Below are 49,657 nucleotides of genomic sequence, written 5' to 3' on the forward strand. Positions count from 1 at the left end.
GAACGCAAAATTGAAACAGTTAGCGCCAAAGAATTAGATCAAATTAATCATTGGATCAATGCGAGACCAATGAAAACGCTCAACTGGCAATCACCACGAAAGGTTTTTCAGCAGTTCGCAGTGTTCGGTTAATTCTTGCAATCTACCAAATGCATAAAAGATTTCTAAATCCATAACCGATACGTTTGAGTTTTTTTATCTTTCCAATGGTCTCTTCAAGAGGACCATTGGATTATGACATTGTACAACTATTCTTTATATAATTTAAATTCTTATGTAACGTTGAAATAGATGTATTCATAGCGATGCCAATTAGACTTGAGTACTTTATATAAACGGGAATGTTTATCATTTATTTTTTTAAGACAACTGATTCTAACTTGATCCAATGCCCGGCTATATAGCTGAACTATATGAAATCTATTAACTATTATTTGAGCATTGGGAAAAATTTTATGAATGACCGACTGGTAATTAGCGTTCAAATCAATAGAGACAGTCTTAACTGCTTGTCGTTCTGACAAGCTATAATTTTTTATAAAGTGTTCAATAATTGTTTTAGACAGTCGATCATGAATAAACTCAATTAGATGATGATGTTTGTGTATCAATAGCTATAAAAGTAAATATACCGTTAACTGAACGAAATTCAGGGTAGAACATCTAAAGGTATGGATGGTGTCTTTTTGATGTTCTAAAATAGTTTTATTAATAAATGGTATACATAAATAGAGTTGATGGCAAAATGCCTATCAACTCTATTTATCGTACAGCCGGCGCTGATGTCAAGATTATGGACAGGTTTTTTCGGCACCGAGAGTTGCCGGACTCCGAAAATTTTTCAAAACCCGGATTTCAGCTTAAAACGGCGTGATTTCTGGGTGTTTGTGTAGGTGGAACAGGGCCGTATTTCTAAACTTCTTTTATGGTTTATTATACCACTTAACAAAAAAACAGCCCCCATTATCTAACCAGTAGATATTGGAGGCTGTTTTAATAGTCTTTTTGAGGGGCGATAATGTAAAAATAGACCCTCTTATTGTTAAATTAATGTTCTAATTTTATATGCTAAACCAGGGAAAGCCATTATCATCTTTTCTTTCCAAACCTCTGGATCAACATTAATTGCCATAACAGGAATTAGTGCATTGATATCATCTACTGCTGTTTGGCTAATTTCAGCAGCGCCCACGAGATGATTTTGCTTGTCAAAGACTAATGATAATCGTGCGTGATCATCTGTTCCAGCATAAAAAAAGTCACCTTGAGTAATATCAATATCTTTAATTGAATAATTACTGTCTTCCTTTGCTTTATCAATACTAATTCCAGCTTGAGCGAGTTGGGGGAATGTGAACGTAACGGTTCCAATTACTGGGTACCTAAGAGGTTCAGTTGTTTTATTAGTAAGTAAGGCACTTAAGTAGTCTGCTTCAAACTGTGCCGTAGAGGTTAATGCTGGTGCGGTTTTATCAACAATATCGCCCATTGCGTAAATGTTATTTGCTGATGTGGTCAAATATTTATCAACTTTAATTCCGCGGTTGCTGTACTCTACACCAGCATTATCAAGTTTCAATGCATTAATTTCAGGAACTCTACCACTGGCATTAATAACTTTATCAAAAGTGCCAAGGTTGCCGTTAGCTGATTGAACCTCATAGCCAGTTTGTGCTTCGGTAACAGCTGTAACATTTGTGTTAAATATAAAATTAATACCAAGTGAGTTTTTCATTTCATCAACTAACTGATGAACGTGTTGGCTGTAAAATCCCTCTAGCGGTTGGCCGGATCGGACAATAACGGTTACTTTAACCCCGGCAGCAGACAACAATGTAGCAAATTCCATACCAACGTAACCACTTCCGATAATTGCGACGTTCTTTGGAGTATCTTCGAGTTCAAAAAGGTTAGTACTAGTAAGTAGGTACTCGTGGCCAGGAATGTTAAGAGGATGCGGCTTTTTTCCGGTTGCGATTACAAAATTATCAGCAGTGATTTTTTTATTATTAACTTCAATGGTATGTTGATCAACAAATGATGCTTCACCCTTGATGGTAGTCGCACCCAGGCCTTCATACATACTTTGCATATTATTTAGGAATGACGCCATAGCCTTATTCTTTTGCTGAATAAGTTCTTTCCAGTCAAGCTTAGCTGGTTGAGTAATTCCCTTACCTTGCAAACGCATTGAAGTTAAGGTTGCTCGTGCTGCTCCTTCTAAGAAAATCTTGGGTTCGCAGCCTTCGTTAGGGCAAATTCCGCCAAACCGATTCTTTTCAACAACCGCGATTTTCTTTCCGCTATTCTGCATTCCCAATAGGAAACGATAAACTGATGGCCCACTGCCAATAACAACGTAGTCAAACTTCATTTATAGCTTCCCTCCATTTATTTTGTTTTCTTCTTCTTATCCTCAGTTTGCTTTTGATGTTCAGCGATAGTACAACCGTCTGGCCCACATACAGCAGCATCATTATTATCGCCAAATATTGTATTAAATTGTGGCTTATCTTCGGCCATCGTAAATTCCTCCTAATTTTCTTCTTCTTGAACTCGCTTTAAGGCTTTAACAAAGACTTCATATGGTTGGGCACCACTAATTGCATACTTATTATTGATTACAAAAAAAGGTGCAGCATGAATACCGGATTGTTGAGCCTCTGCCTCGTCATTGACCACAGCTTGATGATATTGGTTAGAATTAAGCACTTTTTCTACTTCGTCTTTAGCAAGCCCAGCTTCCATTGCCGCATTTAATAGCACATCATGGTCAGAAATCGATTGACCATCACTAAAGTAAACTTGGTAGAAGCGTCTAATTACTCGTTCAGTCAAATCAGGATCATTTTTAGTTTCTGCGAATTTAATAATCCGGTGCGCATCCATACTATTTGTAGGTACTACACTGTCAAGATCCATTGGTAGACCATCGTTATGCGCCATTTGTTCGATGTAAGCCATTTGCTTTTTGGCCTGTGGCTCCATTGCCTTATTTCCCTGAGTGAAGTGATTAATGTATCCTTCATCGGTTTCCTTTGGTGTTGCAGGGTTAAGCTCGAATGATTTGAACTCTAATTCAGTTGTGTCATAAATACCAATTTCCTTCATTGCTCGTTTCATTCGGTTAGAACCGATATAACAAAAGGGGCAAGCAATGTCTGACCAATATTTGATTTCCATAAAGTAATTTTCCTCTCTTTAATCTTTAACCGTTTGCCGATGCTTTATGGCTTCGAAATATTCAAAGGCGTTTTGCCCAGCAATACCACCATCGCCAACCGCAGTTGTAATTTGCCGCAGTTGCTTTTGCCGGACATCACCAATTGCATAGATTCCAGGAATTGTTGTTTCCATTTGATCGTTAGTTATAATCCAACCAGCTTGATCGGTAATATTTAAATTATTGAAAATTTGGCTATTTGGAAAGTTACCGACATAAACGAAAACTCCATCAGTGTCTAGGGTTGTATCATCACCGACCTGATTGTTATGAATTTTTACTCCAGTAACATGATTTTCATCACCTAAAATCTCTGTCACACTAGTATTCCAAGTGAAATCTATCTTATCGTTATCAAAAGCACGATTTTGTAATACCTTTTGTGCCCGTAACTGATCGCGACGATGAATGACATTAACTCCATCAGTGACATTAGCTAAGTACAATCCTTCAGAAATTGCTGAATCACCACCGCCAACTACAGTCACGTTCTTTCCTTTAAAGAAAGAACCATCACATACTGCACAGTAAGAAACCCCTTTTCCGGAGAACTTTTCTTCACCTGGTACACCTAATTTTCGATTATTAGATCCTGTTGCAATAATTACTGCGCTTGCTACTAACTCGTCACTATCGGTTTGAATATGCTTCATTTGTTGATCATCAACGGTAACGTTTTGGACATCACCATATACAAAATTTACTCCGGCCTTAACGGTTCCTTGATACATTTTCTCACCAAGTTCAGGACCCTTAATTGTTGTAAAACCAGGGTAGTTTTCAATGTCATCGGTGTTGTTCATTTGTCCACCATAAATACCGCGATCAAGCATTGCTACATTTAAATTAGCTCGTGCTGCATATAAGGCAGCGGTCATTCCACCAGGACCGGCCCCAATCACTACTACATCATATTTCCTCATTAAATTTCACTCCAATCTACTTATTAGTCGTCACGTAACGCTAATCCCTTATCCAATGAACGATTAACAATGACTTCTTGTGCATCAATAATGGTTACCCACTATATAATCTAAATAGTCTTGGTCTTTATGGGTTTCAGTTTTCTTATTAAGGAGTCGGACATAACTTTCAGTTGCTAACGTCCCCATACCGCCAAGAATAGTAAAAAACTTCTTCATTATTTAATAGTGTTGGTAATGAAATTTTCGACTTCTTCTTTAGTCTTCCGATCTTTATTGACAAGTCTTCCGATTTCTTGCCCATCTCTAAAAATAACGAAGCTTGGAATACCAAAGATATTTAGTTCTTGAGCCAATTCGGTATTCTCATCACGATCGACACTGATGAAAGTGTAATCTTTGAATTCTTGTTCAATTTCTGGTAGATGAGGCTTGATAAAGCTACAATCAGGGCACCAAGAAGCCATAAAAACTAAAATATATTTTCCATTCTTCAGTTTTTTATCAAATTCTTTTTTATTCATTACTGATAGTTGTTCCATTCAGCTTCTCCCCTCTTAACCTAATTAGTATATTGAGCAAGAACGGTTTTAAGTTGGTCCTTACTTTGGAGGCCAACCAGCTTATCAACTACTTGGCCATCTTTTTTGATAATTAAGGTTGGAATAGACATAATTCCAAATTCCATTGGTGTTTCTTGATTTGCATCTACGTCCATTTTAGTGATTTTGACTTTATCGCCAATTTCTTTATCAAGTTGTTCAATAATCGGTCCTTGCATTCGACATGGAGGACACCAAGTAGCCCAAAAATCAGTTAATGTAACACCGGTACTAGTTTCTTTCACAAAGTCTTTGTCAGTTAAGTTCTTAACCATAAGAGTCGCTCCTTTATAGGTAATATTTAATTAAAGTTGTTAATTGTGATTGATCAATAAAACGGGTAATTTTTTCAACGATTCTTCCATCACGCAGCAAAATAGTACTGGGTACGGAATAAACATTGTATTTTTTTGCTAGTTCTGGGTGAGCATCTGAATTCACTACCCGAACGTTTAAATATGAATTAAAGTCATGGCTAATCTTATTTATTATTGGTCGCTGCGTATAACACTGGGCGCACCAATTATTCTCAAAATTAATTAAGGTTAGCGTTTTATCAATAGTAGACAAGTTATGTCACTGCCTTTCAATCATTCAATTGTTTACTTGAATAGTTTAATAATATCATATACTTTTTGTAAGTCAATATAAAAGCACGATTTAATCAATAAATGACTAAATCGTGCTTAAACTGTTTATTCTGTTATTTTATTCCAATCATAGTGACTTGAATTTAAACTAACTGCGTCAAAACCATTTTTATTTAAGATCTGTGTGGCAATGTTGGAATTAGCACATAGTCTTCCACGGCAATAAACAATAATCTTTTGATCTTTAGGTAATTTGGGCATTGATTCTTTTAATGTTTCCAATGGGACATTAATTGCCGATTGTATGTGGCCTGCTGCATATTCATCAGAAGGTCGTACATCAAGGACAAAGCAATTTTTGTATTCTTCTTGAGCTTGCTTTAACGAAATGGTTTTAACGTTATCTTGAGCGTCTGATTTATCCTGAATTGTTTTCATATCTGAAAGTTCACTGTTGCCAATGTCGGTTAATAGGTGCACAAGATCACTAATTCTGGGAGAACTAAGGCTATAAATAATATGATTGCCTTTTCGTTTTGTTTTAACCAGATGACTGTCCTTCAATATTTGTAGATGGCGTGAGGCGTTAGCTACACTTATTCCGACCCCGTTGGCAATAGTTTCAACTGATTTGGGTGCTTGAGTTAAAAGATCAAGAATTTCTAATCGTCGATCACTGCTTAGCCCCTTACCAATTTTAGACAGTTCTTCATATAGTCCATTTTTGTAGTTAACTGCTTGTTCAAACATTTTCTTCCCACCTTTTCAACTATTTTGTTGAATAGTTTACCAATTTTCCTATGAAATTGAAATTCAATATTATTAGTTAATAAATTAATGGGCCTTGTCTTTTTAGATTTAGGAGTCATCCTATAATTATAGACCCTATAAAACACTGATCAAATTCATTAGAAAGCTAATAAGTTGCTTTTTGCTTGATTAATACTCTAAAATAAGGGTTTTTACCATTTATGGATAAGTCTTTATTATCATTTCCCTTTCTAAACTGTATGATATCAAATTGATTAGGATTAAATTTATGCAAAAAAGTAATAGGTACACCTACCACTCCAGTATAATCCTGTGGAATATCTTTTGTTTTGTTTACATTTATAGCATCATAATTATCATAGGTTGGATACTTATCCTCATTACCATAATAATACTCCGTCAAAGGAATACTTTTGTGTCTATAAGAATGATCCAAATTAGTTAACCATAGAGCATTATTTGGCGAAATGATTCTGTTACCTGAAGAATCTATAGATGTCTCTGTCCCATATAGTTCATAATGATTTGGAACAATAAAACCAGATATGCCTCTGCCCATATTAACTCCCATCCACGCCTTGCTATCTTTTATTAATTTAAATATTTCTTTGTACGTAATCGCATTAATGTTTCCTATAACTAAAAATTCTTTGCCATAATTCATTATTTGAGCAATATGTTCTCTAAATAATGAAAAAGGCGGATTAGTTACAACTATATCGGATTTTTTGAGTATATCTATACTTTCAGGGCTTCTAAAATCACCATTATCTTTAAAATAAATTACATCTTTTGATCTAGGAATTATGGGTTCATTAGGTGCGCCTGTATATTCATAATAAAATCCTCCTGATTTATTATTAGGAAATTGATTGAATAGGTTTAATTCATTATCAACATAGCAAGATGCTATTAATTTTTTTAATCCAAGTTTATTAAAATTTGTAGCGAAATATTTATAAAAATTGCTGGTCATTGGATTATCAGTATTACAATAAATAACTTTTTCTTTAAAATAATCAGTATAATATTGTAATTCGTTTTCAATGTCTTTCAGTTGAGTATAAAATTCATCGTTCTTATTTTTTTTTGCCTGCTGTAACAGTTTATTTCCATTTTTTCTCATTGACAATAGATTCCTCCATCATGAATTTGTAGTTATTTGTTTAAATAAATCTTTCCCTAATAATTGAAGCGCAGTTTTAGCTACCTCTAACATGATTGTCCCCATATCAATTGGATCCCAGTCACTGCCATCACCTGTTGTATACATTGAAGCAGCCTGCAGCATGATTGATTGACTATCAACATGTATAATTTTATTTTTACATAGGTTAACATTAAAAGGCATACCGTAGTTAGCCGCAGTCAGTCTATCTAATCGGTTTAACATTCCTGAGTCATATTGTAGTGTGACAACCCGACCATCTGGTCGAGTTACTTTGATGGTCTGCGTCAAAAAATTTGAACCTTCTAAAAAAATTACATATGGAAAATGAACTTCATCTATCATAAAATTGGCTATTTCAGAAATATTCTTATGAGATCTTTCTATAGCATTCCCAGCAGCCATAAGATCTTGGTTATTTTTAGATCCAACTAATTGCCCGTTTTCTATGTTTTCAATATCTTTACCTTGATACTTAGCCTCCGAAACAAGAACTACTCTCCATCGATCAGAATCATCCATTACTTCAATTAGACCACCATCAGGTATTATTGAAGCATTTCGAACAAATAAGGATTGTCCTAAATATGTATCTATATTATTCAGTTTTTGGTTAATCTCAGATTTTAATAATTTTGTTCTATATCTAAACTGTAAACTAGGGTACTCATCTTCTAAAGTCTGTAAAACTACTTGAGCCATATCTCCCACTGATAAGTCATGTTTTTTAGCATTAGCTCCAAAAATGCCTACCACACCTTTTGAAATTTTATGTTGGTCTGTTAGTCTAGTAGATTGATTTTTTACCATAATATTTAATCCTTGCTATAATCATTTACTTTTATATTGTAAGTTTTATTCAGAATCTTACGGGAAATATAGTCGATATTATGACATATATTTATTTTCACGTTCTCTAAAGGCATCATTACCGCCCTCAAGAATCTCAATAACATGCTCCCTAATGCTCTTTGATTCCAATGTTGTTTTAGAATGACTATCTGAAAGTGTATTTTCAAGTGAACCGTTAATATAGCTAAACTGAACACCATCTTTATTTGGTGTTTTAGATGAATTTTGATTAGCTACGATAACATTTTCAGTATCAGCCCCAACCACAACATTCGGATTATGAGTTACTAAGATGATTTGACGGTCCTTCTTCTTTGATTTTAAATATTTTGTAAGTTCTAAATAGATTGATCGGTTATCTAAACTGTCTTCAGGCTGATCAATAATGACTGGCTTTTTATCCTGGCTAAATTCTAAAATCAATGTCAAAATAACAAATGCTTTTTTCCCTTGAGACATTTGAGAGAAATCATCATCTTCATATTTCAGAATATAGTTTAATTTTGTCCAATTTATAGATAACACATTTTTCACCAAAGTATTTTCATTACCGTTGTGATTAAAACTTAAGTTTCTTTCAGAAAAAATAGTATCTATTACTGCGTCAGGGTCCTTATCAAATTCGCTTATAAATTTATCGTTTTCAGCATTTCTACCTCGAAGGTATTGAATTTCACTTTCAAAAGGAATATTTGAGAAACTTATCGCAATTTCAATTTTACCATCAGCTGGTTTTGCTTTAAATGTACGTTCTAACTGATTTCGATATTTTTTAAAATTCCTATAAACATCACGTATTTCATTTTGTTTTACTACTTTTTTATTGTCTAGTTTTGATTTTTCAGATTGAAATTTTGTAAAGCTTGCTAATTGTTCTGATTCAATTTTTTGTTGGTTAGATAGAGTTTCTAATTCTTTATTATTTTTAATGTTTGCTTGACCTTTTACATAGTCAGCAGATGTAATGATTTTGTCAATAGCTTCTTGGGCAACAATCATTTGCTTGTTTTGTTCCGTGTCAATTGATATTAATTCTTCTTGCCATTTTTGGTTGACTTCCTGTTCTAACGTAATTAAAACATCACTTAATTTTTTATTATATTGACTATCGTCAGTCTCTGAAATAGGAATTTTTAAACTAATACTGTTGGCCCTTATGAATTCTAAACTTTTTAAATTTGATTCCGCTAACCGCTTCCTATTTACTTGGTATCTTAAAATATCAATAGTTTCCCGATATTTTTTTTGCTCATCAGCACTAAAATTGATTTTTTCAGATTGTTCCTTTATTGCTTCGTCAATTTTTTTTAGTTGCTTTTCGATGCCAGCCTTATCACCTTCTGGTTCTTTTAAATTTTCTAACTGATTATTTATTATTTCCAATTCTTCAAGTAGTTGCCGAATAGCTGAAAAATTTTCTTGTACACTTTGCTCAAAATTGATTATTTTTTGATAGTTTGATTCATCCGTCTCCACTGTTGAACGAATTAACTTATTTCTGTCTTCGTCTTTTTCAGCCACCCTAATCATGTAATCTTGTGGAATAAACTCAATTTTTCGATCGTTATTTACTCCAACTCCATCCTGCCAATAAATATTGAAGTTAGCATTGTTAAAAGTATACATGCCGAGTCCAGTAGTTGGATCTTTGGGAGTGAATAATTCATGGTTTAATTGTTGAGCGATAGAATTGGTTAGTGTTGATTTCCCATTCGAACGGCCTCCAATAACTGTATTCAAATTCGGATTAAAAAATATCTTGGTTGTATCAGTAGAATTTAATTGACTAAATTCGACGTAGTCAATTACAAGATATGGCCTTTTGAGTTCAGGCTTTTCTATTGATATTCCAACTCGATTTTCGGGTTCAAAAATAATCTGACGTAACCCTTCGAACGTTGTATCAGCTTTTATCCAAGTAAATTTTTCACCAATTTCGTTAAGAGCATGTGCATCTGAGCTTTGAAGTAAGGGCCTAATATAGGGCGATTCTTTAAGCCAATATTTTCTATCACCAATGAGATTATCTTCATTGTCACTGGAGTGCAAAATTAAGTCCGATTTTCTAGTGATTTCTTCATAAACCGTGTGTGTTTTTTTGTCAGACTCAGACGTTGCATTTCCGTGCCCACGTGATAAAAATCCTTTTAAGTATTTTCCCCTCAACCCTGAACCATCTTCAGAAAGCTTTTCTAACAGTTTATCTAAATTGATTGAAGCCCTATGCTCAATATCATCATGAGTTAATTGATTAAATGCTACTTCAGAGCTCCCTATTTTAGCTTTTGAAGAAGCTAAAAAATTCTTTATATTAATGTCAGGCAACTGATTATCGAAAATGATATGATAGTCGATCATCTGTCCTGACTTGTTAACATTTGATAACCTAACTTCAAGATTTAGGAAGGTTGTAATGCCTTTTTCTTCAAGCCTTTTTTTTATTTCAAAGTCTTTATCATCAAATTTAAAATAATTCGTTAAGCCAATCACAGATAACCCAGAATTAACGATAGTATCAATAAATTGACTGATTTCATCATCTCCAATTATCCCCTCATTATTGTGCTTATATTTATTATCCAACCATGTAAATGGTGAATGTAGATGTAAATCCCATTTGCGCCACTCTGATCCACGACTCGGCTTGTTATCCATTGCGTTCTACTCCTGATATCTGAATTTTAACAATTTATTCTTTAACTCACTAATTGTAATCCTTTACATTGTATATTGAATATTATTTTCTAATGTGCCACCATTTTTTTATTTTATTTGGCTTCTTTGCTATATCGCTTTTATCATTTATATCTTTATTTTCAATAGGTTTTACTGGATTTTTTAATGATTTTAAATCTTTAATTTCAGACTGATATTCTTCCAATAATTTTTTATCTTGTAAGGCTAGTCTTTGTTGCTGATCTAACAAATTTTGCATTTGATTGATTTGCAAGTCTTTATTTTCTAGTTGTTTATCTTTAACAGCTAATTGTTTATCCCGGTTCTTTTTAATTTCCTCAATTTCACTACGTAAATATTGGTTAATATCCCACTCTTCCTGTTTGTCTGTTTGTCTCCTGTTTGTCTGTTTATTTGTCTCTGTTTTGTTTGTCTGTTTGTCTACTTTGCCTCTTATAAAACGCTGCTCATCTACAGACAAAACAACAATACCTTTGTCGTTTGTTTGTCTACGTTTGTTTGTCAGTGATTTTATATGATACTGAATAGCCTGTTTTGAAACTCCCAATTCATCAGCAAGTTCTCGGATTGTTTTTAAATTGTCACTCATGATCTATATCCTGCCTTTTAACGATTGGTAGATACTGTTCAATCGATTTTTTAAGATACTTAGCAATATTCTTTTTCGAATAGTCATCTTGTTTATCTCTGATATAGGCTAAGTGTTCTTTCACGCCCTTTAAACCACGTAACTCTTTTAATTCGTCATAAAGTGGATAAACATTTTTCTGTAACCCTGACAAAATAGCCGTATCCGTCAAATCAATATATGACAATAAGAAATGTTCCATCAGCAATTTTGTATATGGACTTTTCATAGCTTCGTACACGAGGTCTTTTTCACTTTCTTCTTGCCTTATCTTATCGTCAATATAAGTTGGATCATCTAACTTGTAACTAATATCATCTGCCACCTGCTTTTTAGTGATATGAAAGACGATACTATCAATGCTGCGTCCTTTTTTAACTTTTTCGTATATAACATTAAAGCTGGTATGATTTGTGATTTCTGCTAGAGGTTCTTTCAATACTCTCGTTTCAAAGTGAGTGAATCGTTTGTATTCTGTTATCGTATCAGTCATTTCTCGTAACTCTTTCATACCAATTTCAGGATTACGGTACCTGTCAATTTGTTCTTCTCGGCGTCCACCTTTAACACTATAGTGCTCGTATTGGTTGTAATTCATCGACAACCAACGATACAAAATAACGGCATATTTACTATTCAATTCGGAAATTTCTGACAAGGCATGTTGTGTAAAATTGGTTTTGAGGTTAATTAAATAGGGCATAATTTCAGGACTAAATCGAATTAATACCTCATCATGATAATCTGTCCATTCTACATATGGAATTGGCACAATGCTAACAAACTTAAAACCTTTATCTTGTTCTTTTTTAATCTGAAAAAAAGCCTGTTTTTGCATTTTTTCAATTGCCTCTTTAAAACGACTATGCTTATCGTTGTCATCCACTTTAAAGAAAGCAAACATTTCTTTCTTTGATAAATAAACCGTCTGATCCTGAGGTGGATTGTCGGTATCAATTAAAGACACCGCTAGTTCAAACATTTTGAGTGGTGTCTTATCCATCTTGGCAATGGATGTGATTAAACTATTATGTTCAACGACTTTTCTTTTTGATAATTCATTCAAGGTCTGTAACTGCCTTGTCTTTGATTCTGGTATAATAGTCATATAAATACACTCCTTTGGGTGTGTTGTTGGATAAGCATAAAGAAAAACTTTTAGACGGGAATTTCTTTATGCTTTTATTATAACATTATATAGCCACTTATTTTATTTTTTTGTGGCTATATACACAGTTTTTTGTGGTTATGTACACAGTTTTTTGTGGTTATATACACAGTTTTTTGTGGCTATATAATACGTGAATGCATTGTTATTACTGTATTTATAACTACGCAAAAGAACAAAAGATTAAAATATAAAAGATAAACTTATAATAGGCTTCGCCTTTTTATTGATTCAATAAAAAACAAAACAAAAGAACACGGTGTACATAAATTTTGTACAGGGTGTTCTTTTTGTTTGGCATTATTTTAAATGATGGATTACTGGTTATGTAACCTGATTGCCACTTATTAAGCCAATAGCGACGTTTTAATCTATTTGATGACTATTTCTACGTTTCGTAGCTAAAAACGCTTATCCGGGCAAATAAGCCGTTATAACGTTAAAGACTTGGCCCCTTAAAAATATCACGTGTCAATTCAATGATCCGATTGATTAATGCTTTAACTTGTTCAATACCCCAATCTAATCTAGTTGGCGCTATTTTGGTATCCGGATCTGCTCTAGCTGTCGTCAGTGTTTTTAACCATGACTGGGCTACTTTTTTATTTTTTGTGAGTTCTTCATGATCCAGCTTATAAAGAACAGACCGGGCCTCCACATCAGTATGCGATAGCTTTTCGACACCATAATCATTTTTAAGCATGTCTCTCATGGCATAATCCAGCTGTTGCTGTTCTCGTTGCCGCTTCTGTAGCGCTTGATGCGTTTCTTTTAGGTTTTGATAATCAGCTTGGATGTCAGCTAATTGCGCTTTTACTTGTCCTAACGTTTGCTTGAGTTCTTCCGTCTCATGCTGGCTTTGCAAGGTGGCTTTCTTCATCGTGGCTAACACGTTTTTAAAGCGATCTAAGTCATCTGGCTTCAGCACCGTCTTACCAAATATATTTTTAGATAAGTCTTGTTTAAACGCATCAATTTGTTTTTCGGCTAAGTCAACTTCCGTTAAGGATTGATCCGTGATTTTAAGTACGGCCTGTTTCGCACGAATGTTGTCTTCAATATCGGCTAGTTCCGTTTTTAAGGCATTAAACTGATCATTGTATTTTTTGATTTCAGCGACATTCTCAAACGGTAAGGTTTTGTTATTTAAAATCCCTTGTTCATAAAATGGCAGCACCTTTTTTAAATCCTGATCTAGATCCTCATGAAAGCTTTGCAGATCATGTCGCGTTAGGACTTCTTTAGCGGATACTTTATAACGCGCTTTTTTTGCATCAAAAACCACTGGTACAAAGGCATAGTGCAAGTGAGGGGTTGTCTCGTCATAATGCACGACAGCGGCCACGGCATTTTCTTGACCATAACGTTCATTCAGAAAATTAGTGGTTGCTTCAAAAAAGGCGCTCTGTTGCTCGTAGGACGCTTCTGCAAGTTCTTCGGGTAAAGTGACTATCCACGTCGCTAACGCCTTCACATCGTCTCTTTTCATGTAATAAACGTCATTTAAACGCGCATTGAAGCGTGAAAGCATATCAGAACCATCTGTCATCAGATCTTGATTCAGATAAGTTTTCGACACATCAATTTCTTTGTTGGTGTGATGGTCAGTTTTACGTTCAAAATGAACGGCTAAACCAGGCACTGCACCACGGGTATTTTTCTTTAAATGCGCCATCAAAATTGCCTCCTCGAAAAAGGTTTTCCAAGACCAGTATAACACCGTTAAAAATCTGGTATAGCCTGTTATACCAAAATGATATTTTGGACAGGCTCTGCGAGGCGCGTCATCGACAAGCGCTGACAGTAGCGTTTCCCCTTCCTACTGGGGAAACTGCTATTTTACAGCGCCTATTATCCGGCTCGTAAAACCTCTGGCGGGTCACGCCGTGACAGGGCAATTTATCATTGCATGATCACCTTCAGCGGGAGCATGTCATGCAGAACGCTACCCGCGTGGGGCAAGCTGGTGTCAGCTTAACCCCATAAAAAAATAAGTTGAGATAGTATCTGTATCTCAACTTATTTTGAATGCTAATATAATTTCTCATCGTATTAAGTTATGACTAATATTCCCTGTAAGCAAACTACACGCGCTTTTTTGGTAACAATTTTAATAAATCTACACTGGTATGGATTGCTCAGAAGTCAATAAATTGGACTATTTTTATTTGCCACTTATTATTTTGATAAGTCTAACTATTGCTTTTGGTATCAAAAGTGTCTTAGCGATATTGGTACTAATTATTCTGTCACTTACATTAGCATTATTTATTGCAAAATAAAAAGCAAAGCTTTTATAAAAAAAGTCTTTACCTTTTATTTTTCCCAAGTCATACGATACTCTTTTGAATCAGTCTCAGTATCCATACCTACACTGTCTATGATAAAATCTTTATTCTCATAAAAATTAACGGCATTAATATTATCTACATAGACTGAAAGTGTTAATTTGTCGTTTATTTGTTTTAGGTAATTAATTAATCGGCTACCAACACCTTGCTTTCTGTAGTTCATGTCAACAAATAATCCAGCTATGTAACCATCTAATTCGCCTAAAAAACCGATAATTATTTCATTATTCCTATACACAAAAATATTTGCTTCAGGCAACATTTTTTTAATGTTCACAAATTGATTTTTCCAATACTGAGCGGGAATAAATGAATGTGCTTGTAAATTGCCATTCAACCAAATCTGTGCCAATTGTTCTAAATCCCTGTCTGAAAAACTGTTTAATTTTGTAATCATTGTAGCCCCCTTTTTCCTAAAACAAGTTTAATAAAAAATAGGAGAGGATTCAATTATCTAAAACTAGGAAATGATATTAATTAATCATATACTTTCATTTTACGGACTGAATAAAAATAGTCCATTTTTTTAGTATAAGAGCAGACTTATCTGGATGTGAACTTTACACTAACGCTTACCCTTGTCCAATGTGTCTTGGGGCTATTATTTCGGCAAATATCAAAGCTTGTTACTACGGAAATACCGCTGAAGATGCTAAAAATATCGGCTTCAGAGATAACTTCATCTATCACTTTTTAGATAATGGCCTCCAAGATAAAAATACTTTGAACTTGGAACAACATGATAGAGATACTACTATTAAAGCTTTCGATAACTTCAAAGATGATTCTACACATACTATCTACTAAAAAAGGTTAAACCTCGATTGGTTTAACCTTTTTGATTCTTAAAACTTCACTGCATTCTTATCTAACTGATAAACTGACGCCTGAACTTTCATATCATTCTCAGAAATAACGTTTAACTTGGCTCCGTCACTATAAAATCTTTCTGTGAAGGTTCTTTCCCCGTCATTAACGAATATTTCAATCGAACTGGTATCAACATATAAATGGAATTTTAACTGTTCACTTTTTGACAAAATTGCTTCGCGTTCAGGATCATCTCCCGAACGATTTAAAACGATTCTATTATTTCTCTTATCATATACAACTCTTAAAATTAAATTGTTTTCTTCATTTCTTAGTTCAAAACCGGCCTCATCATTATCTCCAACATTAAGATTTAATTTAGCCTCATAGTTTCTAGAATTAGAAACTATATTCTGATTACCTTTAACCAGGTAATTCTTATTCAATAGTTCTCTGGTTCTTAATTTTTCTAATTCCTTAATTGGTTTCATTTTTAGAATTCCATCTTGATAAATCAATTCTCGTGGAATAGTTAATGCTCCAGCCCAACCATCGGCACTTTCTGGCATTGGACTTTCCCACATATCCATCCAACCAATAACGATTCTTCGACCATCTGGGGTTAAGGTAGTCTGTGTTGCATAAAAATCATGTCCATTATCTAGTTCATTAAAATCTCCACGTTCAAAATTATTATCGTTATAACGATAATTACCTACTAAATAACCTGTTTCATGAAGATTCTTAAAACGTCCTTTATCAGCCTCTATTCCTTGTGGCGACATTAGAAGAAAGTCATTATCTCCTAATCTAAAGAAATCTGGACATTCCCACATATAACCTTCTTTTTTTGTGTCTTTTGATTCTGCAACTGGACCTACTAAAATCCAATCAATTAAATTGTCCGATTTATAAAGTAATACTCGACCCATTTCTTGCTTATTTTGGCTTCCTAATATCAAATACCATTTTCCATTGTTATACCAGACTTTAGGATCACGAAAATGTTGAGTATTATCTTCAGGCGCTTGAGATATAATCGGATTATTTTCATATTTTTCAAAATGGATCCCATCTTCACTAATTGCCAAATTTTGATTTTGCCAAAAATGATCCGAATCACCATCTCCATAATAATGATGGCCTGTATAAATCAAATACATCTTACCATTATAGACAACTGCACTTCCTGAGAAACAGCCATCTTCATCTTCTTTATCTCCAGGAGTAAGTGCTATTGGCAAACTCTCCCAATGTACTAAATCCTTACTTCTAGCGTGTCCCCAATGCATTGGTCCCCATTTAGAATCATTAGGATAATGCTGATAAAAAATATGATAATATCCTTGAAAATAACAAAAACCATTTGGATCATTAATCCATCCAGATGGTGCCATTATATGGTATCCCAATCTATAACGTGTATTATTTAATTTTATCTTTTTACTTTCTACTTCTTGCATAAATTTCTCCTTAACTTTGAACATGAGCATCAATTGAATTTGTTTTAGTTATTTGTGAATCACCCTTTTTCAGAGTAAACACTGATATTACTGCAAAGACACAAACAAAAATACCAAGATATAAATAAGTTATTTTAAATCCGAGTGAATCATACATTTTACCTACAAGTGAAGATAACCCAATCGTTCCGATCTGACCAAAAAACTGAAAACCAACCAAATATAGAATAGAGGATAATCTAGATTCAAAATTGGCATCTAAGTATTTAAATACAGAAACTAACATAATTGGCAATTCAAATGAGTGAATTAGTTTCATCATTGAAATTAAAATTGGTCCATCAACCAAACCTGACCCCGTAATTCGAAATGCCATCAGAAATCCTGCTAGCAAAAGTGAATTACGAGCACCAATTTTATTAACAATCTTTGGTGCTAAAAACATCATTCCAGCTTCAAGAAAAACTTGGAATGAATTTAAATAACCAAACATTTGATTACCTAATTTTACTGTTGCAAATTGTTCTGCAAAATAACGTGGAAATTGTTGATCATAAACCCCATAAACACATGTAATACCTAAAACAAAGATAACAAAGAACCAAAAATCCTTTAACTTAAATAAATTGAAAACATCTTTAACGGTAACTGAATCAGCATTCTTAGCTTCAACATCAGTAACTTCAACCTTAGTAGTCAAAATAATTAGGAACATCACAATTGCCGCAATTGATGCGATCCAGAAATTATAACTAGGATTTATGTTAAATAATTGTCCCGCAAAAAATGTTGCTACGGCCCAACCTAATGAACCCCACATCCGAGCACGTCCATATTCAAAATCATATTTACGACTGATTTTTTCAATATAAGATTCAACCGCACCACAAGAGGCCAAATATCCAACCCCTAGAAAAATTCCACCTACTATTGCTCCTATAACTACATTAAATTTTAATAATGGTCCATATACATAAATAAAAAATGGACCTGTGAAAATCAAAATACCGCTTAAATAAACTAGTAAATCTTTACGAGTACCTAACTTATCCGAAATATATCCATACAAAGGTTGCATTAACAAAGTGAAAGCTGCGTTAATTCCAAAAATAATCCCTGTTGCTTCACCATTTAAATGAATTTCTTGACCTAACCAAATTGCAAACAATGAATAACAAGCTGACCAACTGACAAAGAAAAAGAAGAAAAAGGCACTAAGTCTAACATAAGTATTTTTACGCATTATTGATTACTCCTTATTTTGTGTTAACCGGTTGACATTTAATCATTAAAAAATAAGCACTTAACAAAGTTTATTGTAAGCGCTTTCATATTGTATGTCAACCGGTTATCAAAAATTTATACTGTCTTTCCTCTCCAAACCTTAACTGGAAGAACCTTATTTTCCCCAGCATCATTATTAGAAATCCTTGCTACTAGCATATTTACAGCTGTTTCTGCCATTCGATCAATGGGTTGAATAATTGTCGTTAAATTCGGTAATAAAATTCTTGTAGCTTCTGCTCCATCATAGCCCACTATTTTCAAGTCTTCAGGTACTTTGTAGCCCAAATCACCAGCAATATCAATGGCTTGAGCAGCATCCACATCATTAGAAATAAACATACCGTCAACATCTGGATGTTCTTTAAAAATATTCTTTAGAAATTTAGCTTTTTGCTCATAACTAACATTGAAGTCGACTGTATAAGTTATTGGTTTTAAGCCATATTGAATCATAGTATCTTCATATGCTTGATATCTTTTTTGAGCTGGAGTTTGTAAAGTTTTTGGTCCATTTGTGTGGATAATCACCTTAGCACCATTTTTTATCAGTAATTCTGTAGCCATTTTACCGCCCTGATAATTATCGGATGATACTACGGGAATATCATTATTCATAATTCTATCAATTGCAATAATGGGTAAATTAGCATTTTGATACTCCTTGATACCTTGATTATGGGCTCCAACAATCAACCCATCGACTTGATGTGCCATTAGCTCTCTCAAATATAACTTTTCTTTTTCAGGATCATTCATAGAGTCACCAAGTAAAACTTTAAATCCTTTACTAAAAAGCTTTTTTTCCATAGTGGCAACCAATTGTCCAAAAAAGGGATTATTGACTGTTGGAAAAATCAACCCCACCAATTTTGTTTCCTGCTTAAATAACTGTCTTGCCACAACATTAGGTTGGTAATTTAATTCATCCATCGCATCATGAACTTTTTTAATTGTTTTCTCACTCAAATAACCCCGTTTATTCATCACCCTTGAAACGGTAGTTTTGGAAACTCCTGCTAATTTCGCTACATCATCTATTTTTGCTTTCATTATTTCACCCATTGGTTATATAACTAATTTAATTATATCATGTTGTCTTGAAACAAATTTCTTCAACTTATGACAATAATTTAGTAATTTATTTTGATAAATTTAATTTGACGTAAAAAAACAGAAAATAGTATCGTGTAATATATTGAAAACGATTACCTAAAAATTGAAGGAGAGATTACATTGCTAGTAGGAAGTATTGAGAGAGCGTAAAATATCTTGTGTAAATGGTAGATTGTAAAATTAAACCGAACACTTGAATAAAAAAGCCGCAGCGCCTTTAATGGTAATTGTCCAAAACAACCATAAAGGAACTGCGACTCATGACTAGTTTATCATCTCAAGAACGTACTGTCATTCAAACTTTGCTGGAATTGAATTATTCGATTCGTGCCATTGCGCGCTTTATTAAACGCTCTCCTTCAACCGTTTCGATTGAAATTCATCAAGTTACACCCTATAAAGCTGAGGTTGCTCATGCGTTGGCATTGAAAAAACGTCATCTACGTGGTCGTCATGACACGCTAACACCAGCTATCGCTGTCTTTTTGAATCACCACATTGGTATATTGAAGTGGTCACCAGAAACCGCTGCGCATGTTTTAGGGTTACCTTTCAAAACGATTTATAATTGGCTCAATGCTGGTCGACTCAAACTATCATTGGCTGATTTACCTGACAAAGGTATCCGTCAAAAGCGTCAATCTGATGGTAGACGAAAAGTATTTGTGCATGGTCGTTCGATTGAAACGAGACCTGAAAGTGTGAAAGCACGACAAACCTTTGGACATTTTGAAGTTGACACCATGCAATCGGGTAAAAGACGTGGCGATGTGCTGGTGACAATTACTGAAAGACTAAGCCGGCAACATATCGTGAGACAGGTCACTGGGCGCAATAGTCAGGCAGTGACACCAGTCTTAATTCATTTTTTTCAAGGGATCAAAAATGCCAAGTCAATCACTGTTGATCGTGGGCGAGAATTTGCAAAATATAACGAAATCGAGCAAAAACTAGGCATTCCAGTCTATTTTGCGCACCCATATTCACCAGAAGAACGTGGGAGTAATGAGATATTAAATCGATACGTCCGTCGTTTTATACCGAAAGAACGCAAAATTGAAACAGTTAGCGCCAAAGAATTAGATCAAATTAATCATTGGATCAATGCGAGACCAATGAAAACACTCAACTGGCAATCACCACGAAAGGTTTTTCAGCAGTTTGCAGTGTTCGGTTAATTCTTGCAATCTACCATAAGTTAATTGTTTTTTAGCAGAAAAATTAAGTATAGTAATAATGGTAAGCGTTAATCTTGCTAGTTTTATGATTTTTTAAGATAATAATGTATGGGCGTATGGGCGTTCTAATTAAAATATAAGGGAGATTTTTTATGTGGAAAGAATTTAGAGACTTTGCCTTTAAGGGAAATGTCGTCGATCTAGCAGTGGCTGTCATTATAGGTGGTGCTTTTGGATTAATTGTAAAATCATTGGTTAATGATATTATTATGCCACTTGTGGGTATATTAATTGGAGGGATTGATATTTCTAAGATGGCTGTAAAAGTTGGAACAGCTACTGTAGCCTATGGATCATTCTTACAGACAATTATTAACTTTTTGATTATTGCTTTTTCAATATTTATAATGGTTAAAGTATTTAACAAAGTAAATAAGAAACGTGTTGAAGAAAAAGTTGTTGAAGAAACCAATACAGAAAAATATTTGAAACAAATTACAGAAATTCTTGAGAAAAAATAAATTGCAATTTTTAACATACGTACTGATACCTTATTATTTGGTGTTAGTACTTTTTATTCTTTTGGATAATTACTTTCAATAAAAAAGGCCATTCTGGGGGAATGGCTTTTTTTTGAGAGAATTTTTGAGAGAATAATTGATGAATAAAATTTATGGGAGAGAAGAGAATAGTCATCTAATTGACTATGTATTGAGTATAAAATAGCTAGATTAAATCTAGGCTAAATAATGGATGTAGTTATTATTTATTTTTTTGTTCATCAGAATACCATAGATAGTTTGAAAGTGTATCGGTTATTAAACTGATTAAATCGACTAGCATTGAAAACATAAACTACCTTTCTTTTCAAATCACAAATTCTTTGTTTTTAAGTAATTCTTTTTGTTTCTTACCAATGGCATAGGTGTAAATTTCCATTAAGACTTTTTTCTTATCAGGATCCTTTTCGTTTAAAGCATTGTCCATTAATACTTGTAAGTTGTTTTTTTCAGCTTCCAAAAACAACTCTTCAAAAATATTTTTATCAGCCATAATTTAAGCTCCTTGTTGTCTTTAAAATGGTATCTAGTCTAATTATACTAATAAGCAAAATAATCCGTCAGCAAAACGAATAAAATGAGTTTAATGCGCACTTACACATAGAAAATTCTATGGTAGTCCGTATGACCTATTTTTTAGGTCAATGCGCACTTACACTCCACCAAGAAACTGGTTGATTAATTGCTAGAAAGCAGTGTGTCAGAAGTCGCTATAGGCGACAACTTAAAAACTATCAAAAATTCTTGTTGCGAGCATACTATGTGTGGCCACACATGAGGTGAAAACATATCAATATTGATATGCTTTTGTTTGGGAAATTCCCAATCCCTTTTTGAATTAAAATCAATTTTGATAAGCGGACGGTTGATGAACGAAAAATACTAACAAACAAAACGGACGCTATAAAAGTAACCTTAGAAGAAAATTATTGAAATAGTCAACAAAAATTAAATCTGTTATATTAGTTACCGAGGCGTTAAGATTAAGCGCCGTGAAGGGAGGTGGGTCTCCTTGATACTATTAGTTAATGAATTGCAACTGCTCAACGCTGCATTATGGCAAATTTTTGTTGGCATAACGTTAATCTGGTTGCAAAAGTATTTCGACGATCGTCGTTAATGCATGTGCCTCGTCCTGCCAGACGGGGTTTTTTTGTAAAATAAAAGCTCGTCGCCTGCCAGCGATGAGCTCGAAAGGATTGGAATCTCCAAACCTATTAGTTAATGTACATATATTATAACGTAATTAGTTTGTTTTATGCAATTAACAGATATTTTAAGTCTTAATTTCAATAATTTATAGTGTATGATGATAGGTTTAAAATGGAAAATAGTTATGTATTATTTTTGTGCTTGTTCTAGGCGATCAACATCATTTGCTAGATCAAGGATATAATTTTCTTGCGATTTTCTGCCCCATATGAAGCCTACTAAAAATAAGCAAACCTTAGCTATAACTACAACTATAGCCGTAGTTATAGCTAATGAGCTTAACCAAAATCAATTTGATTCAACATAGTCTCACGGCTGGCTTGATCTAAACCAAGGTAAGCCAGTGTCATGGCCGCACTAGAATGATTCAATAAGTGCATGACTAAGCCAATATTATAATATTTTTACTTATTTAGAACTATTTTATAAACTTGATGGACGTCAAGTTTATATTTCCCAAAAGTTAATACACTTTAGTTGAACTAAAATTAAGGGAGAAATCATATGCAACATAATATTCTTAAACATAAAAATAAAATTATGAGTATCAGTGGCTTACTCATTGCCTTAGGACTAATCGCACACTTTATTTTTGCCAATACAACAATTTCTAATAGTGCTTTTATTATAGCTTCGATATTAGGCGCTACCCCCATTTCTTTACAGGCTTATCAGGCTATGAAAGTAAAAGTAGTAAGTATTGATGTTTTAGTAACGATAGCGGTCATTGGTGCTCTCTTTATTCAAAATTATGAAGAATCAGCAATTGTTACTTTTTTATTTTTATTTGGATCATATTTAGAACAACGAACACTTAACCAAACACGATCAGCTATTAAAGAGTTGACGGAAATGGCTCCAGAAACTGCTTTTAAGCAATTGACAGGGGGACAATTTGCAGAAGTAGATATTGATGAAGTAGAAGAAGGGGATATTCTCCTAGTAAAGACTGGTGCCAAGATTCCCGTAGATGGTAGGGTAACTACTGGAAAAGGATATGTAAATGAGGCTAATATCACAGGTGAATCTTTACCTTTAAAGAAAGAAAAAGACGATGAAGTATTTGCCGGTACTATTATGGACAACGGTACTATTCAAATAGTGGCTGATAGAGTAGGGGAAGATTCTACATTTGGAAAAATTATTGGGTTGGTAGAAGAAGCACAGGATTCTAAATCAGAAGCAGAACGATTCATTGACCAGTTTTCTCGCTGGTATACACCTGCAGTACTTACAATTGGGCTGTTGGTTTGGGTATTAACCAAAGATACAGAACTTGCGATTACTGTATTAGTACTTGGTTGCCCAGGAGCCTTGGTAATTGGTGTACCTGTTTCAAATGTTGCGGGGATAGGAAATGGCGCAAAAAATGGTATTTTATTTAAAGGTTCTGAAGTGATTAGTCATTTTGCCAATGCAGATACAGTGTTATTCGATAAAACAGGTACCTTAACTGAAGGAAAGCCTGAAGTGAGCGATATTATTTATTATGGAAATAATCAGGAGGAGGATTTATCTCTATTGCTTTCAGTTGAAAGTGAGTCTGATCATCCATTAGCTGTCGCTATTGTAAATAAATTAGCACAATATAAAGTAAGGCCTATAGAAAATACACAGGTTGTAAAAGGTGGGGGCGTAATTGCTCACGTAGATGGGCACGTTGTTTCAGTAGGAAATAAAACCTTAATGAAACAAGAAAGTATACCGCTATCTGATGATGTTCTTAAAAAATTGAATAAATTAGAAAGAACCGGTAATTCAATTGTATTAACGGCAGTTGATCATAAGTTAATCATGTTAATGGGTATCCGCGACAAAGTTCGACCAGGTGTTAAGCAGGACTTACAAAAATTAAAATCACTTGGTATTAAAAATCTCATTGTATTATCAGGTGATAACCAAGGTACAGTTAATTCAGTTAAAAAGGAACTAGGTTTAACCGAAGCCCATGGTGATATGCTACCAGAGGACAAGCAAGCATTTCTAAAAAAACGACAGGACTCAGGTGAAATAGTTGTTTTTATCGGTGACGGCGTTAATGACAGTCCCTCTCTGGCTACTGCAGAGGTAGGTATAGCTATGGGGAATGGAACAGATGTCGCAATTGAAAGTTCAGATATTGTTTTAATGAATTCTAACTTTAACCGTCTTCCTCATGCTTTAGGCCTAGCAAAAGTAACATATGCTAATATGCGACAAAATATTCTAATTGCTGTTGGCGTCGTGATAATACTATTGGTTAGTTTAATATTTAGTGAATGGATGTCTATGTCAATTGGGATGTTGATTCATGAGGCCAGTATTTTAGTAGTTATTTTAAATGCAATGAGATTAAGAGGTTATCAATTAAGATAATTGATCTATATCAAGTATCTTAAAAAGAATGGCCTATATAATTCATTTAAAGGAGTGATAGATATGACTAAAGCAACACTAAAATTAGAAACATTAACTTGTCCATCATGTTTACAAAAAATCGAACGTGGTTTAAAACAGACTGCTGGTGTAAAAAAAGATTCTGTAAAAGTACTTTTCAATGCGAGTAAGGTAAAAGTGGATTTTGATGAAAATCAGGTCAATTTGAATACAATTGAAAAAGCAATTGAAGACTTAGGATACCCAGTAATTAGTTCAAAAGTAAAGGAAGGTGCATAAAATGACAACGGTAAATGAAAGGCAAGAAAAATTAGCTGCCGAACAAGCATATAAAGAACACATTCATCATACTAAGATTAATTCTGCAGCTGTTACAGATCATATACTTGCTAATATTCATACATTACATGTAAAATTGCATCAATATCATTGGTATGTAAAAGGCAAAAATTTCTATGCATTGCATAATGTTTTTGAAAATTTATATAACGAGAATGAGGCATGGTTTGATAAAATTGCAGAACGTTTACTAGCTTCAGGATTTAAGCCAGCATCAACAACTACTGAATTTCAAGAATTTACAACGATTTCTGAAGATTCTTCGGAAAAATATTACACTGCTGATGAGATGGTCCTACAGATAGTAGAAGATTTTAGATCTAATCGAGAATTTACTATTCGTGCAATTCGCTTAGCACAGGAAGAAGAAAATGATGCTTTGGAAGATTCACTAATTAGTTATAAAGCTTATTTAGACGTAAATATTTGGCAACTTCAAGCATTTATTAATAAGGATGCCTTAGAAGACGATGACTATATAGATAACGATTAATTAGGAGAAAAACGGTATGGCATACCATAATCATCATAGTCATGTAGATTGTATACGTTTAGTGCCGATTTTCAATCATCTCAATGATGAACAAATGCATCTAATTGCTCAATCAGCGAATGAAGTACAATACGTAAAGAATGAGCTATTATTTAGGTTTGGTGATAAAGATGACACATTATATATCATAAACAATGGACGTGTACGTATTTATAGCCTAAGTGAGTCTGGTCGTGAGCAAACCATACGTATCCTACATCCGGGTGATTTTATGGGGGAAGTTGCTGTTTTACAGACTGAAGGTTATCATTCGAATTATGCTGAAGCAATATCGGAAACAAGTATTTGTAGGATTCATAAAAAGGATTTAGATCAATATTTAGATCGCTATCCAGAAATCATGCGACGAATATTATCGGATATTACAAAACGACTACAGTTATCAGAAAAACAAACTGTGCAAGTCAGTACTGAACCTGTTGAAGCTCGAATTATTGATTTTCTATCAGAAAATGTTGAAGATGAAAAAAACCATACTTATGTGACTTTACCCATGTCAAAAAAAGATTTGGCTACTTACCTGGGGACAACTCCAGAAACAATAAGCCGTAAGTTCTCATCATTGGAAGAGAGAGGTCTAATTAAACGGCACACCCAAAAATGTGTTGAGATATTTGATTTAGATGAATTATTATTTGTATCAAGTTAAGTCGATTTATACTTAAAAATAAGGATATCGTTTTAAATGATGAACATGGCGGTACACAGTTCATCGTCACTAACCTAAGTCTTCCACAAAAAGACATCGTCCGTGTTTACCGCAAGCTTGCGGCGATTGAAGATATTATTCGCGAGCTTAAAGGTGGATTTGCCTTTGGCAAAACTGATAGCAGTTCATTTTTCGCCAACAAAGCGCGCATGTGGATCTCAGTAATTGCATCAAACTTGATGCGGTTGATGAAGAGTATTGCGTTGGACGACCAGCAACAATCGTGGACAATCAATACCTTTCGAGACCGTTTGTTAAAAATCGGTGGACGTGTGTCACTAAGCACGCCCGCAAGGTGATTTTGACGTTAGATAGCCGCATCCAAGAACAATTCGATGGTCTGTTCTGGCGAGCTTGGGAACGACTAAATGCTTTGTGGCAATAAAACAACGAAGTAGATTTTAAAAAAAATAGCAAAATCTGGCTGGTTTTAGTGTTCCTATTTTTCTCAAAAAACGCTCAATCGAAAAAACACCCTGAAACTGTGCCAAGGTAATGGCAGTTTCAAGGTGTTTTATCGTATTTTACTGATTTAGCTGTGGTTAAAAATTTAGTGCATGAATAATCCGGGTTTTATTTGTTTCGTTTTTGAAACATTTTTAATCCGATGTGAAATTACCGATAATTGGTCACTTTTTTCTTATATATTGGTTTTATCACCACTGAGAGAAACTGGAGAAAATAAATGAAAAAACACGTTTCAGCCATCGTCTACGGTGGCTTAGATGGCATTATCACGACGTTCGCAGTCGTTGCTGGATCGGTCGGTGGTAACGTTTCAAACATCGTTATCATCATTTTGGGATTCTCAAACTTATTAGCCGATGGCTTTTCAATGGGGGCCGGTGCCTACCTGTCAGCAACATCGGATAACAATCAATCAAAAAGTAAAGCATTGGCAGCTGGTATCGCGACATTCATTTCGTTTAACGTCTTCGGTTTAATTCCACTAGGTGCCTACTTAATTACAAATGCGTTCATTCACGACAAAGCCATCGCCTTTCCAATCGCCTTTGTCATCGTCGGTGTCTCTTTGGCGTTGCTAGGCTGGGTGAAGGCCAACCTGTCAGAGCAGAAAGTAAGAACAGAAATTCTACGCACACTTTCTATCGGGTACGTCGCTGCAATTGTTGCTTATGGCGTTGGTATCTTACTGAATTATTATTTGTAGACAAAAAAACACCTTGAATATTCAAGACGTTTTTCTTTTTAGATATTTAGTTATATGGTAATCAGTTATAGATTATTTAAGTCAAACAATCCTCGACGCTTAGCTTCTTCTTTAGCTGCGTTCATTAAATCAGCAGAGTATAGCGCATCAGGGTGCTTGCCTGTCGATTCGTTAGAAATAATCCGGGTAAAATTTTAAATCATATTTTTAGAACACCTTTAATTGAGTCGACCTGTAATAGCTAACCATGTATACAAAGAAACGATATGTTATATTACGTCATCGAAAATGGTGTCCTTAGGGAGTTACTTTTAGTGGTTACCAACACGCCTGCTGACAAAAAACACTTTTTTGTAAAGAAAACCCCAAACAGGTGAGTAAATCTGTTCGGGGATATCTAGAAAGACGCTCTATGGTCGAGAAAAGTGAGATGGTGTAGAACTTAATACCCGGATTATTCATCAAGACAAACAAAAACCCGCTGAAACAGCAAGTTAATACCGTTTCAGCGGGTTTTGCGCTTTCACCCGTTGGGTGAAAACCATAGGAGCTCTTTGTTATGATATTTTGTTAGTGAAAAACAAACCAAATACTCAAAAATTGGAGCGTCTAAAATTATGACTCAAAAAGTATTACCTAGCAACCCTTTAGTTGCAGTTTCAGACAATGGGGCACCAATTACCTCGGATGGTGGCAACGTGTAATGATGTTGTCTAATTGTGCCTTAGTAATCCTAGTCATTAAAAATACCTCCATAGTGGCGTCAAAATGAACAAATACGTGCTAATTTAGGGAGATTAGTTGGCGTTATTACCCAAAATCAATTTGATCTAACATTGTTTCGCGACTTGCTTGATCTAACCCCAGATAAGTAAGCGTCATAGCCTCACTCGAATGATTCAATAAGTGCATGACTAAACCAATATTGTAGTTTGATTGCGTATAAACGCGATAGGCGCCTGTTTTACGCATGGTATGTGTGCCCAGATAGTTGATGCCTAAGAGATCACCAACGCGTGCCATCACCTTATAAAACTGCTTCTCAGTGATATGACGGTCTGGATGGGCCGTTGAGGGAAATAACCAGTCTGAATTGATATTCTGTTGGACTAGCCAATCATGATATTGCAACAAGTCTTGTTGCACGGGCTTTAAATATAGTGTATTTGCTTTACCGGTCTTTTTATCATGAATAAAGGCCGTGTGTTTAACAGAGCCATCTGGATTATAGACATCGGATTTCTTTAACGTCATCACATCACTCACCCGCAGCAGGGTGGCTTTGCCAACTTGAAAGATGGTGTAGTTACGGCGACCTGCCCGAAAACTATCTAGTAAGGTGTCTTGCACCATTTTTAAGACGTTAGAGTCTTTGATTGGGAGTACGATTTGTTGCATATCTATTTAACCTCAATAATAGAACAGTCCTTGCCTATAATTGGTTCACTTTTGTCAATGAATGACCAATTATTTTTATCGTAGTGGTAGATTGTAAAATTAATCCGAACGCTGTTCGGACAAAAAAGATCAGTTTCCATCATAAAGGACTCCCCGCGGGACTGCAATCAGGAGTCATTACTTCAACTGTTTTTGTTCATTATAGAAATTACGGTAAGCTAAATAGCACGCAATGATTGACCCCAAACTAGTCGCTGATAAGAGCATGAACGTGACCATAATTTGATACCTAATGGCCCGTACTGGATCGACCCCTGCAAAGATCAAACCGGACATCATCCCTGGCAGACTGACTAGACCCACAGTCTTTGCCGAATCAATGGTTGGTGACATCCCCGTACGAATCGCCTCACGCACGATGGCAATCGAAGCATCAAGTAGACCAGCCCCTAACGCCAACCGTTCAAGCACACCTTGCCGCTGGTCATGAAACTGACTATTGAGGCTGCGATAAGCCAGCCCAATTGCGACCATTGAATTCGACGCAATCATACCAGAAATGGGAATCATTTGCGATGGCACAAACTTAATCGCACCAGATAGCACGAGGACGCCGAGTGTTACCCCCGTACTAACAAAAATGGCTAATAACGAAATGGCTAATGCATGGTCAATCCCCGGCCCCCGTTTTTTCGCATTCCAAGCCGCATTGAAGATAATGAAGCCTATCATCGCCAGCGTTAGCCACAAATTGTTGACTCGGAAAATATACTTTAGCAAGTAACCCACGATAAATAGTTGTACAACAGCCCGCACGACACCAATGACGATGTCCCTATCTAAGCCAAGTTTCTGCCACAAACTAATTCCTAACGCGACGAGCACTAACATTGCCGCCAAAAATAGCGACGTATTATTAACTGCTAAATTCATGCGTGTACCTCCAATCTGCCAGCAACCACTTTCGCTAACTGATCTGCCGCAGCAATCTCTGTCGCATCATGAGTAATCAAGATCGTTGTCACGTGATCCTGCTCATTTAACTGTCGTAACCAGGCGTGCACGATTTGCTTATTATTTTCATCCAAACCAGCTGTCACCTCATCTAATAACAACACTTTTGGTAAGAATAAGATGTTGCGAATCAGCGCGACCCGCTGCCGTTCACCACCGGAAAGCTCGATAATCGGCTGATGCAGGGTTCGTTCGGACAGCCCAACATTATTTAACGCCGTTACCACTCGTTGCGTATCCATGACTTGCTTACGAATTTGGTACGGGAAAGCTAAGTTATCTGCCACCGTCTCACCAAATAACGTCGGTTGTTGGAAACAATATGAGACTTGCCGCCGATACATGATTGGGTCATAACTTTCAATCGGCTGCCCATCAAAAATCAAGGTCCCACTTGTTTTAGAAATCATGGCCGCAATGATCCGTAATAACGTACTTTTCCCACCACCGGATGGTCCCGTCAATGTAATATGAGCCCCAGCTGGAATCTGCCAATCAACATCATGTAAAATATGTTGATCAGCGATTTGATAATTAACTTTTTCTAAACTAATCAATGAATTCATATGCCCACCCCCGATCGCACAATGATCGGCGCCGACAACAGCCGGATGAAAAAGTGCTCAGAAGTCAATAATGTTTGATGTATTAATACACGAACCTGTGTAGCCATTGGCAAAGCCATATGAATCATACCTGAGTCAAAGTGTTCCGTATAACTACGGAGGAGTTCTAATTGAACTTTTAATTTATCATTATTTTCCTTGATTGATCGTTTTTGTCTAGACATACGTTTTCTCCTATCTAGGGAGTATTATATCATTTTATAAAAAAACAACCCCCGGTATCTACTAGTCAGATAATGAGGGTTGTTTTAATAGTCTTTTTGAGGGGTCATTATATAATTATAGACCCTGAATGGAAGGGCATTTTAGTGAGTGCCTAGTCACATATCTAGCTCATAACCAAAGCCCTGGTATTTTCCTTAGAAGTCAATAAATTAATTGGACTGTTTTACTGCGGCACTATATGGCGTTTTTTTATTAATGAACGTAGTTATTCAAACTTGTAACTAATTTTTTAATTTCGTCACGAACCTTACGGAATTCTTGTAGTTGTTCTTCTAAAGTTCCTGTGGCTTGCGCTGGGTCAGATAAAGGCCAGTGTAAACTCTTGGTTTGAGGGGGAAGCATAGGACATTTATCCTTGGCATCACCACATAAAGTAATAACTAAATCTGAAGTGTTCAAATAATTTAGATCAATTAATTTAGAGTAGTGGCTACTAATATCTACTCCATCTTCAGCCATAACTTTAACAGCATTTAGATTTAACCCATGAGTTTCAATCCCTGCACTCTCGATTTGAAACTCATTTGCCGGCAATATTTTTTTTGCATATCCTTCAGCCATTTGACTGCGACAAGAATTTCCTGTACATAAAAAATAAATTTTTTTCATTCTAAACCACCTATAATTTTAATTTGTATAACACCATGATACACCATAAACTTAAATGCAATGCTTTCATCAACATAGGTGCTCGTATACTGAAAATCCGGACCGCTTTATTTCTAGGGCATAATCCGAGATAATCAAGTATAGGAGTTTTTTTATATTATGAAAGCTAAGCGATACTCAACAGAATTTAAGTCATCAATTGTCACCTTGTATAACGAGGGACGTTCTGCTAATTCTCTAGCCAATGAATACCATTTGGCTGTACAAACCGTCACGGGTTGGGTGAAGAAAGCCCAAATCATTGGGACGGACGTTACCGGTAAGCCAGTGACTCGTGCCGAATTTAATGCGATGCAGAAAGAAGTTGCACGACTCTTGGTAGACTTTTATAGTTTAGTTGTGAACTAATAAATCAATATAAGTTTGATAAAGTAGCTTATAATAATTATTATACATTGGTTAGGAGGGGGAATATGAGTATTATTGATGATATAGCAGCAGATCAAATGAATATGGAGTTTACTAAAAAAGGATTAAGGCCAATATTTCACGTATCGAAAAAAGCAAAATTAGTCATTATTGGTCAAGCACCGGGATTACGAGTTCAAAACTCGGGTATAATGTGGGATGATGCATCGGGAGATCGATTAAGAGAGTGGATCGGGGTTGGTAAAGATACCTTTTATAATTCAGGAAAAATTGGCGTAATTCCCATGGACTTTTACTATCCAGGAAAAGGAAAATGGGGTGACTTACCGCCCAGACGAGGAGTAGCTAACAAATGGCACCCAAAATTATTGGAGCTTATGCCCGATGTTCAGTTAATTATATTGGTGGGATCATATGCTCAGAAATATTATCTGAATCTTGGTTATCAAAGCAAGATAACCGATGTAATAAAGAACTACAAAAATTACTTGCCTCTTTATTTTCCGATAGTTCATCCTTCACCAAGAAATAATATATGGATTAAAAAAAATCCGTGGTTTGAACAAGAGGTTGTGCCAGAATTAAAAGAGATAATTAGTAAGATTTTATCGGACTAGTTTGAAGATAATTTGGAGGAGGTTTGTAGCAGTGCTTAGTAAAAAAGAAATAAGAAAAATGACCTTGGATAAACTAAAATTATATGATTACCATAGCAAGATTACTGAAGAAGAGCGATTACAGGCAATTCTGTTTTCTAAGGCATATTGGAATAACTCTAATTCAGTGGCTGTAACTATAAGTATGGAACACGAATTGAGTACTGATGTCATTATTCAGGAGGCGTTGAGAAGCCATAAGAAAGTAGTAGTACCTAGGGTGAGTAGTGGAAAATTATTATGGTTTGACTATATAGAAAGTTTAATGAGTAAATCAAAATTCGGAATTCTAGAACCAACACAAGATGAAAATCAAGCACAAAATTTGAAGGGAATAGATCTAATGGTGGTTCCCGGTGTAGCCTTTAGCGAAGATAATTATCGGATAGGTTACGGTGCAGGTTTCTTTGACGCAACGTTGGCAGAGTATAATGGTATAACGGTTTCGCTAGTGTTGCCTCCTCAATCAATCCATAAATTTTCAAAGGATACGTGGGATAGACCGGTGAGGTATCTTATAAAATAGGATTTATGCTAAATAAACTTATAATGAATATGTTAGTTTTTCATTATGAGTTTATTTTTTTAATTACTTTATGTTAAACAATCTCATTTAGGTAATTATGATTATTCTAAAATTCTGTGTTAGCTCCTCTCAAATAGATATTTCTAGTAGCCCAGTCTATTGCTTAGAAGTCAATAAATTGGACCATTTTTATTCAGTTAATTAGGCGACATTTGAGATACGATTTCGATTATAAAAATTGATAGTCCAACCAATGGCTGCTTGGACCTCAGTTAATGTTTGGTATGCCTTCAAATAAACTTCTTCACGCTTCAATATTGAATGAAACGCTTCCATAAAGTCATTATCGTATGGATGTCCTTTGAGTGAATATGAATGTTTCAAGCCATAATTTTGACCCTTGGTATTAAATTCAGCACTCGTGTATTGTAACCCCATATCCGAATGAACTATTAGTGGCTTTTGATGATTATCTAACGCCATCTGTAAGGCACTTGTAGCTAGTTCGGCTGTCCTTGTATTGCCAATTTTATAGCCTAATACTTTTCTCTTCTCAGGATCCAAAACGGTTGCTAAATAGGCCCATCTGTGATTAGTCAACTGAATATAAGTGATATCTGTTTGCCAAACACCGCTCAAATCATGCTAGTGCCTAATCAGATTAGTTATTTGAGAAACCGTCACAACGGTTTTGTGTTTGCGATAACGTTTTGCATGCTTGATCTAATCCTTAATTCACGCATCAATTTGAGTGTCATATACTCAGATATTTTCGGGCAGTCATTGGTTAGTTGACTATAAGCAGCAATACGACGATAACCATAAAATTTAAAGGTTTTCCAAACGTCTAAAATATAAGGTTTTAGGCATTCTCTAAACTTTTCTTGTCGACTGAACTGCCAATGGCGCCAGTTGTAATAGGTACTAGGTCTGATTTTAAGTGGACTTAAAATACGCACAAGCGCGTAGCCTTGTGCTAAAAATTGGTTAACTAGCGGCAATCCCACATTACGGACTATTTTTTGGCTAGTAAGATGGCCGCTCAATGCTTGTCAGGCTATGCGTGATAAAATTTCGTTTTCTTCCTCCAAAATAGTGAGGCGCTTCTCTAGTTGCTTGACGTATTTTAAAGTCTTTGACTGACCCTTGATCAAGATTGGAGTAGCTTGTTTAACCCAAATATCCATAGGATCGTTCGACGGTCCGAATCCTTCTGCTAGTGATTTAAGTGAACGGCCTTCTTGGTGAAGTTTAACCAAGAAACCTTTGACATCTTGTGAATAACGGACTGAATAAAGATAGTCCATTTTTTAGTATATTAGCATCGGATTATGCCCTAGAAATAAAGAAGTCCTGATTTTCAGTATACGAGCATTGTAAATCTAGGTAAAATTGGTTGATTATAATAAAGTGTGAGTCTGGTATAAGCGTTTGTCCATGTTACTGAACTGATATCATATATGCATATCAATTGGAAGACGTATATTTTTGTCATCTGCCATTAATTTAATATAATTAATCTTGAATAAACAATTTTTTAATATATTGTACTGTTCTAACAGAAATATTGAAAGCTTCTGCTGTAGATTTTATTGTGTGCGTTTGAGAATACTCAAAGATAGCTGTGTTTCGGCTATCTTTTTTTCTTTTGGGTCTACCTTCTTTATAGTTGGGATTGTGTTGCCTTGCAAATATCTTACCAGCCTGCGTACGTTCGATAATCATGTCGCGTTCCATTTCCGCAACCGAAAGTAATGTTCTTACAATCATGCGACCCATTGGGGTATTGTCAATTGTTCCTAAGTTTAGAACTTTAATCACAATTTTTTGTTTCAGGAGATCATCAATTAAATTTAATGCTTCACGTGTATTTCGAGCAAAGCGATCTAACTTGGTGACGATCAATGTGTCATTAGGTTCAATTAGATTGACAAGTTTTTTAAACTGTGGTCGTGATGTAGTTGTACCTGAATATTTTTCACTGAAAATCATTTCAGCCCCGGCATTTTTCAAAGTCTCTTTTTGTTCATATAAAGATTGTCCAGCTGTTGAAACCCGTGCATAACCATAAACTGTCATTTTATACCTCTTTAAAATTGCATAACTAAATTGCAGTATATAAAGCCAAGTATAGCATGACTTTGAAAAAGTGCAAACTACTCAAAAGTTTATTGCACTAATAACTGTAAAGCTGTCATATTTTTTTGTGAAGATTAGGTTATGATATAATTTTATTTACAAGCAAGTTAAGGACTGGTGGAATCTGATAGTTGGGGGTGACGCTTATTGTTGAAACTCAAGGCTACCTGAAAGGATAACACCAAATGGTCTGTTAGACCGCGGTAATTGTGTTGATCACATTTCTGGTTGTTTTAGCTACGAAAGTAGTCGAACTACTAAAAGAAATTAACAAGTCTAAAAAATAGGTAAACAAAAACCCCTTAACTTTGGCCGGTTCTAGGGGTTTTCGTGAAATGACTATTTTAGTTTATTAACAAAATAACAACTACCAACGCTGAAGCACGCTTGTGACTTAAAAGGTCATGTACCTAACATGGGTCTTTTTGTTTATATTTATATTATACCACTTTCACTGTTTTTGCCAATTATTTCTATTTCATAGATCATTTTGCTTGTTTTTATTTAGCATTTTTAAACTAATTTTCAGGTGTGTTGTTTAATAATCCATTAATACTAAATGGGGTTAGTAATGAAATGGTCGTACTAAGCGATACTTCATCGGGTGTATGGCGTTCTTGATATATTAAGTATACGAAATTCGGAATCTTATTTGATATTGTTGACTCAACGTATATACGTTGCTTAAGGGCGGTATTGTCATCAGAAAGCGTTATATTTGCAATTTTTGGTGCTAAGTTATTTTCAATGTTATCTATTTTGTAGCCATTTTCCGCAAGAATCATTTTTTTAAAAAAACGAATTCCTTACTTGCAATGCAGTCTTTGTTTGATAGGTTTGAATAACATTTTGTGTTTTCAAATTGTACTGAACTGATCATAATTATCTCTTTTCTATTTTCATGTAGTATCCCAATTTAGGTTGGTATAACGTGCATTTTAGATACATGATGATATCAGTAAATTATTTTCCACATCTGTAATTTTTACTTTTGAAGAGACACTATAAAATATAAATATTTGATTTTTATACTTTTTAAAGTGTTAACAAGTATTGTTTAGGAGAAAACATGAAATATTTAAAAGATAGTACCCTGCTGACTAGTTGTCTTGTAGTATTTTTTGGTGGGTCATTAGGTAGCTTGTTCAGGCTACTAATTACCGAAATTCCACATATTGGGAGTAGTCCTTGGGTTATAGTAGTCATCAATGTTTTAGGATCATTCTTCCTTGCTTATATCGGAGCAGTCATTCCTGACAGCTATGACTATTCTTTAATTTTAAAAAATTTTATAGGGACGGGTATCATGGGTGGCTTTACAACATTCAGCACATTTATACTTCAAATTAATCAATTAGGTAGAGAAAATTTTTTAATTAGTATTATTTATACATTAATTAGTTTTATACTGGCTTACATTGCAGTTGTTTTTGGGAAAAATGTAGGAAAAAATCGGAGATTAAATCAGTGAATTTTTTTAACTTTTATTTGTATTTCTGTTTAGCTGCTGGGCTAGGTGCTGTTATTCGATATCTAGTTATAAGTTTTATGCCAAGGATTACAAATTTTTTCACAGGTGTTTTTTATGTTAATATTATTGGTGCTTTTTTGATGGGTGTATTATCAGTTAATATGAACAGCAACGTCTGGCATATTATTATTGGAACGGGTTTTATTGGCGGCCTGACGACATTCAGCACCATGATGACACAGGGAGAGCAGTTTAATAGTTTTAAACGGAGTATGGTATATTTTGCATTGACATTAGTCTTAGGAATTTTTTTATTTATTGTAGCTATACACATACACGTTTAACGAAATACTTTGAATGTGAAACACGCAGTTTTAAATGTCTTTGATGTTTTGTTAATACATACACAAAACGAATTCGCTTGATTCTGTTTTAATCAAAGAATGAGAATATATAAAGAAAATCGTTAAATTTTTCTGTATTTGGAATCAACCCCCTTTTTGTTGTAAACTGATTTTATGTTTAAAAAAAGAATTAGACTCAATACATCAAAGCTGTCAGTAGTATTATATGGCACACTTATAGGTTTTTTAACAGGAATAGTTGTTAGTGTCTTCCGCTGGACAATTGAAAAATTGCTTCAATTTGTGCAAACGCTGTATCTCGATATTTCACATGGCAATATAGCGTTAATATTTTTAGTGATAACTGCTAATTTAATTTGTTTTTTAATTGTTTCATGGATGTTAAACAAAGAACCTAATATATCCGGTTCCGGCATTCCACAGGTTGAAGGTCTATTATTGGGTGAACTAAAAATAAACTGGTGGTCGACATTGTGGCGGAAATTTATATCAGGAATTTTGGCTATTGGTAGTGGTTTAATGCTGGGGCGGGAAGGTCCTTCAATTCAACTGGGTGCATCAATTGGTCAGGGTGTGGCATCATATAAACGTCTTAGTCATAATCAATCGAAAGGGCTTATAGCCAGTGGTGCCGCTGCAGGTTTATCAGCTGCATTTAATGCACCTTTAGCCGGCGTTATGTTTGTATTGGAGGAAGTCTATCACAGTATTTCTCCCTTTGTCTGGGTTGGTGCATTGACAGGCGCAAGCGTTTCGGATTTTGTCTCTACGGTTTTGTTTGGCCAAACACCAGTTTTATCTATTGGACACTTAAGCGTTTTCCCGGTACAGTTATATGGTTTATTGTTGGTATTTGGTATTATATTAGGCTTATTTGGCTTTTTATATCAAAAATTTTTACTATTCAGCTTAAATTGTTACAGTAAAATTAGGGTTCCTAAATATTTATACGGTATCGTGCCGTTTATCTTGGTGATACCGATTGGAATTTTATGGCCAAATCTTTTAGGTGGGGGAAATAATTTAATTTTATCACTGAAAGAAGCACCTATGACAATGAAAATGATCATCGTAATTTTGTTAGTTCGATTTGTTTTCTCAATGATTAGTTACGGTTCCGGTCTGCCAGGGGGAATATTTTTACCTATTTTGACTCTAGGTGCACTAAGTGGCGCATTGATGGCTCATATATTTGTCTATTTACATCTCATGAGTGCAAATTATGCTTTAAACTTTATTGTGATCGGTATGGCAGGTTATTTCGCATGTATTGGTAAAGCACCATTTACTGCAATTATTCTTATCTTTGAGATGGTTGGGAGTGTGACCCACATTTTACCTTTAGCACTTGTAAGTTTAGTAGCCTACTTAGTAGTTGATCTATTAAATGGTGCACCAATATATGAATCTTTATTAGAACGTTTGTTGAAAAGAAAACCAGCGCATCTAGCGATGTCCTCCATGATAACTATGGAAGTCACTGTTCTTGCTGGTGGTATGCTAGAAGATCAACAAATAAGAGACTTACAACTGGAATCAAATAGTTTGATTACACTGGTCAGAAGATCTGAAAATGTACTGATTCCCAAAGGAGACTTAGTATTACGTGCTGGTGATATTATTTATATTAGAATGAACCAAAAAGATGCAAAAATTACTAGAAATCAACTATCACTTAACAACTAAATAAATTTCAAAAACACGATTTTAGAGTTTTTGCGTCGAAAAGATAAATTCGTTATCAATTAAATTACAATTACAGAAATAATTACCAGGAGATTCTTTTTTACAAATAATTGGAACCAGCTTTAGTTTCAAATTCAATTGAGATAACATCGCTTTATCGTAATTTAGAGTGTTTTGATTGAGTGAGCACATCGTAATAGTGAAATTATATTCAACATAATTGTATCAAAATAAAAATTTGCCTAAGAAGAGGTGGAGTATGATGATATAAAAATTAGTTTTGTACTAACCATCAGCTTTTTTTGGTGTAAGTTCTTTGTTTAAACAATTTCTATATATTCCTTTTTTGCTAATAAAAAATCATATTTTTTTAATTAGAGACAGAAAATGTCTTTTTAAAAATTATATCGTAGGATCAGGACAATAATATATAGCGAAATTTGATTTGAATAATAAAACTATGGTATATTTAATTTAATTTAATTTAATTTAAACGGTTGGGCGCAAGCTTCAAGAATTGTTAGTCGGGGAACTAGCATTTTTTGGAGCTTTTTAAATATTAGGAGAAATAATGGAATATCTATTAATCATGTTCTTAGTCATAGTTACTATTTTTCTGGGAAAGGTAGGCACCTGGTTTGGTTTTTCTGAAGTTGTTGGGCAACTATTTTCAGGTATCATTTTAGGATCCAGCATATTTAATATAGTACAGTCAAGTAATTTAATCCACTTGATAGCTGAGATAGGTATTTTTTTACTGATGTTAAATTCGGGACTAGAGTCGGATTTAAAGGAAATGAAAAGATACATTAAAGCATCGTCACTCATTGCAGTTATGGGGGTACTACTACCCTTAATTACTTTTCCGATTGCATTTTTATTGCTTGGATATAATATACAGACTTCCATATTTGCCGGTGTTGTGTTCTCTGCAACTTCAATATCTATAACGTTAGCTGTACTATCGGAACAAAAAAAATTAGCCACTGCAATAGGAGCAATCATACTTTCGGCGGCTGTAATAGATGACATAATTGCTTTGTTTGCGGTGACTTTATTTTCTGTTTTAGTAGGTGGAGGTGCACTGGGGATAAACAGTATTTTACCATTACTCGCTTTTGCGTTAGGTATACTACTCAGGAAGTATAATTTTTCTGATAAAATTGGTGTTATCAGTACGAAAATGGGTAATTCTTTCTTTTACCCTGTATTTTTCGGGTCCATCGGTCTTGAAATCGTAATCCAGGGACTGGGAGATAAGATAACAGCTATTATAATTTTTAGTATTTTAGCTATTGTCACAAAATTTGTTGGCTCGTTATGGGGAGCAAAAATTTCTGGTCTAGATACCAGAGTTTCAAGTGCAATTGGGGCAGGCATGATTTCTAGAGGTGAGATGGCCCTTGTGATTATTCAAATAGGTATATCATCACATATTATTGATGATTATACTTCAGCGGAGTTTATTGTTGCTGTCATCGTTTCAACAATAGTAGCTCCGATAATCATGAAACCACTGTTCAAAAAGATTTGATATTACAATTATAAAAGTTGCTATATTAGCAGATGGCTGATTGGTTTCTGTCAGGTTATGCGTTATAAAATTTCATTTTGCTACTTAAATAGGGTTCCAAGCCAATAAGTGAAGGCCATTGTGAGCACTCCTGTGAATATGTTGCGCAAAATAGCTGGAATTATTGGTGCTCGTCCCGCCCAAGCGCTTAGCCAACCAGTTAAAAAAAGTGCCCAAAGCGTTGCCAAAATTGTTCCTATAACTTTCAGATTGTCGGGTAGTAATATCACGGATAGTAATGGCCAGATACCACCAGATATTGAGGCAATAAATGATGATACTAAGGCATGTCCAGGGCTTAAATACTTTCCAACTACAATACCGTACTTAATTTGTACATAGTGTTTCAAAGCATCATTTGTCATCAGGTCATCCGCCACACGTGTGGCTAATTTAGGATCAGCACCCCGTTGTTCATAATATATAGCAATTTCATCATGCACAATTGTAGGTTGGGTGGCCAAAAGGGTCTCAGCTTTTGCAACCACTGCTTTTTCTGTATCTTTTTGTGACGAAACCGAAACAAACTCCCCTGACGCCATAGAAAAAGCAACAGCGAGCATTTCAGCAATACCAGCTACAAAGACGACTGTATTATTGGTAGTCGCACCAGTAATACCGAGGATGACACCAGCGCCACCAATAATTCCGTCATTGGCACCTAACACTCCAGCACGAATAATATTTAATTTTTCTGATAAAGTCAATTTTTTGTATTCCATATTACGCAGCCATTAATAAGCCAATTAAGTATGTCACGGACATTGTTAATAGCCCCATCAGTACGTTTCGTAAAATCATTGTTTTTTTTGGTGTATTTCCATACACGGCTGAGAAATAGCCGGTTAAAACCAAGGCGAAAATTACAAAAATAAGAGTTATGACGACACGGTATGTCATCGGGACAAAGATCATACCGACCATTGGCAAGATGGCACCAAGGGGGAAAGCCATCATTGAAGCAATAGCAGCTTCAGCTGGCGAGATAAAATCATCCTCATTTATGCCATAGCGTGCGTGTAAGGTTTCTCCTAATGCATCTTTTTGCATGCTTTGTTGCGCAAGTAACCGTGCATTTTCCTCACTGATGCCATCTGTTTGATAGTGTTGTATCAGAAATTGAGCTTCTTGTGAAAAATTATTAACTAGCGCACTTCTTTGTTCGTCTTTAGCTGAACGCTCTGAATCTAATTGTGAATTTACGGATACATACTCACCTGTGGCCATTGAAAAAGTACCGGCGATTGTTGCTGTCAGGCCAGCCAGAAAAATTGTCCAAGTATTCATTGAGGCCCCATAAACACCAAAAACAACGCCAGCAATTGAAATAATACCGTCGTTCGCTCCCATCACAATGGCACGTAGAATATTTATTTTTTTACTAATTTGTATATCCATGTGTAAATTATAACATTTTATTTTACGGTTAATTACAAGAATTAAATGAACATTACAAATTACTGCAAAACATGCCGTGGTGATACACAGTTGATTATTTTCATTGATCTTATACTGATCAAATAAGTGGTTTGGTCTCATTATTTGACGCCCACTAATTAAGTATAAGATCATGTATTTATGCTATAATGAGCAAAGGAGGAATTAAATAATGACTAACAATGAGATGAAGTTGAAAGATTACGGACCACATCCATTTGCTGTTGACCTTAATCAGGCGGCTATAAAAAATGTTAATTATCGCACAACCTTGTGGACAGGAGATCATTTTCAAGTTACTTTAATGGCAATTCCACCTAATGGTGGTGATATTGGAATGGAAATTCATCATGGTAATGACCAGTTTATTTATTTAGTTGAAGGTGTCGGACATGTTCAGATGGGAAAAGATAGAGAGAAATTGACTATTGATAAGGATATTACTCCTGGTGAGGCCATTATTATTCCTGATAATACTTGGCACAATGTTATCAATGTTGGTGATCAGGTTATGAAGTGCTACTCTATCTATTCACCAGTTAAGCATGAACACGGTGTTACAGAATCGACCAAGGAAGAAGCTATCATTCAAGAAGGGGAGCTTGAAGGCTCTGAAGAGTAATTTAACAAAGCATACATTTATTTGACAAAAGCGCATAAGCGCTTTTTTTTCAGTGTATGAGGAGAAATGATGAAAAAAGTAAAGAAGATACAAATTTTAGGAATGTTAGTTTTGATAATATTGAATTGTCGGCGATATTTTATGATCAGAAATCAATAAATTGAACTACTTTTGTTCAGTTGCTTAGGCAACATTTGAAATTTTGAGGTAAGGTTGCGATTATAAAAATTAGTATACCACCCGATAGCTGCTTGGAATTCAGTTGATGTTTGGTATGTTTTCAATATAACTCTTCCATATGTCCCTTGTCGTATGTTTGCCATTGCTGCGAGTATGAATGTTTCGATCCAGACTTTTGATATTTAATATTAAAATCAGCACTTGTGTATTGTGATCCCCCTGACCTTTTCCGACAGTTCACAAAGTCAGGTTTAAGCTTTTTTCACAATCTATACCAATTTAAAAATCGTCACTGGTTAATGCTTTAAATTTTCTTTTTTGTGTTGATGTTAGTGAATTTTGAACATAACTGTCAATCAATAATTCTATTACTTCGTAGTCAAACTTTGTTTTGTTAATAGCTTTGAGTGCAGCTAATTCCGTTTTAATACTTTCAGAAATTTTAATCTGCGACTTTTGATTGACAAATTTTTCTTTATTAGATTTTTTGTTTTTAGTTTCAATAGTATCTGTTTTAATTGTAGATTGTGGTTTTGGTGCTACTTTCTTTTCTCTACTATCATTTAAAGAAAATTGTTCTTTAGCTGGGATGTTACCTTGTACTCTTGGGCTCATTCCTTTTAGTACGCTATTACTCATTTTAGTTTACCTCTTTTTCATAAAAATTTAGTCTAGTAATTAGCTCATCTGTGACTTCGTTATACTTTTGTAGAACTTTTAAGTCATGTCTATCATGATTTGTAATTCCATTTATATCAAAGCGTTTAATACGTTCCATTTGTGGCACAATTGTTGAGAAAATATTGCTTTCACCGAAAATTTCTTTGGCATTTTCAATAATATATTCATCAACTGTTCCAGTATTTTTTAAAAGAACTGGCAGTAAACCTACAACTGTTAGATTTAGATCATATTTTTCATTTAGTTTATTTAACTCTTCGATATAATTTTCAGCACCAGTTAGTGAATGTTCTTGTGTTTGTAGTGAAATTAAAACATAGTCAGAACTAGTAACAGCATTACGTGTAATTTCTTTAGACATTGGTGGAACATCAATAATAATAATATCAAAGCTTTCTTTTATTGGATCTAATAGTTTTGAAAAATAAAAATCTTCGTCTGTTTGATTGTCTGTGTTTTGGTATAAAAACTTGGCAAATTCTTCGAAATCAATATTTGAAGGCATTAAAAATAAATTATCAATAATTTTTATTGGTAGATCATCAATTTTATTGTCAGCAATACCACGCATAAGTGTTTTTTCAAACGTGAGTATTCCGTCTTCATCTTGGTTTAACTTTGTTAAAGTTAGTGTTTTTGTGGCGTTTGCTTGGGGATCAAGATCAATAACTAAGGTCTTAATTCCTTTTTGCGCTAATGTATATGCTATTAGAATACTATTAGTAGTTTTTCCTACACCACCTTTGAAGTTTCCAACTGTTAGCGTGATTGCTTGTTTTCTATTTGTTTTTAATTCCATGATTAGTCCTTTATAAAAAAATAATATATAACTATATAACTATTTATAAATATAACTATATCACTATATATAAATATATCAATAGATAAATATAACTTTTTAACTATTTAACCGGCTGTACATACTGGTTTTATAGTGTTTATAAATAGTTAAATATCCCGTTTTAACTATTTCACTATTTATAAATATCTATATATGTAAATAGTGAAATAGTTAAATAGTTAAATATCACTATTAAACAAATATATTGTTGACAGGGTGATTAGGGTGTATTATATTGATAGTGTTAATAAAAAAGAATAAAAGAAAAGCCACCAAGGATTGCCGTCCTTGATAGCTACATACATCTTATTTGTTTGATCAATGTAGCTCTATTATACAACATAACCTTTGTGTTGTAAATGTGGGTGATTTCAAAAAGAGTGAAGCCAAACACTTTAAGGGGTATGGTTGATATGACAGGTAGGGGGTAGTTGTGTTTCTTGCAACTCGGTAGATCCAAATTGCTGTATCAGGTATACGAAAAAATAGACAAGTGCCATTTTCCCAGACACTACTGTACAAAAATATTTGGGTGCTACACAAACAATCCATACTGGGCGTGTAGTAGGGTGAGAGCGACCATTAACGGCTCGGCAGGTAAAACGGTGTTCAAGGACACAGAGCTTGTCTTTAAACTGTATCGTGACAAAGAGAATAAATATAGTGATACAGCGCCAATAAGGGCGTTTTTTTATTGGTTCAATGACTAAGTAATTGATTAAAGCAAGTGGGTAAAACCAAAGCTTGTATGGATAAGGTGACGGACGACTGAACGATCGGTCAAGTGTTTGTTTGATTAAAGTTTTTTTCTTCCCAAAACAAGGGAAAAACTTTCTTCGGCTCTAAACTTCCCTCACTCTCAATCAAGCATTTGTGACTTGCTTGTGTCAATAACTTCTTTTAGTTTTCTCTATTGGTTTTGATTTAAAGACATTAAAAAAAGCCACAATAATAATAATAACCACGGGCGAGCTTAACTGTTGTGTTGGCAGTTGCGCGGTTTCCGTTTCTAGTGGCAGATAATCCAGAGCTTGTCACCTGCCAGTGATAAGCTTTTTGATTTAAAAAAATAACCCCCATACTGCCAGACGAGGGGGGTTGTAAATTAATGATTGTGATCCTCAATATAATTCTGCAACGAGATTAACACTAAGCCAGCCAAAATCTGCCAAAGTGTGGCTTGTAGCTGTTGCAGTACAATTATAGAAGCTTTCACGAAGGAACACCTCCCTTCTGGGCGTCTAATCACAACGCCTAAGATATATCATAGCAGGAAGAAGTCCTGCTCCTAATTGTTTTAATTACGACGGATTGTATATATTTCGATCTTTTTAGCTATTGTGATCTTTAATCATATATTCATGGTAATAAAATATGGTATACTTAAGGTAATTATTTTTTTCGCGTGACCCATCAGGGAACAGCTCTGCTGTGACCAGGGACTAAGACCGATAGGTCGTGGACCGGTGATGGGTCAAAGTGCTTTATTATAAGGATAAGGTGCTAAAGATGAGAAAAATCGCGTAGCCCCCAAATTACTAATAGGGGGGGTAAATTAACCGAAAGACAACTAGTAAAACCCCCAAGTTCGTATGGGGGTTAAGGGTTACAGGAGTTTTGTATCAATGTGCAAAATTACCTAGCATGTCCTATAATATGTTTTCAAAAATGAGACAATATAATAAAACAATCATTTAAATCGGCATATGTCAACTATTGTAATGAATATAAGTAGCCACTTTTTATGACTATGAATTTCTTTATTACTGTTTTATCAACACTAATATTGTGAATTTTTAGTTGTATATTGTTGCAATGTTCGGGATCTGTTATTAACCTCGTTTTTTTGCTAAGATATAGATACTTTTTTAGTCTCCCAGTTAGTAAATATTTATATATTGTGATGACATAAGAAGCGTCTTGACCTATATTCGATACAATAAACCAGGACGATTAGGCTACCTTTTAAAACTGACCAGTCTGTTCTCCACGTGACTTGGCATAATCTATTCAGACTTTAAATTGCATTTTTTTATAATCAGGAATCAGTGTTTATAGTCATTTTTAGTGAGGAAGTGTTGGCATGAAAGATTTATCGCAACAACCGATTATCTTTACTGGTAAACTTAACAGTTTGACACGACTACAAGCCCAACAATTGGCAGCGATGTTAGGGGCGTTTCCTCAAACTAACATGAATCAAAAAATAAAGTATGTGATTGCTGGTCAAATAGAGCAGTCCATGTTCGAAATATTAACCACCAAAAAAATTAAGTATGCTGAGACGCACAGCGTTGAAATTTTGAATGAAAGCGAATTTTTAAAGTGGTGTATTTGGCGCTTACAACAGAAAAATTCTTTTTAGTCACGTGTGATTTGGATTAAAAACAGCCTTTCGTTCTTTTTTTGAACAGAAAGGCTGTTTTTTTTACGTACTTTAGTAATTAATGGTTGCTGGTTAACGATTTGAGGCGCTTTTTAAGATTTTGTGTATCAATAGACTATGCAAAGTTATTATATCTTAAAGCGGCTTTTAAAGGGATTGAAAGGGCTTTGATTCAAAAGCTATTTCTGAAAATACTAATACTATGTTATTTGGATTAAAATTGTTTTGGTTTCACTAAATAGTCGACATCAGTCTGGGTTGCTCAGAAGTCCAAGCAGCCATTGGTTGGTATATCAATTTTTATAATCCCAATCGTATCTCAAATGTCGCCTAATTAACTGAACAAAAATAGTCCAATTTATTGACTTCTGAGCACGACAGCTGCCACGGCATTTTCTTGACCATAACGGTCATTGAGAAAATTGCTGGTTACTTCAAAAAAGGCGCTCTGTTGCTCGTAGGGCGCTTCTGCGAGTTCTTCAGGTAAAGTGACAATCCAAGTCGCTAACGCCTTTACATCGTCTCTTTTCATGCAATAAACGTCATTTAAACGCGCATTGAAGCGTGACAGCATATCAGAACCATCCGCCATGAGCTCTTGATTCAGATAGGTTTTCGACACATCAATTTCTTTGTTAGTGTGATGGTCGGTTTTACGTTCAAAATGGACCGCTAAACCGGGTACTGCGCCACGCGTATTTTTCTTTAAATGCGCCATCAAAAATGCCTCCTCGAAAAAGGTTTTCCAAGACCAGTATAACACCGTTGAAAATCTGGTATAGCCTGTTATACCAAAATAGTATTTTGGACAGGCTCTGCGAGGCGCGTCATCGACAAGCGATGACAGTAGCTTGTCCCCTTCGTACTGGGGAAACTGCTATTTTACAGCGCCACTTATCCGGCTTGTAAAACCTCCGGCGGGTCACGCCGTGACGGGGCAATTTATCATTGCAGGATCGCTTTCAGCGGGAGCATGTCATGCAGAACGCTACCCGCGTTGGGCAAGCTGGCGTCAGCTTAACCACATAAAATACAGTAAAAAAGATGAATCATATATTCAAAAAATGGATGGTTTTTTTGAGTATATGATCATTCTTGTTTACAATTACTTTGATAGTTGCTGGTTGGCTAACATTCCACAAGGATAGATTATCACCAATGAATGCCTCTTTACGACTATTTGTTATCCAAAAGAAATTTGCGCTAAAATAATTGAATTATCTATAATTGATTGAGGGGGAATCAGATCATGAAAATATCAGAATATTGTTGCAATAATCTTGTACAAAAAAATAACATACAAATTGGGAATTATTTGCAAAGTTATTTCTAAATAAATTTAATTACTTAATTATTTTAGATCCTGATTTGAGATTTGATCACATAGTTAAATTATTGAATAGAAAGGTGCATAATGAAACATTTTAGTAATATTATTATCGGATTTGGAAAAGCGGGTAAAACACTTGCAGGCACACTTGCAAAGCATGGTGAAGAAGTATTAGTTATTGAAAAAGACCCCAACATGTATGGTGGTACGTGTATAAATATTGCTTGTTTACCAACTAAAAATATGATTATCAATGCACACCGTGGCATAAGATATGAAGCTGCCTTAAAAAAGAAAAATGATCTAACTGCAAAGCTACGTAATAAAAATTATCATAAGGTGGCTGATTTAAGCGGCGTAACAGTTTTGACAGCTACTGCTGAATTTTTAGATGATCATACACTGCAAGTATCTGATAATTCAGGGCAGGAAACATTGCAAGCAGATCGAATTTTTATTAATACAGGGGCCACACCAGTTTGGCCTAATATTGATGGATTGCTTAATAGTAAAAAGGTTTATTCATCAACAGATCTACTTGCAAAAGATAAACAATTAAAAGAGTTAGTTATTCTAGGTAGTGGTCCCATTGGATTAGAATTTGCATCAATGTATACACAATTTGGTAGCCATGTAACGATCGTTGATAAGGCACCTAAGATTTTGGGGAAATTTGAACCTGAGGTTGCTCAACAAGCTAAACATGATTTAGAAGAGGATGGGATATCCTTTTTGTTAGAAAGCCATATAACTAATGTAAATGACACGCTAAATGGTGTTACATTAACAATAAGCACACCAGAAGGAATGAAAGAAATACAGGCAGATGGACTACTAGTTGCTACAGGTCGTCGAGCTAATGTGACCGATTTGCACCTAGAACGAACCAGCATTAAAACAGGTAGTCACGGTGAAATTTTAGTCAATGATGTACTAGAAACAAATGCTAAAGATGTCTATGCTTTAGGCGATGTTACTGGTGGACCACAATTCACGTATATTTCATTAGATGATTGGCGCATTATTGCTAATAATTTGTATGGTAATAAGACACGAAGTCGTTTAAATCGACCAGTATTCGCGAACACTATTTTTTTTAAATCCGGCTATTAGTAGTATTGGAAGAACAGAGGAACAGCTCCGTGAGGCAGGCATTGATTATACAGTATTGAAAATATCTGCAGCTAGTGTGCCTAAAGCACAAGTAATTGGTAATCCAAGAAGCATTTATAAAGCATTGATAGATCCACAGAGTCATCAGATTTTGGGTACAACAATTTATGCTGAAGAATCATTTGAAACGATTAATATCATTAGCCTAGCGATGCAGAATCACCTTCCAGCTGAAGCTTTGCGCGATCAAATATACACCCATCCAACAATGACAGAGGCATTAAATGATTTGTTTGATCAAATCTAATAAATCATTTATAACAAATTAAAATAGAGATCCTCAAGGAATAAGTCCTTGAGGATTTTTATATGGTAGATTGTAAAATTAAACCGAACACTTGAATAAAAAAGCCGCAGCGCCTTTAATGGTAATTGTCTAAAACAACCATAAAGGAACTGCGACTCATGACTAGTTTATCATCTCAAGGACGCACTGTCATTCAAACTTTACTCGAATTGAATTATTCTGTTCGTGCCATTGCGCGCTTTATTAAACGCTCTCCTTCAACCGTTTCGATTGAAATTCATCAAGTTACACCCTATAAA

General features: G+C 34.8%; 52 protein-coding genes and 4 pseudogenes. 21 read left to right on the forward strand and 35 right to left on the reverse strand.

Annotated elements, in window-relative coordinates:
• Positions 1-132: pseudogene (locus tag K5Q13_RS09120) on the forward strand (IS30 family transposase); the annotation flags it as partial.
• 140 nt (positions 133-272) lie between these two features.
• Here the strand turns inward: K5Q13_RS09120 and K5Q13_RS09695 are convergent.
• From K5Q13_RS09695 to K5Q13_RS09195, 17 genes and pseudogenes are all read right to left on the reverse strand, one after another.
• The gene (locus tag K5Q13_RS09695; RefSeq protein ID WP_220741385.1) at positions 273-611 is read right to left on the reverse strand and encodes a transposase; all 339 of its coding nucleotides are present in this window, start codon (positions 609-611) and stop codon (positions 273-275) included.
• Positions 612-1,042: 431 nt separating this feature from the next.
• The gene (locus K5Q13_RS09130; protein WP_014335307.1) at positions 1,043-2,374 is read right to left on the reverse strand and encodes a dihydrolipoyl dehydrogenase family protein; all 1,332 of its coding nucleotides are present in this window, start codon (positions 2,372-2,374) and stop codon (positions 1,043-1,045) included.
• A gap of 17 nt (positions 2,375-2,391) precedes the next feature.
• A complete protein-coding gene (locus K5Q13_RS09655; RefSeq protein WP_014335308.1) occupies positions 2,392-2,523 on the reverse strand; it encodes a hypothetical protein in 132 nt (43 codons plus the stop codon).
• 12 nt (positions 2,524-2,535) lie between these two features.
• A complete protein-coding gene (locus K5Q13_RS09135) occupies positions 2,536-3,183 on the reverse strand; it encodes a DsbA family oxidoreductase (protein ID WP_014335309.1) in 648 nt (215 codons plus the stop codon).
• An 18-nt stretch (positions 3,184-3,201) separates the two neighbouring features.
• Positions 3,202-4,146 carry a thioredoxin-disulfide reductase gene (trxB, locus tag K5Q13_RS09140; protein WP_006844822.1) on the reverse strand — a complete coding sequence of 315 codons (945 nt, stop codon included), beginning with the start codon at positions 4,144-4,146 and terminating at the stop codon, positions 3,202-3,204.
• A 90-nt stretch (positions 4,147-4,236) separates the two neighbouring features.
• Positions 4,237-4,365 (reverse strand): annotated as a pseudogene (locus K5Q13_RS09615) (aspartate racemase); the annotation flags it as partial.
• Positions 4,365-4,688, reverse strand: coding sequence for a thioredoxin family protein (locus K5Q13_RS09145; protein WP_014335294.1), 324 nt, complete (start codon positions 4,686-4,688; stop codon positions 4,365-4,367). The gene K5Q13_RS09145 and the pseudogene K5Q13_RS09615, both read right to left, overlap by 1 nt.
• Positions 4,689-4,708: 20 nt before the next feature.
• Positions 4,709-5,023 (reverse strand): thioredoxin, encoded by a 315-nt coding sequence (gene trxA, locus K5Q13_RS09150; protein ID WP_006844824.1) that lies wholly within the window; start codon positions 5,021-5,023, stop codon positions 4,709-4,711.
• A gap of 13 nt (positions 5,024-5,036) precedes the next feature.
• Complete coding sequence (locus K5Q13_RS09155; protein WP_014335295.1) at positions 5,037-5,318, reverse strand: thioredoxin family protein; 282 nt, start codon at positions 5,316-5,318, stop codon at positions 5,037-5,039.
• A gap of 125 nt (positions 5,319-5,443) precedes the next feature.
• Positions 5,444-6,088 (reverse strand): ArsR/SmtB family transcription factor, encoded by a 645-nt coding sequence (locus K5Q13_RS09160; RefSeq protein ID WP_071952486.1) that lies wholly within the window; start codon positions 6,086-6,088, stop codon positions 5,444-5,446.
• Positions 6,089-6,254: 166 nt separating this feature from the next.
• Positions 6,255-7,235 carry an adenine-specific methyltransferase EcoRI family protein gene (locus K5Q13_RS09165; RefSeq protein WP_220741386.1) on the reverse strand — a complete coding sequence of 327 codons (981 nt, stop codon included), beginning with the start codon at positions 7,233-7,235 and terminating at the stop codon, positions 6,255-6,257.
• Positions 7,236-7,253: 18 nt separating this feature from the next.
• On the reverse strand, positions 7,254-8,087 hold the full coding sequence (locus K5Q13_RS09170) for an EcoRI family type II restriction endonuclease (RefSeq protein ID WP_246574247.1): 834 nt from the start codon (positions 8,085-8,087) through the stop codon (positions 7,254-7,256).
• 78 nt (positions 8,088-8,165) lie between these two features.
• Positions 8,166-10,784, reverse strand: a complete 2,619-nt coding sequence (locus K5Q13_RS09175) for a TrlF family AAA-like ATPase (protein WP_220741387.1) — start codon at positions 10,782-10,784, stop codon at positions 8,166-8,168.
• Between the two features lie 82 nt (positions 10,785-10,866).
• Positions 10,867-11,415, reverse strand: a complete 549-nt coding sequence (locus tag K5Q13_RS09180) for a winged helix-turn-helix transcriptional regulator (protein ID WP_246574249.1) — start codon at positions 11,413-11,415, stop codon at positions 10,867-10,869.
• A complete protein-coding gene (locus tag K5Q13_RS09185) occupies positions 11,408-12,562 on the reverse strand; it encodes a RepB family plasmid replication initiator protein (protein ID WP_192269946.1) in 1,155 nt (384 codons plus the stop codon). The genes K5Q13_RS09180 and K5Q13_RS09185 overlap by 8 nt, the downstream gene beginning before the upstream one ends.
• A 499-nt stretch (positions 12,563-13,061) precedes the next feature.
• Positions 13,062-14,297, reverse strand: a complete 1,236-nt coding sequence (gene mobV, locus K5Q13_RS09190; protein WP_220741388.1) for a MobV family relaxase — start codon at positions 14,295-14,297, stop codon at positions 13,062-13,064.
• A 641-nt stretch (positions 14,298-14,938) separates the two neighbouring features.
• Positions 14,939-15,370, reverse strand: coding sequence for a GNAT family N-acetyltransferase (locus K5Q13_RS09195; RefSeq protein WP_220741389.1), 432 nt, complete (start codon positions 15,368-15,370; stop codon positions 14,939-14,941).
• Positions 15,371-15,504: 134 nt separating this feature from the next.
• On the opposite strand from K5Q13_RS09195, the gene K5Q13_RS09200 reads away from it, so the two are divergent.
• Positions 15,505-15,780: a deaminase gene (locus K5Q13_RS09200; RefSeq protein WP_308443426.1), complete on the forward strand. Its 276-nt coding sequence runs from the start codon at positions 15,505-15,507 to the stop codon at positions 15,778-15,780.
• A gap of 38 nt (positions 15,781-15,818) precedes the next feature.
• Here K5Q13_RS09200 and K5Q13_RS09205 read toward each other — a convergent pair whose 3' ends face one another.
• From K5Q13_RS09205 to K5Q13_RS09215, 3 genes are all read right to left on the reverse strand, one after another.
• Entirely contained in the window at positions 15,819-17,246 is a 1,428-nt protein-coding gene (locus K5Q13_RS09205) for a glycoside hydrolase family 32 protein (protein WP_220741390.1), read from the reverse strand.
• 10 nt (positions 17,247-17,256) lie between these two features.
• On the reverse strand, positions 17,257-18,489 hold the full coding sequence (locus tag K5Q13_RS09210; protein WP_220741391.1) for an MFS transporter: 1,233 nt from the start codon (positions 18,487-18,489) through the stop codon (positions 17,257-17,259).
• A 116-nt stretch (positions 18,490-18,605) separates the two neighbouring features.
• Positions 18,606-19,583 (reverse strand): LacI family DNA-binding transcriptional regulator, encoded by a 978-nt coding sequence (locus K5Q13_RS09215; RefSeq protein ID WP_014335305.1) that lies wholly within the window; start codon positions 19,581-19,583, stop codon positions 18,606-18,608.
• A gap of 323 nt (positions 19,584-19,906) precedes the next feature.
• Here K5Q13_RS09215 and K5Q13_RS09220 point away from each other — a divergent pair, with 323 nt between their 5' ends.
• Together K5Q13_RS09220 and mscL are read left to right on the forward strand one after the other, a co-directional pair.
• The gene (locus tag K5Q13_RS09220) at positions 19,907-20,824 is read left to right on the forward strand and encodes an IS30 family transposase (protein WP_220741392.1); all 918 of its coding nucleotides are present in this window, start codon (positions 19,907-19,909) and stop codon (positions 20,822-20,824) included.
• Positions 20,825-20,976: 152 nt separating this feature from the next.
• Complete coding sequence (gene mscL, locus K5Q13_RS09225) at positions 20,977-21,345, forward strand: large conductance mechanosensitive channel protein MscL (RefSeq protein ID WP_013102133.1); 369 nt, start codon at positions 20,977-20,979, stop codon at positions 21,343-21,345.
• A 346-nt stretch (positions 21,346-21,691) separates the two neighbouring features.
• Here mscL and K5Q13_RS09230 read toward each other — a convergent pair whose 3' ends face one another.
• On the reverse strand, positions 21,692-21,877 hold the full coding sequence (locus K5Q13_RS09230; protein WP_013102134.1) for a hypothetical protein: 186 nt from the start codon (positions 21,875-21,877) through the stop codon (positions 21,692-21,694).
• A 1,223-nt stretch (positions 21,878-23,100) separates the two neighbouring features.
• Between K5Q13_RS09230 and K5Q13_RS09235 the strand changes: the two genes are divergently transcribed.
• The 6 genes from K5Q13_RS09235 (at position 23,101) to K5Q13_RS09260 (ending at position 27,744) form a co-directional block, all read left to right on the forward strand.
• A complete protein-coding gene (locus K5Q13_RS09235; RefSeq protein ID WP_220741393.1) occupies positions 23,101-24,951 on the forward strand; it encodes a heavy metal translocating P-type ATPase in 1,851 nt (616 codons plus the stop codon).
• A 63-nt stretch (positions 24,952-25,014) separates the two neighbouring features.
• A complete protein-coding gene (locus tag K5Q13_RS09240) occupies positions 25,015-25,251 on the forward strand; it encodes a heavy-metal-associated domain-containing protein (protein WP_004909683.1) in 237 nt (78 codons plus the stop codon).
• A 1-nt stretch (position 25,252) separates the two neighbouring features.
• The gene (locus K5Q13_RS09245) at positions 25,253-25,804 is read left to right on the forward strand and encodes a Dps family protein (protein ID WP_042493564.1); all 552 of its coding nucleotides are present in this window, start codon (positions 25,253-25,255) and stop codon (positions 25,802-25,804) included.
• A gap of 16 nt (positions 25,805-25,820) precedes the next feature.
• Entirely contained in the window at positions 25,821-26,513 is a 693-nt protein-coding gene (locus K5Q13_RS09250) for a Crp/Fnr family transcriptional regulator (protein ID WP_014333941.1), read from the forward strand.
• A 62-nt stretch (positions 26,514-26,575) separates the two neighbouring features.
• The gene (locus K5Q13_RS09700) at positions 26,576-26,872 is read left to right on the forward strand and encodes a transposase (protein ID WP_081579538.1); all 297 of its coding nucleotides are present in this window, start codon (positions 26,576-26,578) and stop codon (positions 26,870-26,872) included.
• A 386-nt stretch (positions 26,873-27,258) separates the two neighbouring features.
• Positions 27,259-27,744, forward strand: a complete 486-nt coding sequence (locus tag K5Q13_RS09260; RefSeq protein ID WP_115231425.1) for a VIT1/CCC1 transporter family protein — start codon at positions 27,259-27,261, stop codon at positions 27,742-27,744.
• An 810-nt stretch (positions 27,745-28,554) separates the two neighbouring features.
• Here K5Q13_RS09260 and K5Q13_RS09265 read toward each other — a convergent pair.
• The 4 genes from K5Q13_RS09265 to arsC form a co-directional block, all read right to left on the reverse strand.
• Positions 28,555-29,142 (reverse strand): site-specific integrase, encoded by a 588-nt coding sequence (locus K5Q13_RS09265; RefSeq protein ID WP_006844813.1) that lies wholly within the window; start codon positions 29,140-29,142, stop codon positions 28,555-28,557.
• 177 nt (positions 29,143-29,319) lie between these two features.
• Positions 29,320-30,075, reverse strand: a complete 756-nt coding sequence (locus K5Q13_RS09270; protein WP_010276774.1) for an ABC transporter permease — start codon at positions 30,073-30,075, stop codon at positions 29,320-29,322.
• Complete coding sequence (locus K5Q13_RS09275) at positions 30,072-30,722, reverse strand: ABC transporter ATP-binding protein (protein ID WP_090091172.1); 651 nt, start codon at positions 30,720-30,722, stop codon at positions 30,072-30,074. Before K5Q13_RS09275 ends, K5Q13_RS09270 begins: the two co-directional genes overlap by 4 nt.
• Before the next feature lie 477 nt (positions 30,723-31,199).
• The gene (gene arsC, locus K5Q13_RS09280) at positions 31,200-31,616 is read right to left on the reverse strand and encodes an arsenate reductase (thioredoxin) (protein WP_010276791.1); all 417 of its coding nucleotides are present in this window, start codon (positions 31,614-31,616) and stop codon (positions 31,200-31,202) included.
• A 159-nt stretch (positions 31,617-31,775) separates the two neighbouring features.
• On the opposite strand from arsC, the gene K5Q13_RS09285 reads away from it, so the two are divergent.
• The 3 genes from K5Q13_RS09285 to K5Q13_RS09295 all read left to right on the forward strand — a co-directional run bounded on the left by K5Q13_RS09285 (position 31,776) and on the right by K5Q13_RS09295 (position 33,227).
• Entirely contained in the window at positions 31,776-32,024 is a 249-nt protein-coding gene (locus K5Q13_RS09285) for a transposase (protein ID WP_013102139.1), read from the forward strand.
• A gap of 65 nt (positions 32,025-32,089) precedes the next feature.
• Positions 32,090-32,662 (forward strand): uracil-DNA glycosylase family protein, encoded by a 573-nt coding sequence (locus K5Q13_RS09290; RefSeq protein WP_010386640.1) that lies wholly within the window; start codon positions 32,090-32,092, stop codon positions 32,660-32,662.
• A gap of 31 nt (positions 32,663-32,693) precedes the next feature.
• The gene (locus K5Q13_RS09295; protein WP_010277786.1) at positions 32,694-33,227 is read left to right on the forward strand and encodes a 5-formyltetrahydrofolate cyclo-ligase; all 534 of its coding nucleotides are present in this window, start codon (positions 32,694-32,696) and stop codon (positions 33,225-33,227) included.
• 201 nt (positions 33,228-33,428) lie between these two features.
• Here K5Q13_RS09295 and K5Q13_RS09300 read toward each other — a convergent pair whose 3' ends face one another.
• The 5 genes from K5Q13_RS09300 to K5Q13_RS09320 all read right to left on the reverse strand — a co-directional run bounded on the left by K5Q13_RS09300 (position 33,429) and on the right by K5Q13_RS09320 (position 36,151).
• On the reverse strand, positions 33,429-33,866 hold the full coding sequence (locus tag K5Q13_RS09300) for a DDE-type integrase/transposase/recombinase (RefSeq protein WP_013102140.1): 438 nt from the start codon (positions 33,864-33,866) through the stop codon (positions 33,429-33,431).
• 41 nt (positions 33,867-33,907) lie between these two features.
• Positions 33,908-34,234 (reverse strand): transposase, encoded by a 327-nt coding sequence (locus K5Q13_RS09305; RefSeq protein ID WP_013102141.1) that lies wholly within the window; start codon positions 34,232-34,234, stop codon positions 33,908-33,910.
• A 45-nt stretch (positions 34,235-34,279) separates the two neighbouring features.
• Positions 34,280-34,534, reverse strand: coding sequence for a transposase (locus K5Q13_RS09310; RefSeq protein ID WP_013102142.1), 255 nt, complete (start codon positions 34,532-34,534; stop codon positions 34,280-34,282).
• Positions 34,535-34,742: 208 nt separating this feature from the next.
• The gene (locus K5Q13_RS09315) at positions 34,743-35,306 is read right to left on the reverse strand and encodes a recombinase family protein (protein ID WP_010277799.1); all 564 of its coding nucleotides are present in this window, start codon (positions 35,304-35,306) and stop codon (positions 34,743-34,745) included.
• Positions 35,307-35,884: 578 nt separating this feature from the next.
• Positions 35,885-36,151 (reverse strand): hypothetical protein, encoded by a 267-nt coding sequence (locus K5Q13_RS09320; RefSeq protein WP_013102143.1) that lies wholly within the window; start codon positions 36,149-36,151, stop codon positions 35,885-35,887.
• Between the two features lie 284 nt (positions 36,152-36,435).
• On the opposite strand from K5Q13_RS09320, the gene K5Q13_RS09325 reads away from it, so the two are divergent.
• The 4 genes from K5Q13_RS09325 (at position 36,436) to K5Q13_RS09340 (ending at position 40,422) form a co-directional block, all read left to right on the forward strand.
• Positions 36,436-36,837, forward strand: coding sequence for a fluoride efflux transporter FluC (locus K5Q13_RS09325; protein ID WP_010277807.1), 402 nt, complete (start codon positions 36,436-36,438; stop codon positions 36,835-36,837).
• Entirely contained in the window at positions 36,834-37,181 is a 348-nt protein-coding gene (locus K5Q13_RS09330; protein WP_013102144.1) for a FluC/FEX family fluoride channel, read from the forward strand. Before K5Q13_RS09325 ends, K5Q13_RS09330 begins: the two co-directional genes overlap by 4 nt.
• A gap of 174 nt (positions 37,182-37,355) precedes the next feature.
• A complete protein-coding gene (locus K5Q13_RS09335; RefSeq protein ID WP_013102145.1) occupies positions 37,356-38,888 on the forward strand; it encodes a ClC family H(+)/Cl(-) exchange transporter in 1,533 nt (510 codons plus the stop codon).
• A 571-nt stretch (positions 38,889-39,459) separates the two neighbouring features.
• Positions 39,460-40,422 (forward strand): cation:proton antiporter, encoded by a 963-nt coding sequence (locus K5Q13_RS09340; RefSeq protein ID WP_010277818.1) that lies wholly within the window; start codon positions 39,460-39,462, stop codon positions 40,420-40,422.
• Positions 40,423-40,502: 80 nt separating this feature from the next.
• On the opposite strand, the gene K5Q13_RS09345 is transcribed toward K5Q13_RS09340, so the two are convergent.
• Both K5Q13_RS09345 and K5Q13_RS09350 read right to left on the reverse strand, forming a co-directional pair.
• A complete protein-coding gene (locus tag K5Q13_RS09345; RefSeq protein WP_013102146.1) occupies positions 40,503-41,183 on the reverse strand; it encodes a VIT1/CCC1 transporter family protein in 681 nt (226 codons plus the stop codon).
• A gap of 1 nt (position 41,184) precedes the next feature.
• The gene (locus K5Q13_RS09350; protein WP_013102147.1) at positions 41,185-41,859 is read right to left on the reverse strand and encodes a VIT1/CCC1 transporter family protein; all 675 of its coding nucleotides are present in this window, start codon (positions 41,857-41,859) and stop codon (positions 41,185-41,187) included.
• Positions 41,860-42,070: 211 nt separating this feature from the next.
• Between K5Q13_RS09350 and K5Q13_RS09355 the strand changes: the two genes are divergently transcribed.
• The gene (locus tag K5Q13_RS09355; RefSeq protein WP_013102148.1) at positions 42,071-42,520 is read left to right on the forward strand and encodes a cupin domain-containing protein; all 450 of its coding nucleotides are present in this window, start codon (positions 42,071-42,073) and stop codon (positions 42,518-42,520) included.
• 459 nt (positions 42,521-42,979) lie between these two features.
• Here K5Q13_RS09355 and K5Q13_RS09360 read toward each other — a convergent pair whose 3' ends face one another.
• Both K5Q13_RS09360 and K5Q13_RS09365 read right to left on the reverse strand, forming a co-directional pair.
• Complete coding sequence (locus K5Q13_RS09360; RefSeq protein ID WP_013102149.1) at positions 42,980-43,339, reverse strand: hypothetical protein; 360 nt, start codon at positions 43,337-43,339, stop codon at positions 42,980-42,982.
• Between the two features lies 1 nt (position 43,340).
• Entirely contained in the window at positions 43,341-44,180 is an 840-nt protein-coding gene (locus K5Q13_RS09365; protein WP_012304962.1) for a ParA family protein, read from the reverse strand.
• Between the two features lie 2,125 nt (positions 44,181-46,305).
• On the opposite strand from K5Q13_RS09365, the gene K5Q13_RS09370 reads away from it, so the two are divergent.
• The gene (locus tag K5Q13_RS09370) at positions 46,306-46,587 is read left to right on the forward strand and encodes a BRCT domain-containing protein (protein ID WP_013102150.1); all 282 of its coding nucleotides are present in this window, start codon (positions 46,306-46,308) and stop codon (positions 46,585-46,587) included.
• Between the two features lie 394 nt (positions 46,588-46,981).
• Here K5Q13_RS09370 and K5Q13_RS09375 read toward each other — a convergent pair.
• Positions 46,982-47,326: pseudogene (locus tag K5Q13_RS09375) on the reverse strand (plasmid recombination protein); the annotation flags it as partial.
• A 696-nt stretch (positions 47,327-48,022) separates the two neighbouring features.
• On the opposite strand from K5Q13_RS09375, the pseudogene K5Q13_RS09380 reads away from it, so the two are divergent.
• Positions 48,023-49,358, forward strand: a pseudogene (locus tag K5Q13_RS09380) (FAD-dependent oxidoreductase).
• Positions 49,359-49,516: 158 nt separating this feature from the next.
• Positions 49,517-49,657: helix-turn-helix domain-containing protein (locus K5Q13_RS09385; RefSeq protein WP_220741396.1), on the forward strand; the 141-nt coding region annotated here is incomplete at its 3' end.

The sequence above is a fragment of the Leuconostoc miyukkimchii genome, assembly GCF_019656055.1.
GTDB classification, from domain to species: domain Bacteria; phylum Bacillota; class Bacilli; order Lactobacillales; family Lactobacillaceae; genus Leuconostoc; species Leuconostoc miyukkimchii.

Coding starts and splice junctions, on each gene's coding strand:
- K5Q13_RS09130 (WP_014335307.1), bottom strand. CDS start 2,374: ATGAAGTTTGACTACGTTGTTATTGGCAGTGGGCCATCAGTTTATCGT.
- K5Q13_RS09655 (WP_014335308.1), bottom strand. CDS start 2,523: ATGGCCGAAGATAAGCCACAATTTAATACAATATTTGGCGATAATAAT.
- K5Q13_RS09135 (WP_014335309.1), bottom strand. CDS start 3,183: ATGGAAATCAAATATTGGTCAGACATTGCTTGCCCCTTTTGTTATATC.
- trxB (WP_006844822.1), bottom strand. CDS start 4,146: ATGAGGAAATATGATGTAGTAGTGATTGGGGCCGGTCCTGGTGGAATG.
- K5Q13_RS09145 (WP_014335294.1), bottom strand. CDS start 4,688: ATGGAACAACTATCAGTAATGAATAAAAAAGAATTTGATAAAAAACTG.
- trxA (WP_006844824.1), bottom strand. CDS start 5,023: ATGGTTAAGAACTTAACTGACAAAGACTTTGTGAAAGAAACTAGTACC.
- K5Q13_RS09160 (WP_071952486.1), bottom strand. CDS start 6,088: ATGTTTGAACAAGCAGTTAACTACAAAAATGGACTATATGAAGAACTG.
- K5Q13_RS09165 (WP_220741386.1), bottom strand. CDS start 7,235: ATGAGAAAAAATGGAAATAAACTGTTACAGCAGGCAAAAAAAAATAAG.
- K5Q13_RS09170 (WP_246574247.1), bottom strand. CDS start 8,087: ATGGTAAAAAATCAATCTACTAGACTAACAGACCAACATAAAATTTCA.
- K5Q13_RS09175 (WP_220741387.1), bottom strand. CDS start 10,784: ATGGATAACAAGCCGAGTCGTGGATCAGAGTGGCGCAAATGGGATTTA.
- K5Q13_RS09180 (WP_246574249.1), bottom strand. CDS start 11,415: ATGAGTGACAATTTAAAAACAATCCGAGAACTTGCTGATGAATTGGGA.
- K5Q13_RS09185 (WP_192269946.1), bottom strand. CDS start 12,562: ATGACTATTATACCAGAATCAAAGACAAGGCAGTTACAGACCTTGAAT.
- mobV (WP_220741388.1), bottom strand. CDS start 14,297: ATGGCGCATTTAAAGAAAAATACCCGTGGTGCAGTGCCTGGTTTAGCC.
- K5Q13_RS09195 (WP_220741389.1), bottom strand. CDS start 15,370: ATGATTACAAAATTAAACAGTTTTTCAGACAGGGATTTAGAACAATTG.
- K5Q13_RS09205 (WP_220741390.1), bottom strand. CDS start 17,246: ATGCAAGAAGTAGAAAGTAAAAAGATAAAATTAAATAATACACGTTAT.
- K5Q13_RS09210 (WP_220741391.1), bottom strand. CDS start 18,489: ATGCGTAAAAATACTTATGTTAGACTTAGTGCCTTTTTCTTCTTTTTC.
- K5Q13_RS09215 (WP_014335305.1), bottom strand. CDS start 19,583: ATGAAAGCAAAAATAGATGATGTAGCGAAATTAGCAGGAGTTTCCAAA.
- K5Q13_RS09220 (WP_220741392.1), top strand. CDS start 19,907: ATGACTAGTTTATCATCTCAAGAACGTACTGTCATTCAAACTTTGCTG.
- mscL (WP_013102133.1), top strand. CDS start 20,977: ATGTGGAAAGAATTTAGAGACTTTGCCTTTAAGGGAAATGTCGTCGAT.
- K5Q13_RS09230 (WP_013102134.1), bottom strand. CDS start 21,877: ATGGCTGATAAAAATATTTTTGAAGAGTTGTTTTTGGAAGCTGAAAAA.
- K5Q13_RS09235 (WP_220741393.1), top strand. CDS start 23,101: ATGCAACATAATATTCTTAAACATAAAAATAAAATTATGAGTATCAGT.
- K5Q13_RS09240 (WP_004909683.1), top strand. CDS start 25,015: ATGACTAAAGCAACACTAAAATTAGAAACATTAACTTGTCCATCATGT.
- K5Q13_RS09245 (WP_042493564.1), top strand. CDS start 25,253: ATGACAACGGTAAATGAAAGGCAAGAAAAATTAGCTGCCGAACAAGCA.
- K5Q13_RS09250 (WP_014333941.1), top strand. CDS start 25,821: ATGGCATACCATAATCATCATAGTCATGTAGATTGTATACGTTTAGTG.
- K5Q13_RS09260 (WP_115231425.1), top strand. CDS start 27,259: ATGAAAAAACACGTTTCAGCCATCGTCTACGGTGGCTTAGATGGCATT.
- K5Q13_RS09265 (WP_006844813.1), bottom strand. CDS start 29,142: ATGCAACAAATCGTACTCCCAATCAAAGACTCTAACGTCTTAAAAATG.
- K5Q13_RS09270 (WP_010276774.1), bottom strand. CDS start 30,075: ATGAATTTAGCAGTTAATAATACGTCGCTATTTTTGGCGGCAATGTTA.
- K5Q13_RS09275 (WP_090091172.1), bottom strand. CDS start 30,722: ATGAATTCATTGATTAGTTTAGAAAAAGTTAATTATCAAATCGCTGAT.
- arsC (WP_010276791.1), bottom strand. CDS start 31,616: ATGAAAAAAATTTATTTTTTATGTACAGGAAATTCTTGTCGCAGTCAA.
- K5Q13_RS09285 (WP_013102139.1), top strand. CDS start 31,776: ATGAAAGCTAAGCGATACTCAACAGAATTTAAGTCATCAATTGTCACC.
- K5Q13_RS09290 (WP_010386640.1), top strand. CDS start 32,090: ATGAGTATTATTGATGATATAGCAGCAGATCAAATGAATATGGAGTTT.
- K5Q13_RS09310 (WP_013102142.1), bottom strand. CDS start 34,534: ATGGACTATCTTTATTCAGTCCGTTATTCACAAGATGTCAAAGGTTTC.
- K5Q13_RS09315 (WP_010277799.1), bottom strand. CDS start 35,306: ATGACAGTTTATGGTTATGCACGGGTTTCAACAGCTGGACAATCTTTA.
- K5Q13_RS09320 (WP_013102143.1), bottom strand. CDS start 36,151: ATGATTCTTGCGGAAAATGGCTACAAAATAGATAACATTGAAAATAAC.
- K5Q13_RS09325 (WP_010277807.1), top strand. CDS start 36,436: ATGAAATATTTAAAAGATAGTACCCTGCTGACTAGTTGTCTTGTAGTA.
- K5Q13_RS09335 (WP_013102145.1), top strand. CDS start 37,356: ATGTTTAAAAAAAGAATTAGACTCAATACATCAAAGCTGTCAGTAGTA.
- K5Q13_RS09340 (WP_010277818.1), top strand. CDS start 39,460: ATGGAATATCTATTAATCATGTTCTTAGTCATAGTTACTATTTTTCTG.
- K5Q13_RS09345 (WP_013102146.1), bottom strand. CDS start 41,183: ATGGAATACAAAAAATTGACTTTATCAGAAAAATTAAATATTATTCGT.
- K5Q13_RS09350 (WP_013102147.1), bottom strand. CDS start 41,859: ATGGATATACAAATTAGTAAAAAAATAAATATTCTACGTGCCATTGTG.
- K5Q13_RS09355 (WP_013102148.1), top strand. CDS start 42,071: ATGACTAACAATGAGATGAAGTTGAAAGATTACGGACCACATCCATTT.
- K5Q13_RS09360 (WP_013102149.1), bottom strand. CDS start 43,339: ATGAGTAATAGCGTACTAAAAGGAATGAGCCCAAGAGTACAAGGTAAC.
- K5Q13_RS09365 (WP_012304962.1), bottom strand. CDS start 44,180: ATGGAATTAAAAACAAATAGAAAACAAGCAATCACGCTAACAGTTGGA.
- K5Q13_RS09370 (WP_013102150.1), top strand. CDS start 46,306: ATGAAAGATTTATCGCAACAACCGATTATCTTTACTGGTAAACTTAAC.